Below are 53736 nucleotides of genomic sequence, written 5' to 3' on the forward strand. Positions count from 1 at the left end.
GGTGTGATTCGCCAACTTGGGGCGATACAGGCTTATAAAAACGAGCATCCTGAGAGTTTGGAAGCGATAGCCTATGTGTTGGCCGCGGCTCAAGGCCCGAAAGGGGTTGCTCAATTCATTGCGATGAAGGCTGTTGAGGGGACCGAGGCGGGGCAGGCGATCTCGGAGAACATAGACAAAGCGAATGCGTTCGTCGGACAGAAAGTCGCTCAAATCATCGAAGGGACCGAGCTGAATCCGACGTATGACAGCGACAAATATCTGATTGGCGGTGGTGAGCTGCTTTCCAGTATATTGTTTGGGGCGATGCCTGCTCGTAAAGGTAAGGGTGCAAAAGATGGAAATGCGGGTGAGTTCAGTGGCGGTAAACCAGCTGCAGTGGATGATCCATATAGCCCAAGCGCTGTTACTGAAAGGTCTAAAGTAAGTCGAGATAGCTATGGAAGAGAAAACTCGGCCGATGAATTTTCAGCTGGCCTTCCTAACTATGCAACTCATTCAACAGCAAAGAGCTATCAGTCTACTGTGCCGCGAGATTTGAATGAGCAAACGTTGTGGAATAGAGTGATTGATAATCCCTCGGCTGGTCGTGATACGAAATTAGCAGGCGACAAAGATTTTCCGCGAAGTGAAGGATGGAAAAAAATGGAAGCAAGTCACCGGCTGCCTAACGGGGAAAATATAACCGTTCACTACCAATACAACTCCGTTACCGATAAAGCATATGATATGAAAATCACGACGCCCCAGCAGCTGCCGCCTGTGCTGCAGCCCGGAAGAACTATTGAGTGATGTGGACATGATTGTTCGAGAAATTGGCCGAGAAGAGCCTGTGCAGGTTTTTGGGATTTACTGGATAAGGAACGAGCGCTTTTACTGGGTCATTCCTTATGATGGTTACGGTGGGTTGATGGCACTCAGTGAAAGTGAGGTCAATGTTCTTGACTCCTCTTTGTCAAGTGATCTCATTCTCTGCAAAGATGGAGATGAAGGAGACATGATTTTGCACTGGGCAGCAGAAGATTTAATTGAAGAGTTAGTGGAGCGGGATCCACTAGCTATGGCTGAGTTCTTAGAGCGCATAAAAAATCATAGTGCAAACCATTGACAAGCGGATAGAGTTAGATAAGAGATGCGTGGGGATAAAAGGGGCAAAATAGGTGACAGATTTATTTGATTAAGCGTCACCAAAGGTGAAGTGAAATGTATTTTCCTATGGAGCCGGATTCGTTTATTTATAGCTGCGTAGATTTATGTTGGCGAGATGTACTGTGGGGTTATGAGCGAGGGCTGGTGGATTGGAGGTTTATTGTAGAGTTTGCCGATTTTAATGTGTCTAACGGATCCGTCGAACCATTGGAAATTGATCTGATTTGTTTGGGTGAAATTGATATTCGGGAAATTGAAGGGAAGATGTATTTGCTCTCTGAGCAGGAAAAAGAAACGCTTGCTTTTACGTCGAAACAAAAATGGTTGTTCATTGCGCTTAAATGGTTGTATGAGAATCAGCGTCATGTCGTTGATCCTCTTGGATCGGTTGAGTTGGTTTACGAGGATTTTGATTTTCCCACTGAAATAGAAAATTTCGTTCGCTATATGCCGGCGCAGGGCGGATATAAGCCTGAGGAATATACAGATCAACAAAATATTGATAGGCTTTTTTGTAATTGGCAAGAGTATTTGGAAGGAATGGCTGACGCTTTTAAAGTAGCGCATTGATTCTTATAAAAACAAAAAACATATGAAAAAGAGAAAAAAGGTGACAGATTTATTTGATTTGACGAGTCCTTTTAGATATGGCGAGTGAGTCTCCGGAAATAAATCTCTCCCCTTTTTAGGTAATTTTATTCGAACGGTTGATATGGGAAGACCTATTGGTGTTGATGCCAAAACAGGTGGACAGTCCACTAGCTTTATGACGGTAATTACTGACTCACAAGGCAACTTGGTGAACACATTTCCTGGGAAGGCGTTCTGAATTATGTATTACTTAATAATGTGGGATACAGATTTAGCCGCCGTTGGCCAAGATGGCTGTCTTGATCGTATCGAGATTCCTTTGGATGTAGCGAGTTTTTTCTTTCGGCTGGATGTCGAGCAATTTCCAATGCTTTCCAGCGTGAGTTTTGATGATTATGACCTGTTTTCCGGGACGCAAATTAGTTCACTTGTTGATGAGTTGGTTGCTGTGGTGAACATTAATCCTTTAATTTCAGAATTGGTTAAACAGATGCTGGCTTTGTTGTTTAAGGCGCAAGGCTCAAGTAAATCTATATTGTTTGACCCGTTTAAATGAGATGGCATAAAAACGGGACAGATTTGAATAGTATTTACTTAGCCGTGGAAAAGAGGGGCGTTTGTTTTTTGGGGTTGGAGAGTACTCTTAGGTATCGCGGTGAGTCTCTGAAAAATAAACCTATTCCCCTTTTTTCTTTTTTCTTCGAGGCCGGATATTTTTGACTTGAATATGAAAAGTATAGGTAATTAAAAATGAGCAAAACTGAGATTCCAGATTGGATTGCGCGAGGGAAGACCATTTCTCAATTAATTGAAGAGTTGCGATCATTTGAGGATCAAAGCCTAATGGTTGAGATTTCAGTTGATGGTGGAAGTAAAAAACCAATTAGCCTAGTTGGGAAGGAAGATGGTGTCTGTGTTTTATTTAATTGCGAGTCCGATGTTTAATCGCAGGCTATGGGAGAGGAGTAGGGCGGATTTACGCAGGTGTTGCAAGTGGAATGCTCCGGCTTGACCGAGCCAAAAGTGATAGCCATTGCCCAAGGGCACTATCGAGAAAAGGCCAGCGCTGACATTGTCGGCTCAGGTTATGCAGTCGCTTCGCTGGAGGCGGCACTGTAGTGCTTGCACCAGACGGATAGCTTTGCCGAGGCCGTGCTGATGGCTGCGAACCTGGGAGACGATGCGGACACTACCGCAGCAATCGTTGGGCAGGTGGCCGGTGCCTATTATGGTGTGCAAGGTATTCCCGATGATTGGCTGGGCAAGGTGTGGATGCGTGAGCATATCCAGAGTACGGCCGATGCCTTAATGCAGATGGGCGACGATCATTAAAGCGCCCCGCAAAAGCGCAGGGCGAGTTTGATGCTATTGGCCGAGTTTCTTACGCACATCTTTAACCATCGGGCCAACGGCTTTTACCGCATCCTTGAGCTGTTGCTCAGTCACGCCAAACTCCTTCGTCCAATAGTTCAACTCCCAAGCTTCTGAAGTGTTCACTCGAGCACGGTCTTGAGGGCCACGGTTTTTCAGATCGTCAGACATAGTCCACTCCTGCGGGTTGGCCTGGAGATGTTCAGGCGTCTTTCGGTAGAGCATTTGAAAGCGCGGGTAGTTCGGTTGAGATTTAGGGAGGGAGCTGGATATGACAAAACGCGGAGGAGAGGATTGCGGAGCAGAAAAGATAAGGGCCTGCCCAGGTTTCCCTGGCAAGCCCTTGATATCTATGGTGCCCGAACCCGGAATCGAACCGGGACGCCCTTACGAGCGGGGGATTTTAAGTCCCATGCGTCTACCAGTTTCGCCATTCGGGCGGTAGCGCGGTGCAGCAGGGTTGGGAATATATAGATCCTGTCGCTTCGGCGCAACCTCGAAACGCGCATTCGTGCACAAAGGTATGAATGAAAAAGCGTGGCAGATCAGTCATCTACATGTTCGCCGAGTTAAGTCCTGATGAATTTGTGCGGCGCAGGAACAAGCCTCATAAATGACAGTCATAGCGATATGCCATCCCGGCAAATTGCAAAGGAATCAATTGATGCTCAGTGTCCGTAAGCATTCTTGGATGATGGCTTTTGGTGTAGCGGGCTTGTTGGGTGTGGCCATGGCCGGCCCGACGCAGGCGGCGGGTGCGGTGCGTTGGGGAGAGTTCAGTGCATCGTCGACAGACAGATTGACGGGCGCCTCGGTAGAGGCGGGCAATACCTATGTGCTGAAGTCGTCGAGTATTTCCGTTGGCGATATCGAGGCGTTGCAAGCGGCGCAAAAGCGTAGCGAAAGCGAGCTGCAAAGCCTGAAAACCAAAGTGGATGGTCAGGATCGGGCATTTGACGAGTTCAAGCGCAAGGACGGGTCGAGTTCAAGCAGCAGTGACAGTCAGCTGTCGAGTCTCAAGCGCACGGTGGATGAGCAGAAAAGTACGATTGACCGCCAGAAAGACGAGATCGATAGCCTCAAGCGCTCCCTGGACGATTTGAAGCGCAGTGTGGAGACGCTGAGTAATAAGGTGAAGTGACACTGGGCCTGTTCATGGGGCAGGAACAGGCGCTAACCTGCCACGCCACTAATCATAAAAAGGAGCGAATGATGAGCGATGAAAACCTGCCGCTGGAAGGCAGCTGCCGCTGTAGCCGGGTACGTTTCAGTGTGAGCGTGCCGCCTGTGATCACCATGGCCTGCCATTGCACCGGTTGCCAGAAAATGACCGCCAGTGCGTTCTCTCTCAGTGCGCTGTTTCCTGCCAGTGGCTTTACAGTGACCCAGGGCTGTCCGGTGATCGGTGGTTTGCATGGCATCGATCGTCACTACGTATGCCCCCACTGCATGAGCTGGATGTTTACCCGCCCTCACGGCGTCGATGAGTTCGTCAACGTGCGGGCGACCTTGCTGGATAATGCCCACGACTATGCACCGTTCATGGAAACCTGGACCAGCGAAAAGCTGCCTTGGGCGAGCACGCCTGCGGTGGAAAGCTTTGCACAGTTACCCGAGCCGCAAGATTTCCCACGCTTGATGCAAGCCTACGCCGCGCTCAATCAATCAGCGCCAGCAGGTCGGTAGTACCCACATCCACCCCCGCCTGGGTCAGCAATGTCATCACCTGGCCCCTGTGGTGGGTCTGGTGGTTGAAGAAATGCACCAGCAGCCCGAAGAAGGGTTTCTCGGCGGCCACACCGCGCATGTTGTGGTAGCGCAGATGCTGGTCCAGATGGGACTCTTGCAGACTGTCGGCCCACTCGACGATCAGTTGGTCCAGCCAGGCGCGATGGGCCGAGAGTTCACTTAGATCGGCAAAGGCCAGTTGTTTGAGATCGGCGGGGGCAGCGATGGCACTCAACGGCGCCAGTGCCGAAAAATCAGCTGGGTGTTCGGCAAAGCGTTTGAGCCAGATCGTGTCGCCCAGCACCAGGTGATTCAAGGTGCCGAGGATCGAGCCGAAGAACGCCTGCCGGTCTAGAGCCAATTCCGCGCTGGTCAATGTGCCGGCGGCGTCATAGACCTTGCGGTTCATCCATTGGTTGTAGTTGGCCATCAGCGCGATATGCTCGATGCGGTTCACCGATGTTCTCCCTTGGCGGCGTAGTGGCACCATCATAAAGCTTGCCCGCCCGGCGGTCATGGTGTTCCATCGCAGGCGGACTATGTTTGATCAATGTCACTATTGCGCCCGGGGAGGGCGACACCATGAATACCAGCGATCTACTGGAACAACTGTTGCGTGCAGGGCAGCAAGGCGGTGGCGCTTCGGGCGGTGGCCTGGGCGGGTTGCTCGGTGGTTTATTAAAGGGCACCGGTGCCGGTGGTGGTGCAGCTGGCGGTGGCTTGGGTGGCTTGCTGGGTGGCCTGGGTGGTTTGTTGGGCGGTGCGCCGGCCGGCGGTGGCGCTCAGGCGCGCAAAAGTGGCGGGATGAATTACGCGGCGCTGGCGTCCCTGGGAATGGCGGCTTTTCAGGCCTATCAAGCCTGGCAGCGCCAGCAGGCCACAGCCCCACAGCAGGCCATCCAGACCGTTGACCAGCTTGAAGGGGCACAAGCCGAAGCCCACAGCCATGGCGTATTACGTGCGTTGATCGCGGCGGCCAAGGCCGATGGGGCTATTGATGCGCAAGAGCAGCAGATGATCTCTGCCGAGATCGGCCGTCACACCGACGACCCCCAGTTGCAGCAGTGGCTCGACGCTGAAGTGGCCAAGCCCTTGGATGCCTCGGATTTTGCCGAGTATGCCCATGACCCGGCCCTCTCCGCGGAGATTTACCTGGCCAGCGTGATGCTGGTCAATGATCAGCAGGACGCTGAGCGCAATTACCTCGACGATCTGGCCGGGCAGCTGAAAATCGATCCGCAGTTGCAGCTGCACCTGGAACAGCAGGCCAAAGCCTAGAACCTCAGCGTTGTCCCAGTGGTCAGCCACTGGGCGCGTTCCCCAATCAGGCTGCGCCCGACCACCACGTCCACATCGACCCGCTTGCCGATGTGGAATCGCGGCCCAGCCTGCCACGCTTGCTCACCGCCTTCCTGGCCGTAGCGTTCGCCGATCAGGGTCAGTCCCTCCGCCAACTGATATTCGAACCCCGTGCCCCAGCTCAGGCGGTGCTGTTGATCACCGTCGTTATAGGCGTGGCTCCAGCCAGCGTTCAGGTTCAGGCGCAATGGCGCCAGGGGCTGCCAAGTCAACGGAACATTCAAATCGGCCCCGTCAAACCCGTGCCGGCGATCCAGGGCCACATGCGCTCCGGCGGCAATCGCCAGCTCAAGCCCCACGTCTTCCCGTGACAACACCTGGGCCTTTACCTGCGGGCTGATCTGCGTCTCGCCTTTGCCTGCGGTGGTGGCGCGTGACACCGCGGCGCCCCATTGCACGGTGGGCATGGCGCTGAACGTACAGGCGGGCGACAGGGTGGCGTTATGGGTGCTGGCCGCGTGTCGATTGGCGCTGTACCACGCGTCGACATTGCATTCGCCCGGGGCGTTGACGGCGCCGTCATCGACCACGTAAGCACCGCCTGCGGCATGGGCCTTGGAAAACAGCGCGATGAGCAAGACAGTGCCCAAACTCACGCCGATGAAGATCAGGTTGCGCTGCAATGCACGGCGCTTGGCCGGTGGCAACAACAGCAAGGTGCGGCGGGCACCGCGATAGTGGCGCGCACGGTATTTGGCAAAGCCGTCCTGCCGCTTTGGGGTGTGTTGTTTGTGCATGATGCACCTCGTTTGAATTCAGCTTTCTACAGTCAGCACCGAAATGCCGCGGGCTTTGGCCTGGCACACCAGCTCCGAGGTGTCGTCGCCACCGGGCAGGGCGATGATCACGTCGGGGCGGCTGTCGGCCAGCATGAAGTGGTTGCGCTGGCGTTCGGCCTGTTTGCCGTGGCGCTGCCAATTGGGTGGATAACGCACCACATCGATGCCGATTTCCCGCGCCCATTCCTCGATTTCGCTGCCGAGGAATTGGTTGCCGCCGTGAATCAATACCTGCACCGGGCGCAGGCGGTGGTAAGCGTCCAGCACATGGCGGGACTTTTTGGTGTCGGCGTAATGACGACCTGCACAGATCAAGACGCGCATAGGGAGCATCCTTGTATTTCACGGTGACGGCCGGGCGACCGCCACCGTTTGAACGGCGGGGTGATCAGTACCACTGCTTGAAGCGGCGGATGTAGATCGTCTTCATCAGTTGGGCCACGCAGCAGTACGCCAGCAGGGTGCCCACCAGCCATGGGAAGTACGCCATCGGCAGCGGTTGCAGGCCAACCAGGGTGCCCAGTGGCGAGAACGGCACATAGATACCCAGGGCGATGACGATGCAGGTCATCATCAACACCGGCCAGGCAGCCGTGCTCTGGAAGAACGGGATCTTGCGGGTGCGCAGCATGTGCACCACCAGGGTTTGCGAGAGCAGCCCCTCGATAAACCAGCCGGACTGGAACAGGGTCTGCATTTCCACGCTGTTGGCCGAGAACACGTACCACATCAGCGCGAAGGTGGTGATGTCGAAGATCGACGAGGTCGGTCCGATCCAGATCATGAAGCGGCCGATGTTTTTCGCATCCCACTTGCGCGGCTTGGCCAGGTATTCCTTGTCCATCTTGTCCCACGGCAGGGCCAACTGGGAGATGTCGTACATCAGGTTTTGCAGCAGCAGGTGGATCGCCAGCATCGGCATGAACGGAATGAACGCACTGGCGACCAGCACCGAGAACACATTGCCGAAGTTGGAGCTGGCAGTCATGTTCAGGTACTTCATGATATTGCCGAAGGTTTCGCGGCCCTTGAGTACGCCTTCTTCCAGCACCATCAGGCTCTTTTCGAGCAGGATGATGTCGGCTGATTCCTTGGCGATATCCGTACCGCTGTCCACCGAGATACCCACGTCGGCATCGCGCAGCGCCGGCGCATCGTTGATACCGTCGCCGAGGAAACCGACGGTATGGCCGTTGGCTTGCAATGCCTTGAGTACCCGCGACTTTTGCAGCGGCGTCAGCTTGGCGAACACCGTGCGTTCTTCCACGCGGCGCAGCAGGGTAGCGTCGTCCATCGCTTCGATTTCCACGCCCAGCAGCGGCTGGCCTGGCTCCAGGCCGACCTGGCGGCAAATCTTGCTGGTGACTACGGCGTTGTCGCCGGTCAACACCTTGATCGCCACGCCAATTTGTTGCAGCGCAGCAATCGCCGGGCCTGCGGTTTCCTTCGGTGGGTCCAGGAAGGTCAGGAAGCCCTGGATCACCAGGTTGCGTTCATCGGTGGTGGTGTACTGCTGGCGTGCCAACGCCTTGGGGATATTGCGAGTCGCCACCAACAGCACGCGAAAACCGTCTTCGTTATAGTCATTAGCCAGTGCCAGCAGCTCCTGACGGCGGCGATCATCCAGGGGCACGGCGGTGCCGCCTTCCAGGGTGTGGGTGGAAATACTCAGCATCTCCTCCACGGCGCCCTTGCACACCAATAGATGATCACCGGCAGCGTCCTTGACCACGATGGACAGGCGACGGCGTACAAAGTCGAACGGCAATTCATCGACCTTGCTGTAGGCAAATGGCACCTGGAACTTGGGGTTCTGTTGCGCAAACTGCACCACGGCCTGGTCCATCAGGTTCTTCATGCCGCTCTGGTGAAAGCTGTTGAGCCAGGCCAGGGACAACACCGCATCGTCGCGCTGACCGAAGGCGTTGACGTGATGCTCGAGGATGATCTTGTCCTGGGTCAGGGTGCCGGTCTTGTCGGTGCACAGCACGTCCATCGAGCCGAAGTTCTGGATCGCATTGAGGCGCTTGACCACCACCTTGCGCTTGGCCATGGCCGTCGCGCCCTTGGCCAGGTTGGCGCTGACGATCATCGGCAGCATTTCCGGAGTGAGGCCGACGGCGACCGCCAGGGCAAACAGGAAGGCATCGCCCCAGTCACCTTTGGAGAAACCGTTGAGGAAGAACACGATGGGCACCATCACCAGCATGAAGCGGATCAGCAACCAACTGACGCTGTTCACTCCACGGTCGAAGGCGGTTTGCACCCGCGAACCGACAATCGCCTTGGCCAGGGAGCCAAAGTAAGTGCGCGGCCCGGTGGCGACCACTACGGCCTTGGCGCGGCCGCTGACCACGTTGGTGCCCATGAAGCAGATGTTCGGCAGGTCCAGCAGATTGCCCTGATCGGCCGCCAGGCTGGAGGCGGATTTTTGCGTGACATCGCCGAGGGTGTCGTACTTCTCCACCGGCAAGGCTTCACCGGTCAGTACGGCCTGGCTGATAAACAGGTCGCGGGACTCGATCAGGCGGATGTCGGCGGGGATCATGTCACCGGCCGACAGCTGTACGATATCGCCGGCCACCAACTCGCGCATCGGTACTTCGCGCAGGGTGGGTTGGGCGCCGACTTGTTCACGACGCAGCACCGTGGCGGTGGTGCGCACCATGGCCTTGAGCGCCTCGGCGGATTTGGCCGAACGGTGCTCCTGCCAGAAGCGCAGCAGGCTGCTGAGCAGCACCATGGTCATGATAATGATGACCTTGGTCGGGTCGGCCTCTTCACCTGCCTGCATTGGCAGCCAGCAGTCGGTGACAAAGCTGATGCCGCCCAGGGTCAGCAGTACGTAGATGAAAGGGTTGTTCAGCGCCTGCAGGAACTGGACGATGGCGTGTGGCGGCTTGTCGTGGGCGACTTCGTTATAACCTTCGCGTTGCAGACGCGCCGAGGCGTCCAGTTCGGTCAGGCCGTCCTGGGTGGCACGTACGTTGGCGAGGGTAGCCGCCAGGCCGTTCTGGGCTTCACGGGCGGCGCGCATCGACAGCTTGGTGTCGGCAGCGGTGCCATTTTTCTTGTGCAGAGGCGTGTTTTTTACGGCGCTCATTGTCTGTACTCCTGTCGCCAATTCTCGACAAAACATACCCGGTACTTACCTGCATAGAGGCGAGCGAAAGCATGCCGAGCCGCGGACTTCGCGATCGGTTTAAATGAAGTGTTCAGGTAACTTCTAGAGTCCCCGCTAACAGCGCGTTATTTAATATGCGCGCAGCGGGCTACTACTGGACTTGTTCATAAAGAACTCCAGGGTATTAATAAGAAAGTTGCAGTTTCCAGCCAGGTCAGGCGGCGCGAGCGCTCACATAAACACCGAGCATCAAGCTGGCTTGCGCCAGGCTGGAAACCTTGGGTCTCTGCGGGTCTTGTGGGTCGGCGTGGTCCCAGTGCTGCGCCAGTTGGCCGCTGTCGGGGCAGATACGCCAGTGCGCCAACGGCAGTGCCGGGCGCGCTTGAGGGGAGGGTGCAGCAGAGGTTGAGCGGGTTGGCGTAAAGCCCACGGGCTCCCGGCACAGCTTGGCGCGCAGGGCGGCGGCCAGCGTGCGTACATCGGGCAAAGCAATGAGTTGGAAGGTCATAACACACCTCGGGACCGGACACGCGACCGGTGAGGCAGTTACGGTGGAGCATCGAGCTCTAGCGCAGCTTACCGGACCTGGAAGGCGAGTCCTGTCATATTCTGGGTTTGGCGCCCGATGTCCGCGTATGCGGTGCTCGGACAGCGACTAGATACTGTGTCCATTGGCTTCTTTTGTGAGGTTTAAAAAAGGCCCCAGTTGCGGGCACGGGCAATCTACTCAGACCCTGTCAGAATGTCAACGCATGATTAATTAAATCAACCCGCGTTCAGAGTTCATTCAGACAAGAGGCATACGAAAGTTGCTGGGTATATAACTTCATATACCTTGGGCGGCGAGTATCGCCAGGTAGATCAATACCAAACCGCACGCGGCATAACTGACACGCTGCCAAGTGGGCGAGGCGTTCTTGCGCAACAGGTTTACCAGCGCGGCGATCAGGAAACACGACAGCACCGAGGCCAGCATGAAGCCGGCAAAAAACATCAGGGTTTGCCCGTGGCTGGGCGTGGCGCCGACGATGCCCGACAGCGCACTGCCCAGCGCGCCCCAATAGACAATATTCTTCGGGTTGGCCAGGGAGATCGCCGCGCCCACGGCCAGCGCATTTTGCCGGGTACTGGCCGGTGCGTCGCTGGCTGCGGGCAAGTGCCAGGCGTCGATCAGGCTGCGGATGCCCAGCCACGCCAGGTACAGCGCACAGACGATCGTCAGTGGCACCCGCACCGCGTCATGCTGGATCAGCAGCGCGATACCGGTAAGGCCAATCACGGCCCAGACGGCATCGCCCACCAGCGAACCGAACTGCACCAGCAGCGCCGGTGTGAAGCCGTGGAGCAAGCCGCGGCGCAGGGTCTCCGCCAGTACGGCGCCGGGGGATAGGCAAAACACGAAACCGAAAACCAGTGCGTAGAAAAAGATCGTCAGCATGCCCGCGTCCTTTCAGGAAAGTGCGAAAGCATACGTCGGCGGCGGGGTAAGAAACCATGCAGATTTGAATGGTCCACGATCCAAATGTGGGAGGGGGTTTGCCCTAATGCCAGTCAGTTAAGCGGTCATCGCCTTCTGTAGGAGCGAGCTTGTTCGCGAAAAACGTCAACGACAACGCGTGTTTGCTGAATGAACGCGGCGCTCAGTTTTTCGCGAGCAAGCTCGCTCCTACAAAAAAGCCTTAACTGACTGGCATTAGGGCTTGCCCCCCGATAGCAGTGTGTCAGTCAGCCCATCTGTAGCTGACCCTCCGCTATCGGGAGCAAGTCCCCTCCCACATTGAAGCTATACGCTCAAGTTCAACCTTCAATTCATCCGAGTTGAGGTTGGCAAATGGCAGCGCAAAAAACGCCTCGCAGCGAGCGGCAATAATGTCGAGTGTGGCCTTGAATGCAGCGTCTACCTGGGCTTCATTACCCTGCACGTGGGAAGGGTCCTGCAACCCCCAATGCGCCTTCACCGCTGAGCCGAAATACACGGGGCAAGCTTCTCCGGCCGCGTTGTCGCACACCGTGATAACCACATCCGGCGGGTTAACTTCAAAAGCGTCATTGCCCTTGCTGTACAAACCTTCGGTGCTGATGCCCGCCGCCTGCAGCGTGCTCAGGCTGCGGGGCAAAACCTGGCCCTTGGGAAAACTGCCGGAGCTGATCGCCTCGAAGCCCTCAGGCGCCATGTGATTGAACATGGCTTCGGACAAAATGCTGCGGCAACTGTTGGCGGTACACATGAACAGCACTTTCATTGCAGTCTCCTTTAGACGCTCAGGCGCAGGGCGAGGGCGGCGAGGGTGATCAACAGCACCGGCAAGGTCAGCACGATGCCGACTTTGAAGTAGTAGCCCCAAGTGATAGTGATGCCTTTGCGCGCCAGAATGTGCAGCCACAGCAAGGTCGCCAGGCTGCCGATAGGGGTGATTTTCGGGCCCAGGTCGCTGCCGATCACGTTGGCGTAGATCATCGCGTCCTTGATCACGCCCACGGCATGGCTGGATTCGATGGACAGCGCGCCGATCAGCACCGTCGGCAAATTGTTCATCGCCGATGAAAGCAGTGCCGTCAGCACGCCGGTGCCCATGGCGGCGCCCCACACTCCATAGGTGGCGAAGGTGTCGAGCCAGTTCGCCAGGTAGTCGGTCAGGCCGGCATTGCGCAGGCCATATACCACCAGGTACATGCCCAGGGAAAAGATCACGATCTGCCAGGGCGCTTCCTTGAGGACCTTGCGTGTGGAAATCTTGTGGCCCTTGGCGGCAATCACCAGCAGCAGTACCGCGCATACCGCGGAAATCGCACTGATGGGAATGCCCAGCGGCTCCAGGGCAAAACAGCCGACCAGCAGAATGCCCAGTACCCACCAGCCGGCGCGAAAGGTCGCTCGGTCATGGATCGCACTGGCAGGGTCTGCAAGGTCGGCCGGGTCGTAGACCTCTGGAATATCGCGGCGGAAAAACCACAGCAGCACTGCCAGGGTCGCGGCGACGCTGACCAGGTTCACCGGCACCATCACCGCGGCATATTCGTTGAAACCGATCTTGAAATAGTCCGCCGAGACGATGTTGACCAGGTTCGACACCACCAGCGGCAGGCTCGCCGTATCGGCGATAAACCCCGCGCCCATGACAAATGCCAGGGTTGCCGCAGGAGAAAAACGCAAGGCCAGCAACATCGACATTACGATGGGGGTGAGGATCAGCGCCGCGCCGTCATTGGCAAACAGCGCCGACACCAGCGCGCCGAGCAGCACCATATAGGCAAACAAGCGCCGCCCACGGCCACGGCCCCAGCGCGCTACATGCAGGGCGGCCCAGGCAAAGAACCCGGCTTCGTCGAGCAACAGGCTGATGATGATCAGCGCGACAAAGGTACCGGTGGCGTTCCAGATGATGTGCCACACCACCGGGATATCCGCCAAGCTGATTACGCCAAAGGCCAGGGCCAGGATCGCCCCCAAGGTGGCGCTCCAACCCACGCCGAGGCCTTTGGGCTGCCAGATGACCAGCACGATGGTGAGGAGGAAAATCGCAATTGCGACAAGCATGAATAAAGGCTCCGATGGCTTAGCAGCAGGTGCTTGCCCGTTGTGGTCTGTTGCCCATTGCATCCAGACGCAGTGCATCGTTCTGCAACCATGGCTGGTTGGCTTGCAAGGTGGTGTCCAGCACCTGAGTCACCCAGGCGGGTAGTGCCGGATTGATGCGGTAGTAGATCCATTGCCCTTGACGGCGGTCCAGCAGCAGCCCGCAACTGCGCAGTTGCGCCAGATGACGGGATATCTTGGGCTGGCTATCGTCCAAGGCATGGATCAGTTCGCACACACAAAGTTCGCCTTCGCGCAGGATCAATAACGCCATGCGTGCGCGAGTGGCATCAGCCAGGCATTTGAACAGGGTGGGAGGAGAGAGGAAATCGGACATGGTCAATGCCTGCATATATATGGTTATTTGAATATACGTATTTCCATATGTTGCGGTCAAATCTTGTTTCATTTGATATGGATCAAATGCCCTGGAAACAGCCACAACTGTTTGAAATTAAAATGAAACACAAAGGTCCTAAAGTGCCTGCCCATTGCTGATGAAGGAAGAACCCGCGTGACCCGTGCCACTCGCAACCTGCGCAAGACCCTGGATTCCGTCGCGGAAAATAACGAAACCGCAGCGTTCGACCTGATGCGCGCCGTGGAAAAACTTGGCGATGAGGTCCTGCGCCAACGCTTGCTCAACACCATCCACCGGTTGAACCAGGATGCCTACGAATTGCGTGAAGCACGGGATTCGGTGGAGCTGGTTTCGGTGAGGCTCGCCTGAGCAAGATCGTTCAAGACAAGTCCCTGGTGGCGCTGGCATGCTTGTCGACTGTCTGTCGATGAGCCGTTTCCATGCCCACTGCATTACCTCATTACGCCTTCACCCGTGGCGCCATCGCCGTTATTCCGTTGTCCCTGGCCTGCGCGCCCTGGGGGTTGCTCGCCGGCTCGATGGCCATCGACGCGCAATTTACCCCGCTGCAAGCCCAGGGCTTGTCTGCCATCGTGTTTGCCGGTGCGGCACAGTTGGTCGCCATCGGCATGGTCAAGAGCGGCGCCAGCCTGATTTCCATCGTGTTGACCACCTTGCTGCTGACCTCCCAGCACCTGCTCTACGGCATGCATATGCGCCCCACGTTGTCTGCGCTCAATACCCGTTGGCGCATGAGTCTGGGGTTCTTGTTGACCGATGAATTCTTCGCCCTGGTCAACCACTACGACCGCGAGACGTTCAATCGTTGGTACGCCCTGGGGGTCGGCCTGACGTTTTATATCATCTGGAACCTCTTCACCCTGGCCGGCATTGTGCTGGGCAAGAGCATTCCCGGCCTGGACCAGTTGGGGCTGGAGTTCTCGATTGCCGCCACCTTCATCGCCCTGATTACCCCCGTGGTGCGCGATGTGCCCACAGTGGTGTGCGTGGCGGTTTCGCTGCTGTGTTCGGTGTGGTTGAGTTACCTGCACTGGGAATCGGCGGTGGTGGTCTCGGGGGTATTGGGGATGAGCGCAGGGTTTGCCTGCAAGCGCCTGGGAGTGGGGCAATGATGATCTACTTGATGATTGTGGCCATGGGCCTGGTGGTGTTTTTCAATCGCTATGTATTTCTAGAACCGCGCCTGCCCGTGCGGCTCAATCGCGGTGCCCGTGAGTTTCTGGGGTTCGCCGTGCCGGGCATGCTCACAGCAATCTGCGGGCCGATTATTTTCCTGGCGGACCATCAGCTCAACCTGAGCCCGACCAACCCCTACTTGCTCGCCGGCATCTGCGCCGTGGCGTTGATGTTCTGGACGCGCAGCGTATTGATCACCGTGTTGTCGAGCATGGCGTTGTTCTATCTGTTTCGTTGGTGGCTTTGATACCCAGGCAAAAAAAACGCCCGCGGGAGAGCGGGCACAAGGGAGGCTTCTTGAAAATGAGCTTGGCCACTATAAGTGGCGAGTTTGCCCTTCACAGTGAAACAAAGTTCATGGGCCCGTCAGCTGGCCCCGACACAATGGTAGAGTCACGGTTTTTCCAAGGAAGCAATGGCATGCACAAGCTGGTAATTGGCGCATTGGTATTGGCAGCACTGGCCGGCTGCGCGGGCTCGAAGATGAAAGAGGCGCGTGCCGCCAACCCCTACAAGACCCTGGCATCGGATAAGGCCACCCTGGTGGTTGCCCAATGCATCCAGTTCGGCTGGCAGGATGAAAGCGTGTTTGGCGTCGACGCGGGCGGTTTCAAGGAGGCCACCGACGCTGGTGGTTTCACGGTCTACACCACCGGTGGCGACTACTTTGTCGATGTACTAAGCAGCGGTGCGGGTTCTACCGTCAAGTATTACGCCGCTGAAGACAATATGCCGGCCAAGCGCCGCCTGGCTGCGCTCGCCACTTGTCTGTAATACCTTGCCTTAGTCATATTGCGAAACGCCTGGCGGGACAGCTGCCGGGCATTGTCTTATGATTCACTCGCTCGCTCGACGTGATGGCTCTTTACCGGTACACGGATGTCGAGGCCTAAACGTCGGGCGAGCACCTCTTTGTCGCGCCTCAACGCGGCATGAATCCCAGGTGCCAGCGCCGTGGGATCATCAGTGTCACCAGCCCCAATAACCCTGCCAATGCACCGCTGACCCACAGTGCACGCAGGCCCATCTGCTGTTCCAGCAGCGCGCCGATCACGGCGCCGATAAACATCCCGGCCCATGGAATCAATTGCACGCGCCAGCCATTGCGGCGTTCGCCCAATAGCCAGCGTCCCAGGCCGCGGCCAAAACGTGAAAGCGCGCCGGTGACATAGGTGAGCCCCACCGGCAAGCCATTCACTTCCTCGACGGCCGCGTTGAGCATACCCATGGCGATAATTGCCGCCAGCAAGGCTGGCAGGGTCGCTGTCGAGGGCCACAGCGCCGCGCCGCAGAGCAAGGCGCCGATGCACAGCAAGAGTGGCAACGCGTGACGCTTGCTGAAGCGGCTGACCATTACGCCCAAGGCATTACCCAGCACAAAGGTCGCGATCAACAGCACCAGGCGTCCGGTGAGCCCAAGGTCGCCGGCGCTGATGGCCACCGCCAACCGCGTGGTGTTTCCGCTCATGAACGAGACAAAATCGCCACTGGCCATAAAGCCAATGGCGTCGGTCATGCCGGCCAGCACCGACAGGCACGCCACCAGCGTCATGCCCACCCGCCCACGCCAGCGCTGTCGATGGGCGAGCGTAACGTTGGAGTAAGGCTTGCGTGACGAAGGCAGCATGGTGCCGGTTTCCTCGGTGAGATTATCCGGCCACTACCGTAGGACGCTTTGCGTGCGGGTGCAATGACCTCAGGCATGCTCCAGTTGCCAACCGGCGCTGTGCCACGTCAAATGATGAGTCGGCTCAATCGCCTGTAGAAAGGCCTCGTCATGGGACACCGCCAGCATCGCGCCGCCGAAGCCTTTCAAGGCCTGTTCAAAGGCGAGCACCGATTCCAGATCCAGGTGATTGGTGGGTTCATCCAATAGCAGCAGTTGTGCGGGGGTAGCACGCCACAAGGCAATCGCCATCGCGGCTTTCAAGCGTTCGCCGCCGCTGAGTTGCGCCACCGGTTGGGTGACCCGCAACGCATCCAGTTGCAACAGTGCCAGGCGCGTACGCAGCTCAGCTTCAGCCAGCGGGGTGTCGAGCAGGTTCAGTTGTTCGATGATGCAACGCCGGTCATCCAGCAGCGCCAGGTGCTGATCGAGATAAGCGCTGGACACCGCCACCTGGCACTCGCCACTCACGGCCTGCCATTGGCCAGCAAGCAATTTGAGCAGGGTGGATTTACCACAACCGTTAGGCCCGCGCACGGCGACGCGCATGGGCCCCGCCAGGTGGAGGGTCAGATAGCTGGAGGGCGCCAGCGCATCGAGCCAGGGCAGCTGCGCACCTTCCAGCGTCAGCACTTGCCGGCCGTTGGGCACCGTCGAGCCTGGCAAGGCGAGCAGGGTGGGCGTCTCATCCACCACGTGCTCGTAGGCTTGACGCACCTGGTCATCCAGCTGGTTTTTGTGCGCGTGATGAGCGCTGCGCACAGTGCTGACAATTTCCGTGGCGGCGCCTTTCCAGCGTGCCTTGGTGAAGCGGTCGACGTTGGCGGTCTCGGCGTTTTTACGCGAGCGTGCGGCGTTGCGCTGCAGGCTGTCATGGTCTTTTTGCAGGCGCCGACGCTCTCGGCTACGTGTCTGGCGCGCATGTTCCCACGCCGCGATGGCGGCCTGCTGCTGCGTCTCCCGTTGCTGGTGATAGGCATCGTAGTTGCCGCCGTAAACCTGGACACCAAGGGGGGACAATTCGATGATGCGCCCCATGGCGTTGAGTAGCTGTCGATCATGGCTGACCACCACCAGGCCGCCACGCCAATCGCCCAGCATCCTTAACAGCCAAGCGCGCCCGGCACTGTCGAGGTGGTTGCTCGGTTCGTCCACAATCAGCAACTGCGGCGCCGCCAGCAGCGCACCGATCAGAGCGACCCGAGCCAACTGGCCGCCGCTGAGTTGATCAGCGCGGGTGCCGGCGTTGAGGGTTGGTAAACCCGCCGCGTCCAGCGCCAGGCGCAGGCGTTCGGCCAGATCCCAGCGATCGTCGATCAACTCCAGATCACCGACACGGGCCTCACCTCGGGCCATACGCTCAAGGGCAGCCAAGGCAGGGGCCGTGGCGGTGATATGGGCGACCGTTGCGCCTGCTTGAACCGTCAGCGCCTGGGGCACATAGACGACGCTGGACGGCTTTTTCAAGCTGCCGGAGGAAGGCAACAATACCCCGGCCAGCAACTTCGCCAGGATACTTTTGCCGCGCCCATTGCGCCCGACGATACCGGTGGGCGTGTTATCAATAGACAGGTTCAGGTCCTCCAGCAAGGTTTCGCCATTGGCGAACTGGAAAGACACATGTTGCAGGGAAACAAGCACGGGCAGCCGGTTGACGTCAGTCATCAGCACCTCCAAAAAAATGTCGAACAGGCCGACAAGCGCGCCAGGCGGCTCGTCGCAGATACATTTTGGAAGGCTTAGTTGTTCACGTCGGCGGTCATCCCGTTAATCAGAAGGGACGCAGAGGCTAACCCACCTTGGCTTTGTGCGGCAAGTCTTCGGCGAGTTTCTCAAGGAACATCGCCAGGGCCACTTCTTCGGCTTTCAGACCCTTGCGCACCCGAGGCTTGGGCAGCTTGGACAATTCACCGAGGCTGAAATGCTCAAGCACCGCAGGGTGGATGTAACATTTGCGACACACCGCAGGCGTGTTGCCCAACTGCCTGGCAACGTCCTTGACCATCGCCACCACATGCCGCTTGGCGTCGGACTCCGGCTGCCACGCCAACTCGCGCAATACCGCCAACGCCATGGCCGTGCCGGCCCAGGTGCGATAGTCCTTGGCGGTAAAGTCTTCGCCGGTCAGTTCATGCAGGTAGGCGTTGACGTCGTGGGAACTGACGGTATGGCGTTCACCGTCTTCGTCCAGGTACTGGAACAGGTTCTGCCCGGGCAACTCCATACAGCGCCTGACCACACTGGCCAGGCGCCGGTCCTTGACGCTGACTTGGTGCTCGACACCGCTCTTGCCACGAAACTGAAACTGGATCTCGCTGCCCTTGATATCCACATGGCGGTTGCGCAGGGTGGTCAGGCCGTAGGATTTATTCTCGCGGGCGTACTGGGTATTGCCGACACGAATCAGCGTGGCATCCAGCAACATCACCACCGTTGCCAGGACCTTTTCGCGGGTAAACCCCGGCTCGGCGATCTGTGCTTCCAGCTGTTTGCGCAATTTCGGCAAGGTGTTGCCGAAGGCCTGCAACCGCGAGTACTTGTCGCTGTCACGCACTTCGCGCCAGCGTGGGTGGTAGCGGTATTGCTTGCGGCCACGGGCATCGCGGCCGGTGGCCTGCAGGTGGCCGCAAGGGTCGGCGCATATCCACACATCGGTGTAGGCGGGCGGCACGGCCAGGGCGTTCAGGCGTTTGATTTCATCGGCATCGGTGATGCGCTCGCCTTTGGCGTCCAGGTACTGGAACTTACCCCGCACCTTCTTGCGGCGAATGCCAGGTTGGGTGTCGTCAACGTAATGCAGGTCGCGGGGCAGGTCGGCGGGCAACGAAGAATCGGGCATGGTGCGGGTTCCTTGACAACAAATCAGGCCGGTATGTCTGATTGACCGCAGCGTCTTTCGGTCGTGCCAATTGGTTACGCCAGCACCGCCACCGCCTTGATTTGCGCCCACAACGCTTGGCCTGGATGCAGGTGCAACTGATCGCGGGAGAAGCGCGTAATGCGGGCCAGCAACGGCGTGCCGCCTGCATCCAGGCGCACCAGCACATGGGCGCTGTTATCCGCCCCAATGTCCTGGGTGACGGTGACGGGGAGCCGATTGAGGATGCTGCTGTGTTCCTCGGCCTGCAGGCTCAAGCTCACATCCCGTGCCTGCACCTTGACCCGCAGCGGTTGGCCCACCGCCAGTGGTGCATGGGCCACGCGGATCTGCAGCGGGCAGTTGGGGAGTTGCAGGGTGAGTAACTGATAGTGGGCGTCGTAGGCAATCACCTGGCCAGCAATCACCACGCCGGCATCGTCGCCCAGGGCCAGCGGCAGGTCGAGCCTTGCCAGGGTTTCGCCGATGGGCCCGCTGGCCAAGGCTTTGCCTTCGCTGAGCAAGACGATATGGTCGGCCAGCCGCGCGACCTCATCCTGGGCGTGGCTGACGTACAGCACCGGTATATTCAGCTCGTCGTGCAGGCGTTCCAGGTAAGGCAAAATCTCGCTTTTACGTTGGCTGTCCAGGGCTGCCAGGGGTTCATCCATCAACAGCAACCTGGGGCTGGTCAGCAAGGCGCGGGCAATGCCGATGCGTTGGCGCTCGCCCCCGGACAGGTGTTGCGGGTTACGTTCAAGCAGGTGGCCGATGCCCAGCAGCTCGGTGGCCTGGGCCATGTCCACGCGCCGTTGCTGGCGTGGAATGCGCTTGAGGCCGAACGCCAGATTGGCCCGTACCGATAGGTGGGGAAATAAGCTGGCTTCCTGGAACACATAACCCAAGGCGCGTTTGTGCGCGGGCACAAACAGCCCTTTGTGGCTGTCTTGCCAGACCTCATCGTTGATCTGCACAAAGGCGTCTTCGGCGCGCTCCAAACCGGCGATGCAACGCAGGCAGGTGGTCTTGCCGGAACCGGAATGCCCGTATAGCGCGGTCACGCCGCGGCCGGGCAATTGCAGGTTCACATCCAGGGCAAAGGTGGAGTATTTCAAGTGCAGGCGTATATCAATCATCGCGTTCAGCTCCAGCCCATCTTGGTTTTGCGGCTGGAGTACAGCGCCAGCAACACGAGGAACGCGAACACCACCATGGCACCGGCCAGCCAATGAGCCTGGGCATACTCCATGGCTTCAACGTGGTCGTAGATCTGCACCGAGACCACCCGGGTCTTGTCCGGGATATTGCCGCCGATCATCAGCACCACGCCGAACTCGCCAACGGTATGGGCAAAGCCGAGGATCGATGCGGTGATAAACCCTGGGCGCGCCAGGGGCAGGATCACCGTGAAAAATGTGTCCCACGGATTAGCACGCAAGGTCGCGGCCACTTCCAACGGGCGGGTGCCGATGGCGGAGAAGGCGTTCTGCAACGGCTGCACCACGAAGGGCATGGAATAGATCACCGAGCCGATCACCAGCCCGGCGAAGCTGAAGGTGAGGGTGCCAAGGCCCAGCCACTGGGTGAACTGGCCGAAGTAACCGTTGGGGCCCATGGTCAACAGCAAGTAGAAACCGATGACCGTTGGCGGCAGCACCAGCGGTAATGCGACCACTGCACCGATGGGGCCGCGCCACCACGAGGTGGTGCGCGACAGCCACAGGGCAATCGGAGTGCCGATGATCAACAGGATCACAGTAGTCAGTGACGCCAGCTTGATGGTCAACCAGATCGCGGAAAAATCAGCACTCGACAGGGGCATTTACAGCTCGTAACCGTAGGATTTGATTACAGCCGCTGCTTTCGGCCCTTTCAGGTAGTCAACCAGAGCCTTGGCGGCGGCGCTGTCCTTGCCCTTGTTGAGGATCACGGCGTCCTGTTTGATAGGGTCATGCATAGATGCCGGAACAATCCATGCCGAACCTTTGGTGACTTTGCCGTCTTTGTAGATCTGCGACAAGGCAACAAAACCCAGCTCGGCATTGCCGGTGGACACGAACTGATAGGCCTGGGTGATGTTCTGGCCCTCGACGAGCTTGTCCTTGACCTGTTCGGTCAAGCCTTGCCTGGCCAGCACTTGGGTGGCGGCCAGGCCGTAGGGAGCGGTTTTGGGGTTGGCGATGGACAGGTGCTGGAATTGGTTTTTCTTCAGTACGTCACCCTTGGCATCCACGTAGCCTTCCTTTGCCGACCACAGCGCCAAGGTGCCGACGGCGTACGTGAAGCGCGAGCCCTTGACGGTATCGCCTTCGGCTTCGAGTTTTTGCGGGGTGGTGTCATCGGCGCTGAGGAACACTTCAAACGGCGCGCCGTTCTTGATCTGGGTGTAGAACTGCCCGGTGGCGCCATAGGCGGCGACCAGTTTGTGGCCGGTGTCTTTTTCGAAGTCAGCGGCAATGGCCTGGATCGGCGCGGTGAAGTTGGCAGCCACCGCCACCTGCACTTCATCAGCGTGGGCCGAACCCAAGGCAAATACGGCAAGCAGGGGGGCCAGGCGTGAGACGCGGGTGATCATGGAGCAACTCCTTGGGATGTACGCTGTAGGCAAGTTGAAAGGTTAATCGCTATGTAGGTGAATATATAGCGAGTGGCCATTGTCGGTACAGCGCAATGTTGCCCAGGGGCGGTGCGATGCCATTCAGTTAACGCTCTTGTAGGAGCGAGCTTGCTCGCGAAAAACTCACAGGCGCCGCGTTCATTCAGGAAGCACGCGTTAGCGTTGACGTTTTTCGCGAGCAAGCTCGCTCCTACAGAGGGCGATGTACGCTCTGCGTGAGGTCAGTTACGCGTGAACCTGGTCAGTGCCTGTTCGGCCAGCTCGCGGGTCAGGTCATAGGTGTTGCAATCTTTGCCAAGTCCCAGCGACTGGCCCGCCCACAGGTTGCTGAAACCCGCTTCATCCTTGGCCTTGAGCGGCATCAATGCACCGCCGGCTTTTGGGAACGCCGGTGCGGCCGGGTTGATTGCGCCGAGTTCACGCATCACGCGGTTGACGATGCCCCGCGCCGGGCGGCCGGTGAACAGGTTGGTCAGTGCGGTTTCGCTGGCCTGGGCATGGCGCAGCGCGTGGTGATGGGAGGCGCTGATGCTGGCTTCGGGTGTGAACAAATACGCGGTGCCGATCTGCACCGCAGAAGCGCCCAAGGCCAAGGCGGCGACGATGCCCCGCGCATCACCGATGCCGCCTGCGGCAATCACCGGCACGCTGACCGCGTCGACAATCTGCGGCACCAGGGCCATCAAGCCGATCTGGCTGTCGAGGTCGTCACTGAGAAACAGGCCACGGTGCCCACCGGCTTCAATACCCATGGCAATAATCGCGTCGCAGCCGTGCTCCTCCAGCCAGATGGCTTCTTCGACGGTGGTCGCGGAGCAGAGCACCTTGGCACCGCTGGCTTTTACCCGGTCCAGCAAGGTTTTTTCCGGCAGGCCGAAGTGAAAACTCACCACCTCAGGGCAGAACTCCTCAACCACTTGGCAAGCAGCCTCGTTGAATGGTGCACGATTGGACACGGGCGTCGGCGCGTCAAAGTCGGCACCCAATTCAAGATAGTAGGGCTCAAGCAAATCCTTCCAGCGGCGGTCACGGCCCTCATCGGCTTGGGGTGGCTGATGGCAGAAGAAATTCAGGTTCAGCGGGCGTGCACTGGCTTGGCGGATGACGGTCAGGGCCTCGCGCAGTTGCTCGATACCCAGCGCGGCGGCAGGCATGGAGCCCAGCGCGCCGGCTTGCTGGGCGGCAATTACCATTGCAGTGGTCGTTGCCCCAGCCATCGGCGCCTGGATAATCGGCACATCAATGCCGAGCAGCTCGAGAATACGGGTGTCTGGCCAGGTGCTCATGGGATGCGTCTCCAGCGTTAATAAGGCGTTTCGCTGTTTTAACAGGGCACCTGGTCGCCGGCCAGTCTGTTTTATTCACTGGACGAATGCAGTGTTTTGTGGGAACTGCATATCAGCGCAGCGTCTCGCGCTCCAGCAATTGGCGCTTGCGCTCCACGCCCCAGCGGTAGCCCGACAATTCGCCATCGCTGCGCACCACGCGATGACAAGGAATCGCCACCGCCAGGTGGTTGGCACCACAGGCCTGGGCCACGGCGCGAAAGGATTTGGGGGCGCCGATACGCTCGGCTATCTGCCCATAGCTGGCGGTGCTGCCCACCGGGATGTCGCGTAAAGCCTGCCACACGCGCTCCTGAAAGGCCGTGCCGCGCAGGTCCAGGGGCAGATCAAGGCCCAGGGCAGGAGCTTCGACAAACCCCACGACTTGGGCGATCAGCTGTTCGAAGCCCCGATCAGCGCCGACCAGTTCGGCCTTGGGGAACTGGTCTTGCAGGTCGCGCACCAGCTTGTCCGGATCGTCTCCGAGCAAAATCGCGCACACGCCACGTTGGCTCTGTGCCACCAGAATAGCCCCCAGCGAGCATTGGCCCACGGCAAAGCGAATGGTGTTATTGGCACCGCCGCTTTTGTAATCGCGGGGCTTCATGCCGAGCAATTGATCGGCGGCTTCATAGAAACGGCTGTTGGAGTTGAAACCCGCGTCATACAGCGTATCGGTCACCGAGTGCTGGCCCTTGAGGCCGTCGCGAACCTTGCGCGAACGCAGGGCGCTGGCATAGCCCTTGGGCGTCAGGCCGGTACCGGCTTTGAATACACGATGGAAGTGGAACGGGCTCAACCCCGCCTGAAGGGCGAGTGCGCCCAGGCTCGGCGGCGTTTCAGCCTGTTCGATCTGCCGGCACGCCTGGGCGACTAACTGCGCATGATGGGCGGCCAGTTGAGTTCGATCGCCAGTGGCGCGTTTGCTCGGACGATAACCGGCAGCCTCCGCCTGCGCCGGGGTGTCGAAAAATTCGATATTTTCCGGGCGCGGCAAACGCGAAGCGCTGCTGGGCCGGCAATACACGCCGGTGGTTTTCACGCCATAGACAAACAGGCTGTCTGCCTTGGCATCGCGGGCAATGATGGCGGCCCAGCGCGGATCGTGTTCGTTGTTCATGGCCTGCACTCTTGACGGTTCACGAGCAGATTAACCGTGCCAGTTGCCCATGACACTCCGAAGCTTGCGGTCAAATCAGCCGGCAGTGCGAAAGGTCAGGTTGATGCGTTGCGGGCCCATGACGGGATGCTCGCCTTCCTTGATTGGCATCACCCCATGAAAGCGCAGGCGATCAACACCGCCCCAGATCACCACATCGCCATGGAACAGCGAGACCTTCTGCGGTTTGTCACTTCGCTGATGGCCACCAAACAGGAAAATAGCCGGCAGACCCAGGGACACCGAGACCACGGGTGCGCTGTAGCAACGCTCGTTCTTGTCCTGATGCAGTGACATCTTTGCTCCAGGCACGTAGCGATTGATCAGGCAGGCGTCAGGTAAAAAGCCGCTGAAACCGGCCTCGACTGCCGCCGCCGCGGCCAATTGGCGCAAGGCTTCGGGCATGGCCGGCCAGGGTTGCTGGCTGCGTGGGTCAAGAGGGCTGTAGCGATAGCCGCGGGTGTCGGTGGTCCAGCCCAGCTCGCCGCAACTGCTCAGTGCCGCCGACATGGTGAAACCACCGGGGGTGACCATCTGCCGAAACGGAGATTGGGCCAGGACACGCCGCAGTTCAGGCAGCAACCGGTCAATCCAGGGCAGGGCGTAGCCCCGGAGTACGTGGGACTCTTCGCCAATCTGCTCGCGCCCCGCGGGTTGTTGCAGGGCACTATCGGCGAATAAATCGGCATTCGGCCCCGACATGTCTTACAGCGCCTTGCTCACATTGATGTCGGTGATTTCGTCACTGGCATCATGAATTTTCGCCAGGGCTTGCTTGGCCTCTTCGACGCTGTCGGTGTGCAATTGGGCAAATTCAAAGCGGCGCTCGCCGTTGAGTTTGTACTTGATGACGTATTTGGTTGTAGAGGTCACAGCTTTCTTCCTTTCAGGTGTTCGGATCAGCTCAACTTGGTGCTGGTGCGACGAACGATGCGAATCTTGTGGGACAGCGCCGGCTTGCGGGTCACGCTGATGGCACGACGGGTCACCACATCGAGGGTGATGTTCCAGAACCCAGTGCTGGGCGCGGTGATCTTGGCTGGGAACTTATCGAATGCGCCGCCGTGGTAGGTATGGCGGCCGCCATTTTTGAAGCTGCGGAAGTTCGCGTCGCTCATCAGGCGAATGTTGCAGATCTGCGAGCATTCGATGACGACAATGTCTCCCTCGTTGAGGTGCTCACGCTGGTGGATGAATTTCATGGGGTGTCTCCAGAAGGGCTTTTTCTGAAAAATCAGAACGATACGTAGGTTAAGATGGAGTTTATCAGCCCCAGCGCGTTTATTATCGGGCCGTCGTCGACGACTTCGACAATTTAAAACAGTTATTTACCCTGTAATTAGAGATAAATCCTACGTTGGTGGGAGAAAATTACCATCCCCGCTGTCGTAGGGTCTTTATCGGAGGTTTTTGTATGAAGTGGAGTGTGTTGGTGCTGGCCTTGGCAATCAGTGGGTGTGCTTCGGTTGCAGATATCAAGCAGACCCCGCCCACATTGGTGGTCATCTCAGGCAAGAAGCCGCAGGAATACGCCGCGTGTGTGGTGCGTAAATTGGAAGCGACCCGCCGGCCACCGCAGATCGAGCCCCATAAAGACGGTATTCAGGTAATTGTGCCGCAGAAATTCTCGGCGGATCCTTCGGCGATCTTCGTAATCGAAGACCGCTCCAGTGGGAGCAGCATCAAGCTCTATGAGAGCATGTCCAATGTGCCGATTCGTCCCGGCGACGTGAAGAAAGCCGGGGAAGACTGCATTTCTGGCTGAGCCCCAGGCCTATCCTGCGCACCGGAGCCGATAAAAAAGCCATCACCCGTCAGTGGCGACATGCATTTGGGGCAGGGCATCCGTTAAACTGTCGGGCATTGACTATAAAGATGCCGCTCAGACCTTGGGTTTGAGCGGCATTTGTTTTTTCTGGAAAGCCTGTTATGAAACGCGAACTCGTCAAAGCCCGCCATGCTGAAGGTCAGATTGCGGCGACCCATGTCATTCAGAACCCCGCCGACCTGGGCGAGTGGATCGTATTCTTCAAGAAAAGCGGCGGTCGCAGCTACTTCCTGGTGGACGATCAGGATGAAGTCGAGTCATTCCCGCGCCTGGATGATCTGATCGAAATACTGCGTGGCCTGGGAATCAAGTTCGCCGAAGTGCATCTGTAGCACGCCGACTTACTTACAGACCACAACGACGCTACGGCCCTTGAAATTGCCCACATCCTGACCCAGGGTCTTGTCACTCTCCTTGAGCGCAGGCGTGCCATTGGTGCCGACGATACGGTAGCCGGTGCCCGCACAGGACGCGTCGGCTTTCTCATAGCAACTGGCCCATGAGTTGGCCTCGCCCGAACAGTCGATGGTCAGGCCTTGTTCGCCATTTTTCAGCAGGGTGTCGGAAGTGGTGGTGCAACCGGCCAGCGCCAGTACCGCAGTCAGTGCCAGGATCTTGTTCATAGTGGGTCATCGTTGAGAGAAGTGGAGGGCGCTGACACTGTCGTGGGGCGTTGGCGCGGATTATAGCGAACTGCCACCAAGTGCACAGTCCCTGATACAAGATCTTCGCCCGCGCCGCCTTTTTTCTCAGCCCCGCCGGTGCGTCATGGCACCCCCATCACCAGCACTCCACTGCCGCTTGTGGCGCCAGTCGCAGGCAGGAAACCCGCACGCCGAACCAGTGAGAACGTCACATCATCGCCGCCTACGCTGTTGGTGATCCGAGTGAGGAATGAGCCATTGACCGAAACCGCAGAGCCCGCACGCACGAGGGCGGTCCCCAGGTTTGGATTGGTCATCATCAGCAGTCGATTGTCGAACGACGACTGTATGCCTTTGTAGGTAATGGTGATGGGCGAGTCGATTCCGCCATCCGGGCACGAGTAGTTGAGCCTGCGGTTGACGCGAATGGGGGTGGTCAGGGGATCACTGCCCAAGGCGCGCTGAGGGACGTCGCCGAAGTTGATCTCGATCGGGTTGTTATTGTTGATCGTGCAGGTCGACGGCGATACGGTGAAGTTGTTGGCAGCGATATAGGTGACGGTCACCTGCGGTCGGGTGTTGTCCCAGTTGTTCGAGCTGCTGATGCGCAACATACCGAGCTCGTCATTGGCGACGACGTTGATCGGGTTGGACGGGCTATTACGCATCAGAATGTAGGGGGTGATATTGATGGGATAAGCGACACCGTTATTGGGCATCGTCGCCACGCGGATACCCGAGGGCACCGGATTGTTCAGAAACGATCCGTTGATACGCAAACCGGCCCTTTCGTTACCGAAACGAGGGCCGGGGGTCCAGGGTGTCCCTGAGGCGTTCCCCGTTGCCCAGTAATCCACCCCCCATGCAGGGCCCTGGCCAGGGGAATACATGCATTCCAACCTGGCCCCCTCCATCATGATCCTCTGGCGGTCCGAGCTCAAGGTCACCATCACCGGAACGCGCAAGTTGGGATTACCCGTCTGCCACTGGCCACCATTGACTCGGCAATCGACGGCCAGCGCATTCGATGTCGTACCCATGAAGATGAGAAGCCCAGCGGCTTCACGCAGTCGTTTCATTGTGTTTTCTCGTTGCTGCACTATCGGTATTCCCACTTCTTTTGCCTGTTTCATGGCACACCCATCACCAGCACGCCGCTGCCGCTTATTGCCCCTGCCGCGGGGAGTGATCCCGCGCGGCGAACCAGTGAAAACGTCACATCGTCGCCACCTATGCTGTTGGTAATCTGGGTGAGGAATGAACCGTTGACTTCAACCGCTGCCCCCCTCCGGACCAGGGCTGTGCCCACGTCCGGATTGGTCATCAACAACAAGCGATTGTCGAACGACGACCGGGCCCCTTTGTAAGTGATGGTGATGGGGGCGTTAATTCCGCCATCTGGGCATGAGTAGGTAAGTCGGCGGTTGACACGAGTGGGTGTTGTCAGGGGATCGCTGCCTATCGCCCGCTGACTGACGTCACCGAAGTTGATTTCGATCGGGTTGTTATTGTTGATCGTGCAGGTCGACGGGGAGATGTCGAAGTTGTTTGCGGCGATATATGTCAGTACCAGCCTCGTGCTGCCCAGGCTGTAATTATTGGTCTGTAGCAGATTCAGCGCGCCCAGGACGTCGTTAATCTGAACCTTGATGGGGTTGCTCGGGTCGTTTCGCAGCAATATATAGGGGGTTACATTGATGAGGTACGCCCCGCCGTTATTGGGCATGGTAGCGATCCGGATGTTATACGGCACAGGCGTGTTATAGAACGCGCCGTTTATGCGTAAGCCGGTTCGCTGATTGCCGAAGTTGGGGCCGGGCACCCAGGGCGAACCGGCTTGCGCAGATGTTCCCCAATAGTCAATGCGCGTAGGGTGGGCAGGCGAGGGCGTAAATCGGCATTCCAGCCATGCACCTTCAAGAATGAGGCGGGTCTTGTCCGAATCCACACGGACATTGACAGGGACCTCCAGGTTCAGAATCCCGCCGTCCCCTACATATTGCCACTTGTCGCCATTGACTCGGCAATCAGCTGCTCGCACTGTTGTGGTAATACCCAGCAATACGAACAGCACAATGGCTCCATAGAGTCGTTTCATCTTCATCACCCTTTAATCCTCTCCTCGACAGTCGCCCACAGGCATCCAGCCCGTACACAAGGTGCCCGGAAGAGATTGATGGTTTACCCAGGGCTGTGTTCAGCCCGTAAATGATCTACGGATAGTCCAGCGTGAACGTGGACGTCACCGTGTAGGCACCATGCCCGATGGTCTGGTCCTGGATGGCTCGCGGCTCTCCCTTCACATAGGCCTTGAGTTCGATCACATTGTTGCCATCGCTCAATACCTGTCTGTCGCTCACCGTATTAAGGGGCAGAGGCTTGTTAGCCAGTGTCTCGATGCCCACGCCGATGCCGGTGGCGCCGCTGCCGCCATCAAGCGCGAGCAGCCCGGGCAGCGCCGGGTTTTCCCTGCCGCCGAAGGTGATCGTGACGGTGTTGCCCACAGTGGTGTCGCAGTCCACCAGATGAAGCTTGAAAGCCTTGCCCAATGATCGCGTATTGAGGTACAGGTACTTGCTGGTCAGGTCCCAGAGTTCCAGGGTTATGGCCTCGTCCCCGGGACGAATAGTGCAAGCTTCTTCAACCAGGTTGCCTTTGAAACTGAGGTTGTCCGCAGCCTCGACGTCGGCGATCAAGCCCACACCAAGTACCAGTGCGGCGTAGGTCCAACCCTTGTGGATAGGTGTATGTCCCATGGTTTTCCAACTCCTACTGGTATTCGGCCAACAAGGTGGCCACCGCGTTAAACCGGGCGGGGGTCAGGGTTGCGCCGGGTCGCTTGACCGGAACCACCTCCAATACCGGTGGCGACGACAGGCTGATCTCAAGCGGCGTATTGAGGGCAAACGGCTGGTTGTTCTGGAACACCCGGATGCCCAGCGCCGGCACACTGGTCTGCACGGCTGCGCCGTCGAACGTTGTCGCGGTGCCGTTGACGCTCAACTTCAGCATCCAGGGCAGGGTGTCGGTGCCACAGCTGATGGTGTAGCTCAGGCCCTGGCGGTATTTCACACCGTCGACACGCTTTACCCCGACATCGCCAAAATCCACTTCAATGCTGTTGCCGGCATCGATGGTGCAGGGCGGCGGCTCGTTCAAGGTGCCGCTGAACGTCAGGTTGGCCGAGGCGCCACTGCACAGGCCGATGGCACACAGGGCGAGCAACGTTCTCTGCGGCCAAAAAGTCATGGTGCGTTTCTCTTCATGGTTGATCGGCTTCATTGGTAATCCACCACCAGGGTGGCGGTCGCATCGAAGGCGCCACCCGTCAATTTGCTGCCTGGGCGTTTGACCGGCACGGCCTGCACCACTGGAAAGTTGGGATAGGTAAACCTCACCGCGGTGTTCAAGGGCCAGTCAGCGCCATTGACGAACAGCTTCACGCCGAGATCGGGCTTGCGCGTCACCAGCACCCGATTGTCGAAGGCGGCGCCGGTGCCCTTGAGCTCCAGTGTCAGTGCATTGCTGTAAGGCGCATCACAGGTGACGGTGTAGGGCACACCGCGACGGTAATTGACCCCGTCGATCCGTGAGGTGAGCAGGTCATTGCCAAACGGTACGTCGAGCGTACTGCCGCTGTTGATGACACACGGCGGTGGTGCAATGATCACCGCGCGGATGGTCAGGCTGGTCTCGGCGTGCACCGCCTGGCTGGCGGCCCACAGCAGGCCGCCCATAAACACGGCCCATGGGCCGTTTGACTTAGCCATTATTCTGCCCTTACTCATAATTGAGCCTGAAATCCACCACGGCCCGGAACGCCCCGCTGGTCAACGGCGCCGAGGTGCGCGTGGGCCTGACCTTCCAGGTCTGTGTGTTGCCGCCCAGGGGCAGGAACAAAGGTTCGCCCCGTTGGCCCAGATTCACGTCCCGCCCAAGCACATCGGTCAACTGCAGGCCCATCCCAGTGATGCCTTGCACCTTGACCAGGCGTGGATCATCGGCATCGGCCGGCGCCAGGAACGCCACCGACAGCACCGGTTGAAAGGCACTCCAGGTCAGGTTCCCCGTGCGCTCGCTGCGGATGCTGCCGGCGATGCGGTTGCAATCGGTAAAGCGCAGTTGGAAAGGCACCGCCCTTGCCTGGTCACCGGACCGGCGCAACTGGCTGGTGGAAACATCGCCCAGCTCAATGGTCTGATGCAGCGAGGTCATCTCCAGGCTGCATGGGGTTTCATGCATGGACCCGGAAATATTCAGCCGTCCGCTCATGCCTTCTATATCGTCTTCGTCCTGGGCCTGTGCGCTGCCGACAACGGCCAGTAGCAGGCCGCCCAAGACCTTCACATAATGCAATTTCATCACTGACTCCGGCGGGCGTTACTGTGTGAGCGGGGCTGCTTGCGGGTTCACCTTGCAAGTCTCGCCGCTGCAGGTGAACCCCAGCAGCGGACGTCCGCCGTAGTCATTCACGTAGGCCAGGTAAGGCGCAGTGCCGAGTGCCTTGGCCGTCGGGCCCAGGGCCAGCGAGCCTTTGGGCGGCACCATCAGCGGCTCGAATCCCGGCACGGTCTTGCCGTCCTTGGTGCTGCGCGCATCCACCAGGGTTACGAAGTACGGCGTCGGGTTGTTCACCTGGTAATGTTCGCCCTGCCGGGAAAGAGTCAGTTTTTCCTGCCAGGGGTTGGACAGGTCTTGCTGGCTCGGCGTGATGGCTTGCGGTCGGTAGAACAACTTGATGCGGGTCTGCAGCGCGATTTGCAGGGTGTTGGCTTTATCGCTGCGCGGCGGAATTTCCCGCAGGTTGAAGTAGTAGACCGTCTCTCGATCCTGCGGCAACGCTTTGGCCGCGGGCAACGCCTGGACTTTCACCTGGCTTTGTTTTCCAGGCTCCACGCGCTGCACCGGTGGCAGCACGATCAGCGGCGCGGTGATTTTCTGGCCTTGTTCATCTTCAATCCAGCCCTGGGCCAGGTACGGCAACTGGGTATTGTTGTTGGTGATGTTCACGCTGGTGGCGTCCTTGCCCCCGTCGAAGATCACGCGGGTACGGTCCAGCGCAATTGCGGCATTAGCGCCTTGGCATACGCCGATGGCCAGCAATGCGAGGGACGAAAGGGCAAGGCGGGTGTTGAGGCTCATGAGGATGTGTGCTCCGTGGCGGTGGGCTTGCCGGTCAGCTCTGCCGGCGAGGACAAGGTTTGATCAGTGGCTACCATCCGGCAGTCCAGTTGCAGGGCATGGGTCAAGCCATCGGCCGGCAAGGCCTGCGGCAGTGTGAGGACGCAGCGTGAGCGTTCGCCCCAGCTGACGAACATTTGCTCGCCGGCCTGGATACCGCTCAGGTAGACGCTGCCGCCATCATTCACAATGCCGGTGTCCTGCTGATTGGCGTTCTTGACCTGCGCGCCGAAGGGCGGCGCACTGCCGTCTGATAGGCGCAGCACAGCCATAGCTTTCTCACCGGAAATCACTTCCAGGGACCGGTAGCCGATGGCGCCTTCGGTGAGGGTCACCTGCGTGACCGATTGGGTGGCCTCGACGTTCTTCGGCAGACGCTCCAGATCCACGCTGGCCGCCGTACGCTGGTAGCTGCTCAGATCGGCAATTACTGCTTTGCCAAAGGCATTGCTGCGGGTCGGCGTGCCGTAACCGCGCACTGGCACATCGGCTACACCGCTGGTATCGACCATCAAGCGCGTGCCGCCCATGCTGCCGGTACGATGCAGTGCTGCGCCGTGGCGCGTGAGCGTGCCGCCGCCGCGAGCCGACATGCTCAGGCTGGTGTTGCCTTGCTGGCGACTGGCTGCGAGTGTCAGGTCAGCCTGCTCACCCGTATGGCTGAGGTAACCACTGGCGGAATTGTCACTGGCACTGAGCTGGTAACTGTTGCGCTCATCCAGGCGATCGCTGTAGCGCGTTGAAAAGCTATTCTTGCCAGCGGCCCGGTTGGCATCCAGCGACAAGGTGCCACTGCGTCCCAGCGGCAGGCTGACGGTCAATGCCATGCCGTTATCTTTATAGTTGTAGTCCTGAGTGCGATAAACGTTAAGGGACAGGCTCATGTTCTTGACAGTGCCGACATTGAAGTAACGAGACACTGACAAGTTCCAGCGCTGGCTGGCAGGTCGCGACCAGTAAGTTTGTTTGTTATAACTGGCGTACACCGTTGCGCCCAAGTCACGAAACTGCTTGTTGACGGTCGCGGTATACAGCGCCTTGCTGCCGCCAATCGGTTTGAATTCGCCAGCGTATTGACCGAACTCGTCGTATTTGCCGCGTCCTGCGAGTTCGCCGTTCATGCCGTAGTGACGCGCGTCCAGATACTCGCTCATACTCAGGAAGTTCTTATCGGAAAAGCGATAACCGGCGAAGGTTACTTGGCTGTCATATTGTTCAAAGTTCTTCGAGTATTGCAGGCGATAGGATTTACCCGAGAGTGTTTGATTCCACACGTTTGCGTGGGACTGGGTGACGTCCAGGGATAACGCGCCCAGCACCAGCAGGTCACGACCCGCACCGACAGTGGCCGCACGGTAGTTGTTATCGGTGATGGCGCCACCGAACAGCGACCAGCCGTTGCTGATCCCCCAGGAGAACTCACCGGTACCAAAAAAGTTACCGTCGGCGCCATACTGAAGATCAGAAGGCCGTCCAGTCGCCAGCTTGTATCGAACCTGCCCCGGGCGCGTCAGGTAGGGAACGCCTGCGGTGTTGAGCTTGAAGGTCTGTACCGAACCATCCTGCTCTTCCACACGCACATCCAGCGTCCCGGTCACCGCATCATTGAGGTCCTGGATGCGAAAGGGGCCGGCAGCCACCAGGGTTTCATACAGCACACGCCCTTGCTGGCTGACCACCACCCTGGCATTGGTCTTGGCCACCCCGACGACCTCCGGCGCATAGCCGCGCAAGTTCGGTGGCAGTTGGCTTTCGTCTGAGTTCAACGCCGCACCGGTAAAGCGGAAGCTGTCGAACAGATCCGAATACAGGTAGTTTTCGCCGACCACCAGCCGCGCCTTCAATGAAGGAATGGCGCGATAAGCGTAGTAGCGGCTCCATTCCAGCTTCTGCTCTCCGGCTGACCGGTCCCTCGCGCTGTCGACGCGCCCCTGCCAATCGGCGCGCAGGCGCCAGGCTCCGGCATTGGCCCCCAGGGTGCCGTTGCCGCTGAGGTGATTGCGCGTGCGCTCGTTTTTCTGGGCGTTGGACTGCGCCGTCAGGTTGTAGTCAACCAGCAACCCCGGCACCCCCTCATCCCAGCGCGCGGGTGGGTCCCAGTTCAGGGCGCTGTACTCGAGATAGGCATGGGGCAGGTTGATGTCCAGCGTGGAGGTCGCCAGGTCTGCACTCACCTGCGCCCCCGGCAGGCCTTGGAGGTCCAGGCACTCGCCGTCTTTCCACGCGGTGAGTCTCGCGGCATCGGACGCCTTCAGGCCCAGCTGCTCCACCAGCGCGGGGGACACGCAAGCCTGGCTTCCCTTGGGATCATCTTCGGGGGGGTAGAACGCCACCGCTTGTTCGGAAATTGGTTGGCCATTGATCTGCACGAACATCGTGTAGGTGCCGGGCAGAATGAAACCGCCACGTGCAAACCGGGACAAATCAATATTGCTGCGATCATTCAGATCAAGAACGTCGGTATTGAATTCGATATCGCCGGCACCCAAGGCAGTGCCTGCCAGTGACATCAGCCCGCCAACCAGCCCGGGGCGAAGTGTATTTTTGATCTTCGACGCATTCAGCATGAAAGCAACCCATCAATGTTCAAAAGTATTCCAACTTGAACCGCACCGCGACACGGTGAGCACCTGGCGCCAGTGGCAGCCCGTTGCCGACCAGGCGGAGCGTGTAGTGAAGTGTGATGTCACCCTCAGCCAGGGGGTGCGGCGCCATCGGCTCGCCCGGCACGCTCTCCTGGCCAACCGAATCCCAGATATGGAAGGCCACTCCCTGTGAGTCACCGAAGGCGGCAAAGGAACGGCCGTCCCTGTCGCGAGGGCCGTCAAAGGTCACCCGCAGATGCTCCCAGTCAGGCAAGGTGGCGCCGGGCCGTGACGGATCCGGACGCGTCAGGGTGCAATTGACCAGGCGCAACTCAAACGGGTGCGGCTCCCCCAACGCATTGCGCAATAGCCTGCCTATGGGCTCGGGTGTCATCTCGATGGACTGGTCGGCACTGGTCAGTTCCAGCCCGCACGCGGAGTCGACGATCTCTCCACCGAGGGTGACGACGCCTTCGCCTTGCGACGGTTCCTGGGCAAACGCCCAGGGGCTGATGCACATCGTCAATGTGGAGGTGACTGCGAGGTTTAAGAGTGTTTTCACCGTTATCTCCCACCAGTTCCCCCCGCCACCCGTGGGTGGCGGGGGGAAAGCCTTACTGATAAGCCAGGGTGAAGTTGGTGACCGCGCTGAAATCACCAGGGACGATGTCGCCGGTAGCGGCGCCTTGAACGTAGGCCCCGAATTCCAGGGTGTTATCGCCCGTGGAAATCGCCTGCGGGGTGGTGGCGACACCCAGTTCAACGGGCTTGCCGCCATGGGTCATCATGATGCCGATGCGGCCAGCGCCACCGACGGTGCCGATCGCGCCAGGCACATCGTTGGACGGAGCGGCGGTGAACGTGGTGGTCACCGTGTTATCGGTGAGATCGGTCAGGTCGCAGCCTTCCAGCTCGATTTTCACGCTGCGGGCTTCAGACTTGCCGCCTGCCTGCAGTTGATGCTTTGCGATAGCGCCAAGATTGACGGTCTGGTCGATGGATTCAGGCTTGATTGAGCAGGCACCCGAGTGGACCGATCCCAAAAAAGTAACTGTTCCATCCGCCGCATGGGCAGCGGAGATCGAGCCCGCGAACAACCCGATGGTCAACAGCGCAGTTTTAAATTTAGTTTTCATTTGCAGATGCCTACATAAAAGATGTCATTGATTGAGCCTCGCCACGGTGTGTGCGGGGCTTACTTCTTCGCTTCAAAAGTGGCTCGCGGAAAACCCGATCAAGCGTCTGGCGAGTTGTAGTCAAGAAAATGTTTTTCCAACTACTTGCATTGCAATTTCGCGTCACATTTGAGGCGAGGTGATTGTCCACGCTCGCCCTGAGTAAGTAAGTCGCCTGATTCGCTTAGTCGTGTAGCTGCGCGGCATCACGTGCTATAGGAGGATTATGGCAATATGCCAAAACTTAAATTTAAGCTGTAAGAGATGGACTACATGCGGCTTAATGAGAATATTTTAGTTGGATGGGAGGCTGTAAGAAGGGGATTACAAAGCCTGAAAATTAACAGCGTCCAGGCGAGGCGAGCAACTTAGAGATGGTTTCAATGCACTACCAGGATCGACGCGCACAAAAAAGCCCCGTTAACCGGGGCTTCTTGTGCAGCAGGGGAGGCTTACTTGCTTTTCGGCCTTTTGCTCGATGCATGGCCCGCTTCATCCACAAACACTTCGGCGACCGCAATCGCCTGGCTTTCGGTGGCGAATGTGCCGGCAACACTGTCACCGTGAAAATTGATCAAGTGCCAGCCGTCTGCTCGCTGCGTGATCAAGTAGCCGTTTACACCTTTTGGTTCTGACATCTATTGGCAATCTCGTGGTCGGGTTCAAGCTGCCCATGATAGCGCCAAATACCCGGGGGGCGGGCAAGATGTTGCAGGTCAGTGCTCGGCGGTTGAAAGCGTGCTAAAACGGTTGGCAGCCTTTTAAATAAAGGGGGCGGGCGTTTTTCGCCTGACCATTGGTGAAGCCCTTTGTAAGATCAGCGGAACTTACGCCGACATTTTTTCTCTATGATGACATCGCAACGCCTGCAGCCCCCATTGTAAGGTGACTGCGGCCTGATTAGACTGCGCCGAATTCCGTACGCACAGCCCTTTGTAAGGACTCATATGATCAAGAAATGCTTGTTCCCAGCAGCCGGTTACGGCACTCGCTTCTTGCCAGCGACCAAGGCCATGCCCAAAGAGATGCTGCCGGTGGTGAACAAGCCACTGATCCAGTACGGCGTCGAAGAGGCCCTGGATGCCGGCTTGAACGAAATCTCCATCGTGACCGGTCGTGGTAAGCGCGCCCTGGAAGACCACTTCGATATCAGCTACGAGTTGGAAAACCAGATCAAGGGCACCGACAAGGAAAAATACCTGGTCGGTATCCGTAAACTGCTCGACGAGTGCTCGTTCTCCTATACCCGCCAGACCCAGATGAAAGGCCTTGGCCACGCCATCCTCACCGGTCGCCCGCTAATCGGCGACGAGCCGTTCGCAGTCGTGCTGGCCGATGACCTGTGTGTGAACCTTGAAGGCGATGGTGTGCTGACCCAGATGGTCAAGCTCTACCAGAAGTATCGCTGCACCATCGTTGCGGTGATGGAAGTTGATCCATCGCAGACCAACAAGTACGGCGTGATCGCCGGTGACGATATTGGTGATGGCCTGATCCGCGTGCGCGATATGGTCGAGAAGCCAGCGCCGGAAGACGCGCCATCGAATCTGGCGATCATCGGTCGCTACATTCTGACTCCGGATATCTTCAAGCTGATCGAAGAAACCGAGCCAGGCAAGGGCGGCGAGATCCAGATCACCGACGCGCTGATGAAGCAGGCCAAAGATGGCTGCGTAATTGCGTACAAGTTCAAAGGCCAGCGCTTTGACTGCGGTGGTGCTGAAGGTTACATCGAAGCGACCAACTTCTGCTTCGAGCACTTCTACAAGACTGGCAAGGCTTACTGATTTACGCCTGCATCAATGTTTTAAGAGAAAGCCACCTTCGGGTGGCTTTTTCGTTTTTCAGCCCCATGTAAGTCGGTATGCTGGCGTCCTGCCGAGGAGAATGAAATGGCCTACGATTTTGACCTGTATGTAATTGGCGCCGGTTCCGGCGGTGTTCGGGCGGCGCGCTTTGCCGCGGGTTTTGGCGCCAAGGTGGCCGTGGCTGAAAGCCGCTACCTGGGCGGCACCTGCGTGAATGTCGGCTGCGTGCCGAAAAAGCTGTTGGTATACGGTGCGCACTTCGCCGAAGACTTCGAACAGGCCAGTGGTTTCGGCTGGTCGTTGGGTGAGGCGAACTTTGATTGGGCGACTCTGATCGCCAACAAGGATCGCGAGATCAATCGCCTCAACGGCATTTATCGCAACCTGCTGGTCAACAGTGGCGTGACCTTGCATGAAGGGCATGCACGCCTGGTTGATGCCCATCAGGTGGAGATCAACGGCGAACGCTTCACCGCCAAGCATATCCTGATCGCCACCGGCGGCTGGCCGCAGATCCCGGAGATTCCAGGGCGCGAACATGCCATTGGCTCCAATGAGGCGTTCTTTCTTAAAGAACTGCCCAAGCGTGTGCTGGTGGTGGGCGGTGGTTACATTGCGGTTGAGTTCGCCGGCATTTTCCACGGTTTGGGCGCACAAACGTCATTGCTGTACCGCGGTGATCTATTCCTGCGCGGCTTTGATGGCTCGGTGCGCAAGCATTTGCAGGAAGAGCTGACCAAGCGCGGCCTGGACCTGCAATTCAATGCCGACATCGAGCGCATCGACAAGCAAGCCGACGGCAGCCTCAAGGCCACTCTTAAGGATGGGCGTGTGCTGGAGGCCGATTGCGTGTTCTATGCCACCGGTCGCCGCCCGATGCTGGACAACCTGGGCCTGGAAAATACCGGGGTCAAGTTGGATGAGCGCGGTTTTGTCGCCGTGGATGAGCTGTACCAGACTGCCGAGCCGTCGATCCTGGCCATTGGCGATGTCATTGGTCGTGTGCAACTTACTCCCGTGGCGCTGGCCGAAGGCATGGCTGTGGCGCGGCGCCTGTTCAAGCCCGAGCAATACCGTCCGGTGGATTACGCCAATATCGCAACGGCGGTGTTCAGCCAACCGACTATCGGCACCGTAGGCCTGAGCGAAGAGGATGCGCGCGCCAAAGGCCACAAGGTGCAGATTTTCGAAAGCCGTTTCCGGCCGATGAAGCTGACCCTCACGGACTGTCAGGAAAAGACCCTGATGAAGTTGGTGGTCGATGCCGACACCGACAAAGTGCTGGGTTGCCACATGGTTGGCCCGGATGCTGGTGAGATCGTGCAAGGCCTGGCGATCGCGCTCAAGGCGGGCGCGACCAAGCAGCATTTCGACGAAACCATCGGCGTACACCCTACGGCGGCGGAAGAATTCGTCACCATGCGCACGCCTGTGGCCGACTGATCAGGTTGGCTGCGCTGCCTCTGGTGCCGTCGCAACGACTGCCGCCAGGCGCAGCGCGTCGATACTGGCCTGGGCCTTGATCAGGTCCGATTCCAGCGCCTTGTTGTGCCGTTGGTGCTCAAGTAGCGCCTCCTGGCGTGACTGACTGTCCTGCATTGCAACACGCAAGCGTTCCTGAAGCAGGGTACGCTCGCTGTCGATCCGGCTGAGCTGCTCGTTCAGTTTGAGTTGTGTGGCTTGATCCTTGCGGACCTGCTCTTGCAGCGCATTGAGTTCCTTGGCTGTCACACGCTGCTCGATCAGCAGGCGTTCATTGTCCCGATGCAGCTGGGTGATTTCATCCTGGCGTAACAGTGCGTTTTGCTGGGCCTGGCGCAGCTCGGCCTGCACCTGTTGCAACTGGCCTTCATGGCGGCGCTGCTCCTGCTCGCGCTGCTCCTTGATCGCATTGCGGTAATGCTCAAGTGCATCCCGGGCATGCAGGTGCTTTTCTTCCAGGGAACGAATCTGCTCATCCTTGTCGCTGATCCTTAGCTCGTAATCGCTGCACGCCTGGCTCAGCCCGGCGTTGCGGGTCTGTTCGGCCTGCAGACTGGTACTGGCGGTTTGCAAGGCGGCGCTTTCTTCCGTCAGGGCCGCGGCCTGGATGTCCAATTGCTGCTTGAGCTGGGCGTGCGCTTCTTCAAGGGCGTCAACCTGGGCGAGCAGGGCGGCTTTCTGTTGTTCGAATTGCGCCAGGGCCAGGTCAATCGGCTCCTGGGCTTTCTCTTTCAGGCGTTGGGCCAGGCGCGCGACCAGTTCGCCCAGCTCGTCGTCAATCGGCGCCTGGGTGATCGCCTGGCGGGTTTCGCTCTCGTCCAACTCCTTCAAATAGCGATGAATAGTGGTTTTCGAGCCGGTATTGCCCATCTCGATACGTACGGCATCGATGCTGGGGTTTTCGCCGCGGGCGAGGATTGCCAGGCGTGCCGTCTGAACTACTGCTTTGTTTATGCCGCCGCGAGCCATGGGGTCTCCGTCGATTTGATAATGTGGTACGTAGTATGTATATACATACTATAACACGCTTGAAAACTCTTTGAAATTCATGATTTATCAGGTGGGATATTGGCGTATTATCCCGGGTCATAGCCATTTTCCTTGCCAACCCTCCCGCAAACAGTACGAAAGACGCCTATGAGCGACCTGGACCGATATCTCAACGCCGCCACCCGCGACAACACGCGCCGCAGCTATCGGGCGGCCATCGAGCATTTCGAAGTGACGTGGGGCGGGTTCCTGCCCGCCACCAGTGACAGCGTGGCGCGTTACCTTGTGGCGCACGCCGGCGTGCTGGCGGTGAACACTCTTAAGCTGCGGCTCTCGGCCCTGTCGCAATGGCATGTCAGCCAAGGCTTTGCCGACCCGACCAAGGCGCCGGTGGTGCGCAAGGTGCTCAAGGGGATCCGTGCGGTGCACCCGGCGCGAGAAAGACAGGCCGAGCCTTTGCAGCTCAAGCACTTGGAACAGGTGGTAGCGTCCCTCGAAAGTGAGGCCAGGCAGGCCGCTGCGGATCAGGACATCCCTCGATTGCTACGCGCCAAACGCGACACCGCGCTGATCCTGCTGGGGTTCTGGCGCGGCTTTCGCAGTGATGAGCTATGCCGGTTGAGTATCGAGCATGTCCAGGCAGTGCCCGGGGCCGGCATCAGCCTGTATCTGCCGCGCAGCAAAAGCGACCGGGACAACCTGGGTAAGACCTACCAGACCCCGGCGCTGCTGCGTTTGTGTCCGGTGCAGGCCTACAGCGAGTGGATCAGCGCGTCGGCCCTGGTGCGCGGCCCGGTCTTCCGCGGCATTGACCGCTGGGGCAACTTGGGCGAGGAGGGCTTGCACCCCAACAGTGTGATCCCCTTATTGCGCCAGGCCCTTGAGCGCGCAGGCATTCCGGCTGCGCAATACACCAGCCATTCCCTGCGCCGAGGCTTCGCTACCTGGGCGCATCGCAGTGGGTGGGATTTGAAGTCACTGATGAGTTACGTCGGTTGGAACGACATGAAATCCGCCATGCGCTATGTTGAAGCGACGCCGTTTCTTGGCATGACCCTGGCTACCCAACCGCTGTTGTGAGATTTCTTCTATTAATACTGTTACCTGATAGAGAAAGCCAATCGTCAACATCAGGTTTGCCAATGAGCCATCGACCGAGAGAGCCGGTAGGATTCACCTCATCAACTTATTACTAACCCCTGACGGAGAGTCAACGATGCCTATCATCAACAGCCAAGTAAAACCGTTTAAAGCTACCGCTTTCAAAAACGGCAGCTTCGTCGATGTGACCGACGCTGACCTGAAAGGCAAGTGGTCGGTGGTGTTCTTCTACCCAGCCGACTTCACCTTCGTCTGCCCAACCGAACTGGAAGACTTGGCTGACAACTACGCCGAATTCCAGAAACTGGGCGTCGAGATCTACAGCGTTTCCACCGACACCCACTTTGCCCACGCTGCCTGGCACAACACTTCGCCAGCCATCGGCAAGATCCAGTACACCATGATCGGCGACCCAACCCTGACCATCTCGCGCAACTTCGACGTGCTGATCGAAGAAGCCGGCCTGGCAGACCGCGGTACTTTCGTGATCAACCCAGAAGGTCAGATCAAGATCGTTGAACTGAACGACGGCGGTGTTGGCCGTGACGCTTCCGAGCTGCTGCGCAAGATCAAGGCTGCTCAATACGTCGCTGCCCACCCAGGCGAAGTCTGCCCAGCCAAGTGGAAAGAAGGCGAGGCCACCCTGGCTCCGTCCCTGGACCTGGTCGGCAAGATCTAAGTCTGTGAAGACGTATCAAGGGCGGGAATCCGCACTTAAGTAAGCTGCATCCGCCCTCAAAACGCCCGGGCGAGATTCGCTCGGGCGTTTTTTTGTCCGCAATAAACCGAATGAACAGGAAATCGCCCGTATGTTGGACGCCAATCTTAAAGCTCAGTTGAAGTCATACCTGGAACGGGTCACCCAGCCGATCGAGATCGTCGCCTCCCTCGATGACGGCGCGAAATCCCAGGAAATGCTTGCTCTTTTGCAGGACGTCATCAGCCTCACCACGCTGATTACCCTGAAAACCGATGGCAATGATGCGCGCAGGCCATCGTTCTCCATCAACCGCCCGGGTGCCGATATCAGCCTGCGCTTCGCCGGCATCCCCATGGGCCATGAATTCACTTCGTTGGTGCTGGCCCTGCTGCAAGTCGGTGGCCACCCGTCGAAGGCCAGTGTCGAGGTGATTGAACAGATTCGCGCCCTCAAAGGCGAGTTCAGCTTCGAGACTTATTTCTCGCTGTCGTGCCAGAACTGCCCGGACGTGGTCCAGGCCTTGAACCTGATGGCCGTGCTGAACCCGAACATCCGCCACGTCGCCATCGACGGTGCGCTGTTCCAGGCCGAGGTCGACGAGCGCCAGATCATGGCGGTGCCGAGTGTCTACTTGAACGGGGTCAACTTCGGCCAGGGCCGTATGGGGCTGGAAGAAATCCTTGCCAAGCTCGACACCAGCGGCATCGAAAAAGCCGCGGAAAAAATCAGCGCAAAAGACGCCTTTGACGTACTCGTCGTCGGCGGTGGCCCGGCCGGTTCTTCGGCAGCCATCTATGCGGCGCGCAAAGGCATTCGTACCGGTGTCGCCGCCGAGCGTTTTGGTGGCCAGGTACTGGACACCATGTCCATTGAGAACTTTATCTCGGTACAGGAAACCGAAGGGCCGAAGCTGGCCAGCGCGTTGGAAGCGCATGTGCGCCAGTACGACGTGGACATCATGAACTTGCAGCGTGCCAGTAGCCTGGTTCCGGCGAAAAATCCTGGTGAGTTGCACGAAATTCGCTTCGAAAGCGGCGCGACCCTCAAGTCCAAGACTGTGATCCTGGCCACTGGCGCCCGCTGGAGAGAGATGGGCGTTCCGGGCGAGCAGGAATACAAGGCCAAGGGCGTTTGCTTTTGCCCGCACTGCGACGGCCCATTGTTCAAGGGCAAGCGCGTGGCGGTGATCGGCGGCGGTAACTCCGGCGTTGAGGCTGCCATTGACCTGGCCGGGATTGTCAGCCATGTCACGCTGCTTGAGTTCGACAGCAAGTTGCGCGCTGATGCGGTATTGCAACGCAAGCTCTATAGCCTGCCGAACGTGGATGTGATTACCAGCGCGCTGACCAGTGAAGTCAAGGGCGACGGCCAGAAAGTCACCGGCCTTGCCTACAAGGATCGCGACAGTGGCGAGTTCAAGACCCTCGACCTGGAAGGTATCTTTGTTCAGATCGGCCTGCTGCCCAACACCGATTGGCTCAAGGGCACTGTAGAACTGACCCCGCGCGGCGAGATTATCGTCGATGCCCGTGGCGAGACCTCATTGCCAGGCGTGTTTGCCGCCGGTGACGTCACTACCGTACCTTACAAGCAGATTGTGATCGCGGTGGGTGAGGGGGCCAAGGCTTCGTTGAGTGCCTTTGATCACTTGATTCGTACGTCGGCTCCGGCATAACCGAACCGTTGAAAAAAAAGCCCCACGATTGCTCGTGGGGCTTTTTGTGTTCTGTCGGAGCAAGGTTACATCGGCGCTGGCTGGATAATCTCGACCCAGTAGCCATCCGGGTCCTTGATGAAGGCGAGGCTCTTCATGCGGCCATCCGTCAGGCGCTTCTGGAAGTCGCAGCCCAGTGCTTCAAAACGCTCGCATGCCGCCACAATATCCGGCACCGAGATGCAGATATGGCCAAAGCCACGCGGGTCAGTATTGCCGTTGTGGTAAGCGAAGTCGGCGTCGTTTTCAGTGCCATGGTTGTGGGTCAGTTCCAGGATGCCCGGGATCGACTTCATCCACTGGGTGCGCTCGGCGGCGTCGGCCGGGATCTGGGCCTTGTCCACCAGGGCCAGGAAGTACAGGCTGAACTCGGCTTCCGGGAAGTCGCGTTTTTCAACCAGGGAAAACCCCAGTACACGGGTGTAGAAATCCAGTGACTGGGTGATGTCCTTGACCCGCAGCATGGTGTGGTTGAACACGAAGTTCGTCGTAGCGGTATCAGGCTGGGCGGTGACGCCCGGGAAAGTATTCAGATCGTGCAGGCTCATGGGCCCTCCGGAAAAATGGGGCAAAGCGGTCCCTTGGCTTGCGGCAGCCTCCGTGCAGCGGGACCATGATACGCAAGGCCTGCCCGCGGCGCCAAATGAAAAAGCGCACGCGGCCCTTGCGACCCGCACCGGCTGGGCCGCAAACTTTGCTGCTTGAACCTTGGGTGTTTTTTGCAATGATCGAGTTTCGTAGATTGCTGTTGAGCGCTGTGTGTGGGTTGCTGTCCAGTCCGTTGGTTCTGGCCGCCGACCCGGAAGTTCACTGGCCCAGTGGCTGGCAGGTCGAGGAAGTCGTGCCTGACGGCGAAACACCCGCCAAGCCTCAAGCGGTGTCGCGCCAGCGTGCGATCAAGAATGATGAAAATGGCGCGACCCTGATGGTTATGGAGTTGACTGGTACACCGATTGAAGCCGGACATAAAGTTAATCTTCCAGGCGTATTGCTGGAGATGCGCAAATCCATCCAGAAGGATTTTGCCCGAAGCGGTTATCAAAGCGTGTGCAGCAAGATGCATCCGAGCACATTAAGTCGTCTTGAAGCGCTCGAAACTACTTGTGTGATTACCGAGAATGGGCGGCACGTTCTGTCACAAACATTAGTCGCTGCAGTGGATGTCGATAGAGCCTATGTTTTTTCTTACGCCGGCCAGGTGAAAGCCTATGAGGCGAGCAAGGATGAAGTGAGTTCGGTGCGTAATAGCCTGAAGTTATGACCCGCCCAAGTTGAGCGAATGTGAACAATGTTGAGGGTTAGACAAGTTCGCTTTCGAACCCATAAAACAAAAGCCCCGCGTAAGCGGGGCTCTGTTTTAGTGGCTGTTGATCAGCCCCGAAGCCAGGAGTCTACAGTAGCGGCACCGTACTCTTCTTTCCAGGCTTTAAGGCCGCGGTGGTTGCCGCCTTTGGTCTCGATCAGTTCGCCGGTATGCGGGTTGTGGTAGACCTTGACGACCCGTGCACGCCGTTGTTTTGGCGCAGCGGCAACTGATGTGCCGCCTTTGCGTGGGGTTGGGTCAAGAATGGCGATGACGTCGCGCAGGCTTTTGCCGTAGCTGTCCATCAGCTTCTTGAGCTTTTCTTCGAATTCGATTTCTTTCTTCAGGCCTGCGTCGTTCTTCAAGGATTCCAGCTGCGCAAGCTGCTCTTGAAGGGCTTTTTCTGCTGCGCGAAATTCGGCGAGTCTGGACAAAATCTGTACTCCAATAGTGTAGTTGCTGATATCAACGGCAGACAAAGCAATCAGCCAGGAACGTTAAGATAACTCAACGGAAAACACCCTCTGCGAATTCTGCACAGGTAGGAAAAATTGTAGTAGTTAAATCATCTCGAGTAAATCATGTCTTTCGTCAAAAGAACAATCTTTCATCGACGCTGACGCGAGGCTATTCAATGATTGCTCAACGAGTTAATGAACTCGTCACAGGGTAACGGCCGGCCGAACAGATAGCCTTGTAAGAAATCCACACCTTGGGCAACGAGGTATTCGCATTGTTGTGATGTTTCCACGCCCTCGGCAACAATCCCAAGGTCCAGCTTGCCGGACAGTTCTATGATGCTGTCCAGAATGTGCCCCGACAGCGCATCCGCACCGATCATGGCGACAAAACTTTGGTCAATCTTCAAGTAATCGACGTTGAAGTTGCGTAAGTAAGCCAAGCTGGAGTGGCCGGTTCCAAAGTCATCGATCGCGATCAGCACACCCAACTGGTGCAGGGCATCGAACAATTGGCGGGTGATATCGGTGGGCTCGATCAGCTCGCGCTCGGTCAACTCCAGCACCAGGCTTACCTGGCCAGGGGGGAAGGCGGCCAGGAACTGCCGACAGTCCTCCACCAGCGCCAGGTCCTGGCAATGGCGTGCGGTGATGTTCACGCCAATATGGAAGCCTGGGCTGAAACGCGCGGCGTGGGGCGCCAGTTGCGCAGCGGTCTGGCGCAGCAGGGCGCGGGTCATCGGCACGATCAGGCCCGAGTCTTCGGCCAGCGGAATAAACAGGTCCGGCCGCACCAGGCCCTCTTTTGGATGTTTCCAGCGCATCAGCACTTCACAGCCTGCCCATTGACGCGTGTCTCCGCGTACCACTGGCTGGAAATACGGGATGAATTCGTTGGCATTCAACGCACGCTGCAATTCCTGGGTGGGGGCGGACGAGCGTTTTTGCAGCCAATGCGCAAGGATGCCCGCCAGTACACCGAAGAACACAACCAGGCTGAACAGTGCCGGATAGCGGGCCTGCATATAACGCCAGGTTTCCCCCTCGGGCATACCCGCCTCGACGCTGTAGTCATAACGCTCGGACGCCAGATGATGATGGGCCACGGCAAATTCCGGTACCACGCTGTCATGCACCTTGCCCTCGGCATCCAGCCAATGGGGGCCGACTTGCAAGACCAGATGGGCGTAACGGCTGATCAAGCGCAAGGCGTTGGTGAGGTGGTAGCTGTCAATCGAGGCAAACGCGCCCTGGTCGCCTTCCACCAGGCGATAGACCAGCAGCGCAGTATCTGGCGTGACAGGGTTGCCGTTCATCAGCCACAGCCGGCCATTCACGTAGTCATTCGGGTTGACCGGCGACTGATGGTTGCCGCCGAACAGCGAACTGCAATAAATGTTTTTCTGCCAGGACACTGTGGTGGCGCGTACAAACGGACGGCGCGTCACCTGTTCGCGCAGCGCCAATTGTGCCTGGCTGTCACATGGCTTACCCGCCAAAGGCAACAAAGATTGGGCGGCGAGGGCGGTATTGTCGAGCATCAGGTCGAACTGGCGCACGGCTTCTTGAGCGGTTTGGGCCGTGCTTTGCTCAAGCGTGCGCTCGGCTTGCCAGTAAAGAATTACAACCCCCAGCAGAACGGGCAGCAGCCCGCAGAGCGTGCTGACGAAATAGCGGGCGGCTCGGCTTCGTGGACCTTTGGCGGTCAGGGGCATAGAGGCAATCAATCGCAAAAAAGAGAGTGGGCTATGGCGATGATAGATGGCATTTCGCGACGCTGCTCGCTTGTTTGAAACCTGCTGACCTAGCCGTTCGGTCAGTTGTGGCGTGCACTTCGACTTGGCAACATAAACTTCGTTGCAAAACGTAAGAGACTCAGTAGCACTAACCCCTACAGCCTCTTTCACAGCCACTCAGCCCAATTTTGGCGGGACGGTCCCATCTCGCCCTTCGATTGTCGTGTCTTGGCTTGCAACACTTTTAATGACATTCACTAGGAAGTATCTGCAATGAAAACTATCGCATTGGCCGTTGTATTTCTGGCGGTCACCGGCGTTGCCGCCCTGCCTGCTGTTGCCGCAGACGGCAAGATCACCTTGACCGGTGAAATCACCGGCACCACCTGCAGCATCAGCGGTGGCACGGGCTCGGCACCCGGCACCAGCCCGGATTTTTCGGTGCCGCTCAACAAGGTCCAGGCCAGCGCGCTCAAGGCGCCAGGCCAGACGGCCGGGGCAAAACCCTATTACATTCATGTCGGTTCCTGCCCGAAGGATACGACTGTCGCTGTGATGTATGAGAGCAGCAGCCCCGCAATCAACCCGGCGACCGGCAACCTGGTCAACCAGGCACCGGCCAAGCCGGAACCTGCCACCTTCGTTGAAGTGCAACTGGTGGACGGCGTCACCCACCGGCCCATGGACCTGCGCCTGGGCCAGAACTCGAGCCCCGCGAAAGTCCCTGCAAGCGGCGAGGTGTCGCTGCCCTTTGCTGCCCAATACATTGCCACGGGCACTGCGACGCCAGGCCCGGTCAGTACGCAAGTGCTGTATTCGGTGACGTTCCCCTGATCGAGGCCCGGTTGCCTGGCCGTACGCCAGGCAAGGACAGACCAAATGCTTGCCCGGACATTGCTATTGACCCCCCTGCTGAGCGCACTGCTGATCAGTGTCGGGTTGCTGTCCGCCGCTCACGCCGGCGTAGTGATCGACGGCACGCGGCACATCTATCCGCAGCAGCGTCGGGAAATCACGCTGCGCCTGACCAATGACGATCAGCGAGCGCCGCGCCTGGTGCAAGTGTGGCTGGACCAGGGCGACCCGGCGCAAGCCCCCTCCGACAGCGAGGTGCCGTTCAGCCTGTCGCCGCCAGTGTTCCGCATGGACGCAGGCAAAAGCCAGGTGGTGCGACTGGTCTATACCCAGGATCCGCTGCCGGCTGACCGCGAATCGTTGTTCTGGCTCAACGCCCTGGAGATACCGCCCAAGGTCAACGTCGCACCGGACAGTCCGCAAGAGGCCTCATCGAACCACCTGCAGTTCGCTTTTCGTATCCGCACCAAAGTGTTTTTCCGTCCGGCGCAATTGCCGGGCTCTGCGGACGAGGCGCCCACCCAATTAAGCTGGACCCTGCACCGGAGTGCCCAGGGACCGCTACTGGAAGTGCACAACCCATCGGCTTATCACGTGACCTTCAATGAGGTTGCCTTGGCCATGGGTTCGGGGCCGGGTGCCCGCCTGTTACCGGCGGGAGAGGGCATGGTGGCCCCCGGAGGCAGCTTGAAGCTGCCCGTCAGGGACGCCGTACAGGCAATACCCGCGGACGCCCAGGTGCATTTCAAATACATCAATGATTACGGCGCATTCTCCGTGCCGCAGCGTGCTCCCTTGAAGTTCTGATCATGTATGCCTTACTGCAAATACCCGTTCACCGCGTCACTGCCTGGCTGTTCGCCAACCCCAGGTTACTGCTATGGCTGGGCCTGCTCAGTACCTTATTGATGTCGGCAGAGGCCGCGCCACTGTTGTTTGACATCGAGGCGTTCGCCAGCGGCCTGTCCTCTTCGGCAGATATCTCACGTTTCAATACCAGCAACGTGTTGGCGCCGGGTGTCTATCGCATGGATGTGATGCTCAACGGGCAATCGATGGGACGCCGCGAGATCACCTTCGCCGCCCTTGCCGGACAGGACGACGCTCAGCCTTGCCTGAACGCTGCCGAGCTTGGCCAACTGGGGGTTTCTGTGCAGGCGCTGGGGGATAACACCGAGCATGCCTGCCGGGATTTTGCCGAGTGGATCCCCATGGCCAGCAGCCGCGTCGATATCGAGACCCTGACCCTGGATGTCAGCATCCCCCAGGTCTATATCAACCGCGCCGTGCGCGGCTCCGTTGACCCGTCTCAGTGGGACAACGGCATTGACGCCGCGCTGCTCAACTACAACTTCAGTGCCGCGACGGCGACGGCGGGCACTGGTGAGGATCGTGGCTACCTGGGCCTCAACGGCGGTCTCAACCTGGGCGACTGGCGGCTACGCCATCAGGGTGGACAGGCATGGGCATCCGGTAGCGGCCTGGCACCTTATCAACACACCGCCACCTACCTGCAACGGCCCCTTGCCGCCTGGCGTTCACAGCTGACCGTCGGCGACAGTTTCAGCAGTGGCCAGATCCTCGACGGTGTGCGTGTACGCGGCATCACCCTGGCCACCGATGACCGCATGCTTGCCCAGTCTCAACAAGGCTATGCGCCTCAGGTGCGCGGCATTGCCGACAGCAATGCAACCGTGACGGTGCGCCAGAACGGCTACACGCTTTACGAGACTACAGTGGCCCCAGGGCCGTTTGTCATCGATGACCTGTACCCCACCGGATATGGCGGCGACCTGCACGTCAGCGTCACTGAGGTTGACGGCCGGCGCAGCACCTTCATCGTGCCATACTCCGTGGCGCCCTACCTGTTGCGTGACGGTGCCAGCCACTACAGCGCCACCCTGGGACAGTTGCAGCAACAGGGTGTCAGCGACGCCAGCCCTTTGATCTTCCAGGGTACGCTGCAGCATGGCCTGAGTGATCGCCTGAGCGCCTATGGTGGCAGCACGTTTTCCCAAGGCTACGGCCAGGGCAAGGCCGGCCTGGCGATGAGTACCGCGATTGGCGCGTTCTCCCTCGACAGCACCCACTCGCGCACCCAGGTACAGGGGCTGGGGGTCGTCGGAGGGCAAAGCTGGGGCCTGGCCTATAACAAGAACCTGCCGTTCTCGGGGACGCACTTTGCGCTGGGTGCCTACCGTTTCTCCACGGCCGGTTACCTGAACCTGCCTGACGCGCTTAATGTGCGCGAACTGGCCCACCAAGGCGCAAGTATCAATAGTTACGCCAGGCAGAAAAGCCGCCTCGACCTGACAATCAGCCAACAGCTGGGCGCAGGCTCGCTGAGCCTGTATGGCAGTTCCATCGACTACTGGGCGGGCCGCCAAGGGCGCCAGACATCCTTCACCCTCAGTTACGCGGCCAATTGGAAGTCGCTCAACTGGAACCTCTCGGCGCAGCGCTCGCGCGTCAGTGAAACCCACCCATTGAGCGATCACGAGCGCAGCGACGAGATCTTTTTTGGCCGCTCCGCGCAGGCTGGGCGCGTGGATAATCACCTGGTGCTGACACTGTCCATGCCATTGGGCGTGGGAACGCGTGCGCCGACCTTGAGCAGTAGCCTGTCGCGCGATGCTGGCGATTCGCGCGGCAGCCAGCACCAGGTGGGGATCAATGGTGTGCTGGGCAACGCCGGTGAAGCCAACTACGGGCTGACCGGCAGCCGTGGCACCGGCCATCAGGAAGGCTCCAGCTTAAATGCCTACGCCGGCTATCGTAGCCGCGCTGCCAGCCTGAGGGCTGGCTATGCCCAGGCCCGCGACAGCGCGCAACTGTCCATGAGTGCCGACGGCGGGCTGATTGCCCACGAGGGTGGCGTGACCTTTTCGCAGAATCTCGGTGAAGCCTCGGCGCTGGTGTATGCGCCGGATGCACAAGATGCCCGGCTCGGCAGCAGCGGGGCGCGTATCAATAAGCAGGGCTATGCGGTGCTGCCAGCCCTCAGGGCTTATCAGCGCAATGACGTGGATATCGATCCCGAGGGCATGCCCATGGATGTGGAACTCAAGGAATCGAGTCACGCCGTGGTACCGACGCTGGGGGCGGTCTCACTGGTCAGGTTCGAGACCGTCAGTGGCCGTGCCGTGGTGATCAAGGCCACCCATATGAACGGCCAGCCGCTGCCATTTGCCGCCCAGGTGTTTGACGAGCGCGGCACCGAAATTGGTGTGATCGGCCAGGCGGGCAAGGCCTTTGTGCGCGGAGTCGCCGACCAGGGCCGGTTGACTGTGCGCTGGAATGCAGGGGCGGGTGACCAGTGCTTTATCCACTACCGTTTACCTCCGCGCAGGCCCGGGCAACGCCAGGAAAACGCGGACCAGTTGGTCAGCCAGTGTTCGGACCACGGCGGCGCGGACAAGGAGCGCAGCTGATGAGCAAGCAACTGTTCAATACCATGCTCGGCCTCGTCCTGTCGGCACAGGCCGTACTGGCCCATGGGGAAATCGTCATTGACCGCACCCGCATCATTTATACAGCCAGCGCACCGGGAGTGACGGTCAACCTGCGCAATGAAGCCGACGGCCCGCGATTGGTCCAGGTGTGGATTGATGCGGGCGACCCGCAAGTCGTGCCTGAATTGAGTGATGTGCCCTTTACAGTCACGCCGCCGATCCTGCGCCTGGATGCCGGCCAGCGCCGCGCATTGCGGGTGATGTACCACGCACCTCAAGGCAAGGCTATTGCCGCGTCTCAAGAGTCGGTGTACTGGCTGAATGTGCTGGGGATCAGGCCGTCTGTCGACACCGGCAACCAGCTCCAATTTGCCTTTCGCACACGGATCAAGCTGTTCCTGCGCCCGGACGCCTTGCCAGGCCAGGCCCAGCAGGCGGTGGGAAGGTTGCAGTGGCACCTGGCGGACGACGGCGCGGTGCAGGTGCGCAACCCGAGCGCCTTCCATGTGAGTCTTTCCAGCGTGTTACTGACCATCGACGGGCTGGAGTATTGCAGTGAAGACCCGCCGATGCTGTTGCCGCAGTCGGTTGCCCGCATCCTGTTGAAGGGCCGGGCGCCGACGGGGCAGGGGACGGGCGCGGTGCGTTTTACCACCCTGGATGACCATGGCACGACACGCGAGCACACGGCGGTTGTTGGCCGCAGTAAGGAGTTGGCGCTATGAACGGTGTTCAATTGTTTCTGAGCAGGCTTTTACCGATTGGCGCGTGCCTGGGTGCTTGCGCATTCACCATGGACGCACAGGCGCATTTCAATGCAGGCGTCTGTACCCCGCAAGCCCCCGTGACGCTGTCTTTCCCACCCATCACCTTGCCTGACAACCTGCAAGTGGGCGAGGCGATTGGCTACCCGAGCGGTTATGACTTTGCCAGCAATGGCTTTGTCATGCAGTGTCGCTACACCGACTGGCCATTGTTGCAGCCGGTGTCGGCCAACCTCAGCGTGGTCAATTCGCCGGCAACCGGCATGACGTTCAACGCCAATGGGCTGACGTTGCCCGTCTACGCGACCAGCTATCCTGGCGTCGGATTCGTCATGATGGCCGGGGACCCGTCCCGGGATTTTAAAGTCATCACCCACACCGGCGTCACGCTGTTGGACGCCAAGCACAACAAACCCAATGGCTGGGGCCTGCAAGGGCGCGTATACCTGGTGGCAACGGGCCCGATCACGTCGGGTACCCTCCCTGGAAACACAGTCGCCAGGTATGTGCTCACCAACGTCAGTATCGAAAGCCCCGGCGCTGGCTCGGTCAACTTTGCCGATACGGTGATACTGCCGCCGCAAAAACCGACTTGCCGGGTGACCACGCCGTCGCTTGCAATGCCGCTGGGGCTGGTGCCCAACCGCGACTTCAAGGGAGTGGGCAGCCACGCCGGCAGCGTCAATCGCAACATAACCCTGGACTGTGCCGGCGGCACCGGTGGCAACCTCGATGTCTGGATCACCGTGACGGACCAGACAGACCCCGGCAATCGCAGTAACCAGTTGTCGCTGACCCGCGACTCGGGCGCCCGTGGCGTCGCCCTGCAACTGCTCAGTGGCGACCGGTTGGTGAGCTACGGTCCCGATGCCTCCGGCGTGGGCAACCCGAACCAATGGCAGGTCGCAAGCACGGGCAACGGTACCCTGACGATTCCCTTGACCGCCCGCTACGTTCAAACCGCATCGACCATCAAGCCCGGGACCGCCAACGGCCTGGCCTCGTTTACCCTGAGTTACCGGTGAGTTGCGGGATCGGGGTACAGCGTTTGCGCCAGCGTGATAAACGCCAGGGTAGCGGGTGAGGCCTGGCGCCGATCC

62 protein-coding genes, 1 tRNA gene and 2 pseudogenes (1 of these 65 only partly in view) are annotated in these 53736 nt (G+C 58.9%); 26 read left to right on the forward strand and 39 right to left on the reverse strand.

Features of this window, described 5'->3' with window-relative positions; all coding sequences use genetic code 11:
* From KVH01_RS30145 to KVH01_RS27080, 6 genes and pseudogenes are all read left to right on the forward strand, one after another.
* A pseudogene (locus KVH01_RS30145) lies at window positions 1-792 on the forward strand (hypothetical protein); the annotation flags it as partial.
* A 1-nt stretch (window position 793) separates the two neighbouring features.
* A complete protein-coding gene (locus KVH01_RS27060; protein ID WP_235577317.1) occupies window positions 794-1108 on the forward strand; it encodes a hypothetical protein in 315 nt (104 codons plus the stop codon).
* Window positions 1109-1203: 95 nt separating this feature from the next.
* On the forward strand, window positions 1204-1719 hold the full coding sequence (locus KVH01_RS27065; RefSeq protein WP_217883547.1) for a DUF2247 family protein: 516 nt from the start codon (window positions 1204-1206) through the stop codon (window positions 1717-1719).
* Between the two features lie 262 nt (window positions 1720-1981).
* Window positions 1982-2296, forward strand: coding sequence for a hypothetical protein (locus KVH01_RS27070; RefSeq protein WP_217883548.1), 315 nt, complete (start codon window positions 1982-1984; stop codon window positions 2294-2296).
* 194 nt (window positions 2297-2490) lie between these two features.
* Window positions 2491-2685, forward strand: a complete 195-nt coding sequence (locus KVH01_RS27075) for a hypothetical protein (RefSeq protein ID WP_217883549.1) — start codon at window positions 2491-2493, stop codon at window positions 2683-2685.
* A gap of 66 nt (window positions 2686-2751) precedes the next feature.
* A pseudogene (locus tag KVH01_RS27080) lies at window positions 2752-3072 on the forward strand (ADP-ribosylglycohydrolase family protein); the annotation flags it as partial.
* Window positions 3073-3105: 33 nt separating this feature from the next.
* On the opposite strand, the gene KVH01_RS27085 reads toward KVH01_RS27080, so the two are convergent.
* A complete protein-coding gene (locus KVH01_RS27085) occupies window positions 3106-3282 on the reverse strand; it encodes a DUF3606 domain-containing protein (RefSeq protein ID WP_080889031.1) in 177 nt (58 codons plus the stop codon).
* 182 nt (window positions 3283-3464) lie between these two features.
* Window positions 3465-3551, reverse strand: a tRNA-Leu gene (locus KVH01_RS27090).
* Between the two features lie 224 nt (window positions 3552-3775).
* Here KVH01_RS27090 and KVH01_RS27095 point away from each other — a divergent pair.
* Entirely contained in the window at window positions 3776-4252 is a 477-nt protein-coding gene (locus KVH01_RS27095; RefSeq protein WP_217883550.1) for a hypothetical protein, read from the forward strand.
* Window positions 4253-4323: 71 nt separating this feature from the next.
* Window positions 4324-4797, forward strand: a complete 474-nt coding sequence (locus tag KVH01_RS27100) for a GFA family protein (protein ID WP_217883551.1) — start codon at window positions 4324-4326, stop codon at window positions 4795-4797.
* On the opposite strand, the gene KVH01_RS27105 is transcribed toward KVH01_RS27100, so the two are convergent.
* Entirely contained in the window at window positions 4769-5296 is a 528-nt protein-coding gene (locus KVH01_RS27105; RefSeq protein WP_217883552.1) for a DinB family protein, read from the reverse strand. The two genes, KVH01_RS27100 and KVH01_RS27105, sit on opposite strands and share 29 nt — an antisense overlap.
* Window positions 5297-5421: 125 nt before the next feature.
* On the opposite strand from KVH01_RS27105, the gene KVH01_RS27110 reads away from it, so the two are divergent.
* Complete coding sequence (locus tag KVH01_RS27110) at window positions 5422-6117, forward strand: tellurite resistance TerB family protein (RefSeq protein ID WP_217883553.1); 696 nt, start codon at window positions 5422-5424, stop codon at window positions 6115-6117.
* Here KVH01_RS27110 and KVH01_RS27115 read toward each other — a convergent pair.
* The 8 genes from KVH01_RS27115 to KVH01_RS27150 all read right to left on the reverse strand — a co-directional run bounded on the left by KVH01_RS27115 (window position 6114) and on the right by KVH01_RS27150 (window position 14015).
* Window positions 6114-6935 (reverse strand): hypothetical protein, encoded by an 822-nt coding sequence (locus tag KVH01_RS27115; RefSeq protein ID WP_217883554.1) that lies wholly within the window; start codon window positions 6933-6935, stop codon window positions 6114-6116. The genes KVH01_RS27110 and KVH01_RS27115 overlap by 4 nt on opposite strands.
* 18 nt (window positions 6936-6953) lie before the next feature.
* Window positions 6954-7301: a DUF2493 domain-containing protein gene (locus KVH01_RS27120; RefSeq protein ID WP_217883555.1), complete on the reverse strand. Its 348-nt coding sequence runs from the start codon at window positions 7299-7301 to the stop codon at window positions 6954-6956.
* 64 nt (window positions 7302-7365) lie between these two features.
* Window positions 7366-10080: a magnesium-translocating P-type ATPase gene (gene mgtA / locus KVH01_RS27125; protein ID WP_217883556.1), complete on the reverse strand. Its 2715-nt coding sequence runs from the start codon at window positions 10078-10080 to the stop codon at window positions 7366-7368.
* Between the two features lie 235 nt (window positions 10081-10315).
* On the reverse strand, window positions 10316-10609 hold the full coding sequence (locus KVH01_RS27130; RefSeq protein ID WP_217883557.1) for a hypothetical protein: 294 nt from the start codon (window positions 10607-10609) through the stop codon (window positions 10316-10318).
* Window positions 10610-10927: 318 nt separating this feature from the next.
* Window positions 10928-11539, reverse strand: coding sequence for a LysE family transporter (locus tag KVH01_RS27135; RefSeq protein WP_043047648.1), 612 nt, complete (start codon window positions 11537-11539; stop codon window positions 10928-10930).
* A gap of 313 nt (window positions 11540-11852) precedes the next feature.
* Window positions 11853-12344, reverse strand: a complete 492-nt coding sequence (locus KVH01_RS27140) for an arsenate reductase ArsC (protein ID WP_217883558.1) — start codon at window positions 12342-12344, stop codon at window positions 11853-11855.
* A gap of 11 nt (window positions 12345-12355) precedes the next feature.
* Window positions 12356-13639: an arsenic transporter gene (locus KVH01_RS27145; RefSeq protein WP_217883559.1), complete on the reverse strand. Its 1284-nt coding sequence runs from the start codon at window positions 13637-13639 to the stop codon at window positions 12356-12358.
* 19 nt (window positions 13640-13658) lie between these two features.
* Window positions 13659-14015 (reverse strand): metalloregulator ArsR/SmtB family transcription factor, encoded by a 357-nt coding sequence (locus KVH01_RS27150; protein ID WP_217883560.1) that lies wholly within the window; start codon window positions 14013-14015, stop codon window positions 13659-13661.
* A gap of 177 nt (window positions 14016-14192) precedes the next feature.
* Between KVH01_RS27150 and KVH01_RS27155 the strand changes: the two genes are divergently transcribed.
* The 4 genes from KVH01_RS27155 to KVH01_RS27170 all read left to right on the forward strand — a co-directional run bounded on the left by KVH01_RS27155 (window position 14193) and on the right by KVH01_RS27170 (window position 16010).
* Complete coding sequence (locus KVH01_RS27155; RefSeq protein WP_017846326.1) at window positions 14193-14408, forward strand: hypothetical protein; 216 nt, start codon at window positions 14193-14195, stop codon at window positions 14406-14408.
* A 71-nt stretch (window positions 14409-14479) separates the two neighbouring features.
* Window positions 14480-15172, forward strand: a complete 693-nt coding sequence (locus KVH01_RS27160; RefSeq protein WP_217883561.1) for an AzlC family ABC transporter permease — start codon at window positions 14480-14482, stop codon at window positions 15170-15172.
* Window positions 15172-15483: an AzlD domain-containing protein gene (locus tag KVH01_RS27165; RefSeq protein WP_043051689.1), complete on the forward strand. Its 312-nt coding sequence runs from the start codon at window positions 15172-15174 to the stop codon at window positions 15481-15483. The genes KVH01_RS27160 and KVH01_RS27165 overlap by 1 nt, the downstream gene beginning before the upstream one ends.
* Window positions 15484-15656: 173 nt before the next feature.
* Window positions 15657-16010 (forward strand): hypothetical protein, encoded by a 354-nt coding sequence (locus KVH01_RS27170; RefSeq protein WP_217883562.1) that lies wholly within the window; start codon window positions 15657-15659, stop codon window positions 16008-16010.
* 148 nt (window positions 16011-16158) lie between these two features.
* Here the strand turns inward: KVH01_RS27170 and KVH01_RS27175 are convergent, their stop codons facing one another.
* The 11 genes from KVH01_RS27175 to KVH01_RS27225 all read right to left on the reverse strand — a co-directional run bounded on the left by KVH01_RS27175 (window position 16159) and on the right by KVH01_RS27225 (window position 26062).
* Window positions 16159-16863, reverse strand: a complete 705-nt coding sequence (locus tag KVH01_RS27175; RefSeq protein WP_217883563.1) for a YoaK family protein — start codon at window positions 16861-16863, stop codon at window positions 16159-16161.
* 69 nt (window positions 16864-16932) lie between these two features.
* Entirely contained in the window at window positions 16933-18567 is a 1635-nt protein-coding gene (locus KVH01_RS27180; RefSeq protein WP_217883564.1) for an ABC-F family ATP-binding cassette domain-containing protein, read from the reverse strand.
* A 124-nt stretch (window positions 18568-18691) separates the two neighbouring features.
* The gene (locus KVH01_RS27185; RefSeq protein WP_217883565.1) at window positions 18692-19741 is read right to left on the reverse strand and encodes a DNA topoisomerase IB; all 1050 of its coding nucleotides are present in this window, start codon (window positions 19739-19741) and stop codon (window positions 18692-18694) included.
* Window positions 19742-19815: 74 nt separating this feature from the next.
* Complete coding sequence (gene modC / locus KVH01_RS27190) at window positions 19816-20895, reverse strand: molybdenum ABC transporter ATP-binding protein (protein WP_217883566.1); 1080 nt, start codon at window positions 20893-20895, stop codon at window positions 19816-19818.
* Between the two features lie 5 nt (window positions 20896-20900).
* Window positions 20901-21581 carry a molybdate ABC transporter permease subunit gene (gene modB / locus KVH01_RS27195; RefSeq protein ID WP_057023937.1) on the reverse strand — a complete coding sequence of 227 codons (681 nt, stop codon included), beginning with the start codon at window positions 21579-21581 and terminating at the stop codon, window positions 20901-20903.
* Entirely contained in the window at window positions 21582-22334 is a 753-nt protein-coding gene (modA, locus tag KVH01_RS27200) for a molybdate ABC transporter substrate-binding protein (protein WP_217883567.1), read from the reverse strand.
* A gap of 263 nt (window positions 22335-22597) precedes the next feature.
* Window positions 22598-23662, reverse strand: coding sequence for an NAD(P)H-dependent flavin oxidoreductase (locus tag KVH01_RS27205; protein WP_217883568.1), 1065 nt, complete (start codon window positions 23660-23662; stop codon window positions 22598-22600).
* 112 nt (window positions 23663-23774) lie between these two features.
* The gene (gene ada, locus KVH01_RS27210) at window positions 23775-24821 is read right to left on the reverse strand and encodes a bifunctional DNA-binding transcriptional regulator/O6-methylguanine-DNA methyltransferase Ada (RefSeq protein ID WP_217883569.1); all 1047 of its coding nucleotides are present in this window, start codon (window positions 24819-24821) and stop codon (window positions 23775-23777) included.
* 75 nt (window positions 24822-24896) lie between these two features.
* Window positions 24897-25562 (reverse strand): DNA oxidative demethylase AlkB, encoded by a 666-nt coding sequence (gene alkB / locus KVH01_RS27215; RefSeq protein WP_217883570.1) that lies wholly within the window; start codon window positions 25560-25562, stop codon window positions 24897-24899.
* Between the two features lie 3 nt (window positions 25563-25565).
* Window positions 25566-25733 carry a hypothetical protein gene (locus KVH01_RS27220; RefSeq protein ID WP_217883571.1) on the reverse strand — a complete coding sequence of 56 codons (168 nt, stop codon included), beginning with the start codon at window positions 25731-25733 and terminating at the stop codon, window positions 25566-25568.
* A 26-nt stretch (window positions 25734-25759) separates the two neighbouring features.
* Window positions 25760-26062, reverse strand: a complete 303-nt coding sequence (locus KVH01_RS27225; RefSeq protein ID WP_217883572.1) for a DUF1883 domain-containing protein — start codon at window positions 26060-26062, stop codon at window positions 25760-25762.
* A gap of 212 nt (window positions 26063-26274) precedes the next feature.
* Between KVH01_RS27225 and KVH01_RS27230 the strand changes: the two genes are divergently transcribed.
* A complete protein-coding gene (locus tag KVH01_RS27230) occupies window positions 26275-26625 on the forward strand; it encodes a hypothetical protein (protein ID WP_043051523.1) in 351 nt (116 codons plus the stop codon).
* Window positions 26626-26789: 164 nt separating this feature from the next.
* Window positions 26790-27020, forward strand: coding sequence for a hypothetical protein (locus KVH01_RS27235; protein ID WP_043051522.1), 231 nt, complete (start codon window positions 26790-26792; stop codon window positions 27018-27020).
* A 9-nt stretch (window positions 27021-27029) separates the two neighbouring features.
* Here the strand turns inward: KVH01_RS27235 and KVH01_RS27240 are convergent, their stop codons facing one another.
* The 12 genes from KVH01_RS27240 to KVH01_RS27295 form a co-directional block, all read right to left on the reverse strand.
* Entirely contained in the window at window positions 27030-27311 is a 282-nt protein-coding gene (locus KVH01_RS27240; protein WP_005788201.1) for a hypothetical protein, read from the reverse strand.
* Between the two features lie 143 nt (window positions 27312-27454).
* Complete coding sequence (locus tag KVH01_RS27245) at window positions 27455-28411, reverse strand: fimbrial protein (RefSeq protein ID WP_217883573.1); 957 nt, start codon at window positions 28409-28411, stop codon at window positions 27455-27457.
* 50 nt (window positions 28412-28461) lie between these two features.
* Window positions 28462-29430: a fimbrial protein gene (locus tag KVH01_RS27250; protein WP_217883574.1), complete on the reverse strand. Its 969-nt coding sequence runs from the start codon at window positions 29428-29430 to the stop codon at window positions 28462-28464.
* Window positions 29431-29545: 115 nt separating this feature from the next.
* Window positions 29546-30088: a fimbrial protein gene (locus tag KVH01_RS27255; protein WP_217883575.1), complete on the reverse strand. Its 543-nt coding sequence runs from the start codon at window positions 30086-30088 to the stop codon at window positions 29546-29548.
* A gap of 13 nt (window positions 30089-30101) precedes the next feature.
* Window positions 30102-30581, reverse strand: coding sequence for a fimbrial protein (locus KVH01_RS27260; protein WP_217883609.1), 480 nt, complete (start codon window positions 30579-30581; stop codon window positions 30102-30104).
* A 29-nt stretch (window positions 30582-30610) separates the two neighbouring features.
* A complete protein-coding gene (locus KVH01_RS27265) occupies window positions 30611-31102 on the reverse strand; it encodes a fimbrial protein (RefSeq protein WP_217883576.1) in 492 nt (163 codons plus the stop codon).
* Between the two features lie 10 nt (window positions 31103-31112).
* Complete coding sequence (locus KVH01_RS27270) at window positions 31113-31694, reverse strand: fimbrial protein (RefSeq protein ID WP_217883577.1); 582 nt, start codon at window positions 31692-31694, stop codon at window positions 31113-31115.
* Between the two features lie 18 nt (window positions 31695-31712).
* Complete coding sequence (locus KVH01_RS27275; protein ID WP_043051516.1) at window positions 31713-32474, reverse strand: fimbria/pilus periplasmic chaperone; 762 nt, start codon at window positions 32472-32474, stop codon at window positions 31713-31715.
* Window positions 32471-35080, reverse strand: coding sequence for an outer membrane usher protein (locus tag KVH01_RS27280; protein ID WP_217883578.1), 2610 nt, complete (start codon window positions 35078-35080; stop codon window positions 32471-32473). Before KVH01_RS27280 ends, KVH01_RS27275 begins: the two co-directional genes overlap by 4 nt.
* A gap of 19 nt (window positions 35081-35099) precedes the next feature.
* The gene (locus tag KVH01_RS27285; RefSeq protein ID WP_217883579.1) at window positions 35100-35660 is read right to left on the reverse strand and encodes a fimbrial protein; all 561 of its coding nucleotides are present in this window, start codon (window positions 35658-35660) and stop codon (window positions 35100-35102) included.
* Window positions 35661-35712: 52 nt separating this feature from the next.
* Entirely contained in the window at window positions 35713-36234 is a 522-nt protein-coding gene (locus tag KVH01_RS27290) for a fimbrial protein (RefSeq protein ID WP_043049883.1), read from the reverse strand.
* Window positions 36235-36725: 491 nt separating this feature from the next.
* The gene (locus KVH01_RS27295) at window positions 36726-36911 is read right to left on the reverse strand and encodes a hypothetical protein (protein ID WP_043049884.1); all 186 of its coding nucleotides are present in this window, start codon (window positions 36909-36911) and stop codon (window positions 36726-36728) included.
* A gap of 309 nt (window positions 36912-37220) precedes the next feature.
* Here KVH01_RS27295 and galU point away from each other — a divergent pair, with 309 nt between their 5' ends.
* Both galU and gorA read left to right on the forward strand, forming a co-directional pair.
* A complete protein-coding gene (gene galU / locus KVH01_RS27300) occupies window positions 37221-38060 on the forward strand; it encodes a UTP--glucose-1-phosphate uridylyltransferase GalU (RefSeq protein ID WP_043049885.1) in 840 nt (279 codons plus the stop codon).
* A gap of 105 nt (window positions 38061-38165) precedes the next feature.
* On the forward strand, window positions 38166-39524 hold the full coding sequence (gene gorA, locus KVH01_RS27305) for a glutathione-disulfide reductase (protein ID WP_043049886.1): 1359 nt from the start codon (window positions 38166-38168) through the stop codon (window positions 39522-39524).
* Here gorA and KVH01_RS27310 read toward each other — a convergent pair whose 3' ends face one another.
* Window positions 39525-40532, reverse strand: coding sequence for a DNA-binding protein (locus tag KVH01_RS27310; protein WP_217883580.1), 1008 nt, complete (start codon window positions 40530-40532; stop codon window positions 39525-39527).
* A gap of 168 nt (window positions 40533-40700) precedes the next feature.
* On the opposite strand from KVH01_RS27310, the gene KVH01_RS27315 reads away from it, so the two are divergent.
* The 3 genes from KVH01_RS27315 (at window position 40701) to ahpF (ending at window position 44029) form a co-directional block, all read left to right on the forward strand.
* The gene (locus tag KVH01_RS27315; RefSeq protein WP_217883581.1) at window positions 40701-41633 is read left to right on the forward strand and encodes a site-specific integrase; all 933 of its coding nucleotides are present in this window, start codon (window positions 40701-40703) and stop codon (window positions 41631-41633) included.
* Window positions 41634-41769: 136 nt separating this feature from the next.
* A complete protein-coding gene (gene ahpC / locus KVH01_RS27320) occupies window positions 41770-42333 on the forward strand; it encodes an alkyl hydroperoxide reductase subunit C (protein WP_003191303.1) in 564 nt (187 codons plus the stop codon).
* A 130-nt stretch (window positions 42334-42463) separates the two neighbouring features.
* Window positions 42464-44029: an alkyl hydroperoxide reductase subunit F gene (ahpF, locus tag KVH01_RS27325; protein ID WP_217883582.1), complete on the forward strand. Its 1566-nt coding sequence runs from the start codon at window positions 42464-42466 to the stop codon at window positions 44027-44029.
* Window positions 44030-44094: 65 nt separating this feature from the next.
* Here ahpF and gloA read toward each other — a convergent pair whose 3' ends face one another.
* Window positions 44095-44616, reverse strand: a complete 522-nt coding sequence (gene gloA, locus KVH01_RS27330) for a lactoylglutathione lyase (protein ID WP_217883583.1) — start codon at window positions 44614-44616, stop codon at window positions 44095-44097.
* 176 nt (window positions 44617-44792) lie between these two features.
* Here gloA and KVH01_RS27335 point away from each other — a divergent pair, with 176 nt between their 5' ends.
* Window positions 44793-45329 carry a DUF4946 domain-containing protein gene (locus KVH01_RS27335; RefSeq protein WP_217883610.1) on the forward strand — a complete coding sequence of 179 codons (537 nt, stop codon included), beginning with the start codon at window positions 44793-44795 and terminating at the stop codon, window positions 45327-45329.
* Window positions 45330-45439: 110 nt separating this feature from the next.
* Here KVH01_RS27335 and KVH01_RS27340 read toward each other — a convergent pair whose 3' ends face one another.
* The gene (locus KVH01_RS27340; protein WP_043049892.1) at window positions 45440-45805 is read right to left on the reverse strand and encodes a histone-like nucleoid-structuring protein, MvaT/MvaU family; all 366 of its coding nucleotides are present in this window, start codon (window positions 45803-45805) and stop codon (window positions 45440-45442) included.
* Window positions 45806-46002: 197 nt separating this feature from the next.
* Entirely contained in the window at window positions 46003-47544 is a 1542-nt protein-coding gene (locus KVH01_RS27345; RefSeq protein ID WP_217883584.1) for an EAL domain-containing protein, read from the reverse strand.
* A 294-nt stretch (window positions 47545-47838) separates the two neighbouring features.
* Here KVH01_RS27345 and KVH01_RS27350 point away from each other — a divergent pair, with 294 nt between their 5' ends.
* From KVH01_RS27350 to KVH01_RS27370, 5 genes are read left to right on the forward strand one after another with little or no spacing between them, the layout of a single operon-like run.
* Window positions 47839-48399: a fimbrial protein gene (locus tag KVH01_RS27350; RefSeq protein ID WP_043049894.1), complete on the forward strand. Its 561-nt coding sequence runs from the start codon at window positions 47839-47841 to the stop codon at window positions 48397-48399.
* Window positions 48400-48444: 45 nt separating this feature from the next.
* Entirely contained in the window at window positions 48445-49227 is a 783-nt protein-coding gene (locus KVH01_RS27355; protein WP_217883585.1) for a fimbrial biogenesis chaperone, read from the forward strand.
* Between the two features lie 2 nt (window positions 49228-49229).
* Complete coding sequence (locus KVH01_RS27360; RefSeq protein ID WP_217883586.1) at window positions 49230-51851, forward strand: fimbria/pilus outer membrane usher protein; 2622 nt, start codon at window positions 49230-49232, stop codon at window positions 51849-51851.
* Entirely contained in the window at window positions 51851-52597 is a 747-nt protein-coding gene (locus KVH01_RS27365; protein WP_217883587.1) for a fimbrial biogenesis chaperone, read from the forward strand. Before KVH01_RS27360 ends, KVH01_RS27365 begins: the two co-directional genes overlap by 1 nt.
* Window positions 52594-53661, forward strand: coding sequence for a fimbrial protein (locus KVH01_RS27370; protein ID WP_217883588.1), 1068 nt, complete (start codon window positions 52594-52596; stop codon window positions 53659-53661). Before KVH01_RS27365 ends, KVH01_RS27370 begins: the two co-directional genes overlap by 4 nt.
* On the opposite strand, the gene KVH01_RS27375 is transcribed toward KVH01_RS27370, so the two are convergent.
* On the reverse strand, window positions 53652-53736 hold the 3' portion of the coding sequence (locus KVH01_RS27375) for a LysR family transcriptional regulator (protein ID WP_217883589.1). 803 nt of this gene lie beyond the right edge of the window; the window shows 85 of its 888 coding nt (coding positions 804-888); its start codon lies off the right edge, out of view; the stop codon is at window positions 53652-53654. The two genes, KVH01_RS27370 and KVH01_RS27375, sit on opposite strands and share 10 nt — an antisense overlap.

It is taken from the genome of Pseudomonas khavaziana (genome assembly GCF_019145205.1).
Classification (GTDB): domain Bacteria; phylum Pseudomonadota; class Gammaproteobacteria; order Pseudomonadales; family Pseudomonadaceae; genus Aquipseudomonas; species Aquipseudomonas khavaziana.

What these genes read in the sequence shown, in the direction of transcription:
- KVH01_RS27230 (WP_043051523.1), top strand. Translation starts at nt 26,275, where the DNA reads ATGAAGTGGAGTGTGTTGGTGCTGGCCTTGGCAATCAGTGGGTGTGCT.
- KVH01_RS27175 (WP_217883563.1), bottom strand. Translation starts at nt 16,863, where the DNA reads ATGCTGCCTTCGTCACGCAAGCCTTACTCCAACGTTACGCTCGCCCAT.
- KVH01_RS27250 (WP_217883574.1), bottom strand. Translation starts at nt 29,430, where the DNA reads ATGAAACGACTCTATGGAGCCATTGTGCTGTTCGTATTGCTGGGTATT.
- KVH01_RS27145 (WP_217883559.1), bottom strand. Translation starts at nt 13,639, where the DNA reads ATGCTTGTCGCAATTGCGATTTTCCTCCTCACCATCGTGCTGGTCATC.
- gloA (WP_217883583.1), bottom strand. Translation starts at nt 44,616, where the DNA reads ATGAGCCTGCACGATCTGAATACTTTCCCGGGCGTCACCGCCCAGCCT.
- modC (WP_217883566.1), bottom strand. Translation starts at nt 20,895, where the DNA reads ATGATTGATATACGCCTGCACTTGAAATACTCCACCTTTGCCCTGGAT.
- KVH01_RS27370 (WP_217883588.1), top strand. Translation starts at nt 52,594, where the DNA reads ATGAACGGTGTTCAATTGTTTCTGAGCAGGCTTTTACCGATTGGCGCG.
- KVH01_RS27310 (WP_217883580.1), bottom strand. Translation starts at nt 40,532, where the DNA reads ATGGCTCGCGGCGGCATAAACAAAGCAGTAGTTCAGACGGCACGCCTG.
- modB (WP_057023937.1), bottom strand. Translation starts at nt 21,581, where the DNA reads ATGCCCCTGTCGAGTGCTGATTTTTCCGCGATCTGGTTGACCATCAAG.
- KVH01_RS27360 (WP_217883586.1), top strand. Translation starts at nt 49,230, where the DNA reads ATGTATGCCTTACTGCAAATACCCGTTCACCGCGTCACTGCCTGGCTG.
- KVH01_RS27075 (WP_217883549.1), top strand. Translation starts at nt 2,491, where the DNA reads ATGAGCAAAACTGAGATTCCAGATTGGATTGCGCGAGGGAAGACCATT.
- ahpC (WP_003191303.1), top strand. Translation starts at nt 41,770, where the DNA reads ATGCCTATCATCAACAGCCAAGTAAAACCGTTTAAAGCTACCGCTTTC.
- KVH01_RS27240 (WP_005788201.1), bottom strand. Translation starts at nt 27,311, where the DNA reads ATGAACAAGATCCTGGCACTGACTGCGGTACTGGCGCTGGCCGGTTGC.
- KVH01_RS27365 (WP_217883587.1), top strand. Translation starts at nt 51,851, where the DNA reads ATGAGCAAGCAACTGTTCAATACCATGCTCGGCCTCGTCCTGTCGGCA.
- KVH01_RS27095 (WP_217883550.1), top strand. Translation starts at nt 3,776, where the DNA reads ATGCTCAGTGTCCGTAAGCATTCTTGGATGATGGCTTTTGGTGTAGCG.
- KVH01_RS27065 (WP_217883547.1), top strand. Translation starts at nt 1,204, where the DNA reads ATGTATTTTCCTATGGAGCCGGATTCGTTTATTTATAGCTGCGTAGAT.
- KVH01_RS27140 (WP_217883558.1), bottom strand. Translation starts at nt 12,344, where the DNA reads ATGAAAGTGCTGTTCATGTGTACCGCCAACAGTTGCCGCAGCATTTTG.
- KVH01_RS27180 (WP_217883564.1), bottom strand. Translation starts at nt 18,567, where the DNA reads ATGACTGACGTCAACCGGCTGCCCGTGCTTGTTTCCCTGCAACATGTG.
- KVH01_RS27205 (WP_217883568.1), bottom strand. Translation starts at nt 23,662, where the DNA reads ATGAGCACCTGGCCAGACACCCGTATTCTCGAGCTGCTCGGCATTGAT.
- KVH01_RS27150 (WP_217883560.1), bottom strand. Translation starts at nt 14,015, where the DNA reads ATGTCCGATTTCCTCTCTCCTCCCACCCTGTTCAAATGCCTGGCTGAT.
- ahpF (WP_217883582.1), top strand. Translation starts at nt 42,464, where the DNA reads ATGTTGGACGCCAATCTTAAAGCTCAGTTGAAGTCATACCTGGAACGG.
- KVH01_RS27100 (WP_217883551.1), top strand. Translation starts at nt 4,324, where the DNA reads ATGAGCGATGAAAACCTGCCGCTGGAAGGCAGCTGCCGCTGTAGCCGG.
- ada (WP_217883569.1), bottom strand. Translation starts at nt 24,821, where the DNA reads ATGAACAACGAACACGATCCGCGCTGGGCCGCCATCATTGCCCGCGAT.
- mgtA (WP_217883556.1), bottom strand. Translation starts at nt 10,080, where the DNA reads ATGAGCGCCGTAAAAAACACGCCTCTGCACAAGAAAAATGGCACCGCT.
- modA (WP_217883567.1), bottom strand. Translation starts at nt 22,334, where the DNA reads ATGATCACCCGCGTCTCACGCCTGGCCCCCCTGCTTGCCGTATTTGCC.
- KVH01_RS27185 (WP_217883565.1), bottom strand. Translation starts at nt 19,741, where the DNA reads ATGCCCGATTCTTCGTTGCCCGCCGACCTGCCCCGCGACCTGCATTAC.
- KVH01_RS27130 (WP_217883557.1), bottom strand. Translation starts at nt 10,609, where the DNA reads ATGACCTTCCAACTCATTGCTTTGCCCGATGTACGCACGCTGGCCGCC.
- KVH01_RS27225 (WP_217883572.1), bottom strand. Translation starts at nt 26,062, where the DNA reads ATGAAATTCATCCACCAGCGTGAGCACCTCAACGAGGGAGACATTGTC.
- KVH01_RS27315 (WP_217883581.1), top strand. Translation starts at nt 40,701, where the DNA reads ATGAGCGACCTGGACCGATATCTCAACGCCGCCACCCGCGACAACACG.
- KVH01_RS27170 (WP_217883562.1), top strand. Translation starts at nt 15,657, where the DNA reads ATGCACAAGCTGGTAATTGGCGCATTGGTATTGGCAGCACTGGCCGGC.
- alkB (WP_217883570.1), bottom strand. Translation starts at nt 25,562, where the DNA reads ATGTCGGGGCCGAATGCCGATTTATTCGCCGATAGTGCCCTGCAACAA.
- KVH01_RS27335 (WP_217883610.1), top strand. Translation starts at nt 44,793, where the DNA reads ATGATCGAGTTTCGTAGATTGCTGTTGAGCGCTGTGTGTGGGTTGCTG.
- KVH01_RS27260 (WP_217883609.1), bottom strand. Translation starts at nt 30,581, where the DNA reads ATGACTTTTTGGCCGCAGAGAACGTTGCTCGCCCTGTGTGCCATCGGC.
- KVH01_RS27275 (WP_043051516.1), bottom strand. Translation starts at nt 32,474, where the DNA reads ATGAGCCTCAACACCCGCCTTGCCCTTTCGTCCCTCGCATTGCTGGCC.
- KVH01_RS27355 (WP_217883585.1), top strand. Translation starts at nt 48,445, where the DNA reads ATGCTTGCCCGGACATTGCTATTGACCCCCCTGCTGAGCGCACTGCTG.
- KVH01_RS27265 (WP_217883576.1), bottom strand. Translation starts at nt 31,102, where the DNA reads ATGGCTAAGTCAAACGGCCCATGGGCCGTGTTTATGGGCGGCCTGCTG.
- gorA (WP_043049886.1), top strand. Translation starts at nt 38,166, where the DNA reads ATGGCCTACGATTTTGACCTGTATGTAATTGGCGCCGGTTCCGGCGGT.
- KVH01_RS27235 (WP_043051522.1), top strand. Translation starts at nt 26,790, where the DNA reads ATGAAACGCGAACTCGTCAAAGCCCGCCATGCTGAAGGTCAGATTGCG.
- KVH01_RS27110 (WP_217883553.1), top strand. Translation starts at nt 5,422, where the DNA reads ATGAATACCAGCGATCTACTGGAACAACTGTTGCGTGCAGGGCAGCAA.
- KVH01_RS27345 (WP_217883584.1), bottom strand. Translation starts at nt 47,544, where the DNA reads ATGCCCCTGACCGCCAAAGGTCCACGAAGCCGAGCCGCCCGCTATTTC.
- KVH01_RS27255 (WP_217883575.1), bottom strand. Translation starts at nt 30,088, where the DNA reads ATGGGACATACACCTATCCACAAGGGTTGGACCTACGCCGCACTGGTA.
- KVH01_RS27070 (WP_217883548.1), top strand. Translation starts at nt 1,982, where the DNA reads ATGTATTACTTAATAATGTGGGATACAGATTTAGCCGCCGTTGGCCAA.
- KVH01_RS27085 (WP_080889031.1), bottom strand. Translation starts at nt 3,282, where the DNA reads ATGTCTGACGATCTGAAAAACCGTGGCCCTCAAGACCGTGCTCGAGTG.
- KVH01_RS27115 (WP_217883554.1), bottom strand. Translation starts at nt 6,935, where the DNA reads ATGCACAAACAACACACCCCAAAGCGGCAGGACGGCTTTGCCAAATAC.
- KVH01_RS27350 (WP_043049894.1), top strand. Translation starts at nt 47,839, where the DNA reads ATGAAAACTATCGCATTGGCCGTTGTATTTCTGGCGGTCACCGGCGTT.
- KVH01_RS27295 (WP_043049884.1), bottom strand. Translation starts at nt 36,911, where the DNA reads ATGTCAGAACCAAAAGGTGTAAACGGCTACTTGATCACGCAGCGAGCA.
- KVH01_RS27120 (WP_217883555.1), bottom strand. Translation starts at nt 7,301, where the DNA reads ATGCGCGTCTTGATCTGTGCAGGTCGTCATTACGCCGACACCAAAAAG.
- KVH01_RS27135 (WP_043047648.1), bottom strand. Translation starts at nt 11,539, where the DNA reads ATGCTGACGATCTTTTTCTACGCACTGGTTTTCGGTTTCGTGTTTTGC.
- KVH01_RS27165 (WP_043051689.1), top strand. Translation starts at nt 15,172, where the DNA reads ATGATCTACTTGATGATTGTGGCCATGGGCCTGGTGGTGTTTTTCAAT.
- KVH01_RS27245 (WP_217883573.1), bottom strand. Translation starts at nt 28,411, where the DNA reads ATGAAACGACTGCGTGAAGCCGCTGGGCTTCTCATCTTCATGGGTACG.
- KVH01_RS27290 (WP_043049883.1), bottom strand. Translation starts at nt 36,234, where the DNA reads ATGAAAACTAAATTTAAAACTGCGCTGTTGACCATCGGGTTGTTCGCG.
- KVH01_RS27270 (WP_217883577.1), bottom strand. Translation starts at nt 31,694, where the DNA reads ATGAAATTGCATTATGTGAAGGTCTTGGGCGGCCTGCTACTGGCCGTT.
- galU (WP_043049885.1), top strand. Translation starts at nt 37,221, where the DNA reads ATGATCAAGAAATGCTTGTTCCCAGCAGCCGGTTACGGCACTCGCTTC.
- KVH01_RS27280 (WP_217883578.1), bottom strand. Translation starts at nt 35,080, where the DNA reads ATGCTGAATGCGTCGAAGATCAAAAATACACTTCGCCCCGGGCTGGTT.
- KVH01_RS27160 (WP_217883561.1), top strand. Translation starts at nt 14,480, where the DNA reads ATGCCCACTGCATTACCTCATTACGCCTTCACCCGTGGCGCCATCGCC.